Below are 55,191 nucleotides of genomic sequence, written 5' to 3'. Positions count from 1 at the left end.
GGGGCTTTCCCGTCGGCCTCCGCCAGGTCGGCCTGCCCCACCGGGGTGACCGCGAGCCGCTTCAGGCCCCGGTCCGCGCCGACGAAGGAGGCCACGTACGCGGTGGCTGGCGCACCCAGCACTTCGGCCGGGCGGGCGAACTGCTCGATGGTGCCCGCGCCGTAGACGGCGATGCGGTCGCCGAGCCGGACCGCTTCCTCCAGGTCGTGCGTGACCAGCAGGATCGTTTTGCGCACCGTCTTCTGCAGCGCCAGGAACTCGTTCTGGAGGCGTTCGCGGACCACCGGGTCCACCGCCCCGAACGGCTCGTCCATCAGCAGCACCGGCGGATCGGCCGCGAGGGCGCGCGCGACGCCGACGCGCTGGCGCTGTCCGCCGGAGAGCTGCTCCGGATACCGGCCCCCGTACACGGCCGGGTCCAGGCCCACGAGTTCGAGGAGCTCGGCCGCCCGGGCACGGGCCTTGGCCTTGGGGGTGCCGATCAGCTGGGGCACGGTCGCGGTGTTCTCCAGCACCGTCTTGTGCGGGAACAGCCCGACCTGCTGGATGACGTACCCGATGTGCCGGCGCAGCTCGACCGGATCGGCGTCCGCGATGTCCTCGCCGCCGAGCAGGATCCGGCCGGAGGTCGGCTCGATGAGCCGGTTGACCATCTTCATCGTGGTGGTCTTGCCGCACCCGGACGGGCCCACGAGGGTGACCAGCTCGCCCTCCGCCACCTCGAAGGACAGGTCCTCGACGGCCGTGGTCCCGTCGGGGTAGCGCTTGGTCACATGCTCGAATCGGATCACCTGCCCATCCTCCCCCACACACTGCGGGTTGTTTGTGACGGGAGTATTACCCCGGTGCGAAGGTTTCCGGCCATTGTCCGCCCAGGGGGTTAGGGTCGCTCTTGACCGGTCCCGTTCGGACGGGTGTACGCAGCGGAGGCAGGGGGGGTGAGGGCATGGCCGGACAGAACTGCCTGGTGGCGAACGACTGGATCTGCTGGGACTACGTCACGTCCCGCTCCCAGGAGCTCACCGACGCCACGGTCCAACACGTGTGGATCACGGGCGTGTCGGTGCTCGTGGGCCTCGCCGTTTCCCTCCCGCTGGCCCTGCTGGCCCGCCGCGGCCGGCGCTGGGCCGCGCCCGTGCTGGGCCTGACCACCCTGCTCTACACGGTCCCCTCGCTCGCCATGTTCTCCCTGCTGCTGCCGCTGTTCGGGCTGTCGGCCTCGCTCGTGGTGACCGGTCTGGTGCTGTACTCGCTGACCATCCTGGTCCGCAATGCGATGGCCGGCCTGGAAGCCGTCCCCGAGGAGGTACGGGAGGCCGCGCGCGGGATGGGCTACGGGCCCGCGCGGCTGCTGTGGCAGGTCGAACTGCCGCTGGCGCTGCCCGCGCTGCTCGCCGGGGTGCGGATCGCCACGGTGTCCACGGTGGCGCTGACCACCGTCGGCTCCATCGTCGGCAAGGGCGGCCTCGGCAACCTCATCGCCCCGGCGGTCAACAGCTCCTTCAAGGCCCAGGTGCTCACCGCCTCCGTGCTGTGCGTGCTGCTCGCGCTGGTGGCGGACCTGCTGCTGCTCGGCCTGCAGCGACTGCTCACGCCGTGGACCCGGGCGACGCGGCCGGCGCGGACGGAGCGGGCCGGGCGGGCCGCGCGCCTGACGCGGACGGCGAAGGGGGCATGAGGCGATGGGCGTGATGGGACAGGCCTGGGACTGGCTGGCTAACGGGGCCAACTGGTCCGGGGAGAACGGCGTGTGGCACCGGCTCGGCGAGCACGTGTACGTCAGCGGGATCTCCCTCGCCATCGCCTGCGCCGTGGCCCTCCCGGTCGGTCTGTGGCTCGGCCACATCGGCAAGGGCGGGGCGCTCGCCGTCAACGTGTCCAACGCCGGACGGGCCGTGCCCGTCTTCGCGGTGCTGGCCCTGTTCATGGTCTCGCCGCTGCGCAGCGCGGGCTATGTGCCCACCATCGCCGCCCTCGTGCTCTTCGCCGTCCCGCCGCTGCTGACCAATGCGTACGTCGGCATGCGGGAGGTGGACCGCTCGGTGGTGGAGGCCGCCCGGGGCATGGGCATGTCCGGCGGCCAGCTCTTCTGGCGGGTGGAACTGCCGCTCGCGCGGGAGCTGGTGATGACCGGGCTGCGCTCGGGCGCCGTCCAGGTCATCGCCACGGCCACGATCGCGGCCATGGTCGGCCAGGGCGGCCTCGGCCGGATCATCACCGCCGGCTTCAACACGTACAACACCCCACAGGTCGTCGCGGGGGCCCTGCTGGTGGCGGCGCTCGCCCTGCTGGTCGAGGGCGCCCTGGTGGCGGCCGACCGGCTGTTCCCGCGTCCGGCGGCGCGCTGACCCTCCGGCCCGGCCCGCGGGCGTTCCCCTTCGCTGTCCGTCCTTTGTCGTTCCCACTCCCTTGGAGGAGCAAAGATGAGCAAGTCCACGCGCGTCCTCGGCGCCGTACTGGGGGCGGCGGCCCTGACCGCCTCGCTCACCGCGTGCGGCGGCGACAGCCTGGAGAAGAGCAAGGACGGCGGTGCGGCCGCGTCCGCGCCCTCGGACTCGGGTTCCGGCTCCGGCAAGGGCAAGGTCGTGATCGGTGCGGCCGGGTTCACCGAGTCCAACGTGCTGGCGGAGCTGTACGCGCAGGTCCTCAAGGACGCGGGCTACAGCACCTCGATCACCACGGTGAACAACCGCGAGCTGTACGAGCCCTCGCTGGAGAAGGGCGAGATCGACGTCGTCCCGGAGTACGCAGCCACCCTCGCGGAGTTCCTCAACGCCAAGGTGAACGGGCCGAAGGCGCCGGAGGAGAAGCCCGTCGCGTCGAGCGACGTGGCGGCGACGGTCGCGGGGCTGGAGAAGCTGGCGGCCCCGCTCGGCCTGAAGGTGCTGCCGGCGGGCTCGGCGGTCGACCAGAACGCGTTCGCGGTATCGAAGGAATTCGCCCAGAAGAACAACCTGAAGACCCTTTCCGATCTTGGCAAGTCGGGTCTGAAGGTGAAGATCGCGGCGGGTGACGAATGCGCCGTACGGCCCTTCTGCGCGCCCGGGTTGAAGAAGACGTACGGAATCGACGTTTCCGGGATCGACCCGAAGGGCGTCGGCACCCCGCAGGCCAAGCAGGCCGTCAAGGACGGTGTGGACCAGCTGGCGCTCACCACGACCACGGACGCCACGCTCGACAGCTTCGGGCTGGTCCTGCTGGAGGACGACAAGAAGCTCCAGAACGCCGACAACGTCCTGCCGGTGGTCAACGCCAAGGACGCGGGATCCCCGGAGATCGCGGCCGCCCTCGACAAGCTGACCAAGGTCCTGACGACCGCCGACCTCGTCGAGCTGAACAAGAAGGTGGACGCGCAGCGCGAGAAGCCGGCGGATGCCGCGAAGGCCTATCTGAAGGCGAAGGGCCTGACGAAGTAGGAGTAGTTACGGGTTTGGTGGAGAAATGACGGGTAACTGCCCGGCCACAGATTGCCGGGCAGTTACCCCACTGGGCCCCCACGCCCTGTAAATTTCAGGCCATGCCCCGTGGACGCCACCGCAATCCCGAACCCCTGCACCGGCTGCTCACGCCGACGACCGTGGCCGGAGTCTCCGTCGCCAGTGCGGCCGCGGCCTGGCTGATCGCGGAACCTTTGCCACTACGCCTGCTCGTGGCCCTCACGGCGGCCGCGGGCGTGGCCGGCGCCGTCGTCATGCGCGCCTGGGACCGCTCGGCCGGGCGCCGCGTGGCGGAACTCGCGCGCGAACGGGTCAAGGACGAGTGGAAGACCGAGGAGCGGATAGCCGAGCTCGAGTCCGACCTCGAAGAGGCCCGGGCGCTGCGCGCCAAGCTCGATGCGAAGCTGCGCGCCAAGCGGGTCGAACTCGCCGGGCTGCGCGGCGAGCACGCGGCGCTGCTGCGGCGGTACGCGACCGCCGAGACCGAGCGGGCCAGCGCTCTGGAGGGCCGCCGGCTGCTCGCCATCGAGGCCTCCGCGGCCCCGGCGGCGGCACCCAAGGAGCTCCCGGCGGTCTCCGAGGAGCGCACGTCGAGCGGCGCCCCCACCAGCGTCGGCTACGCCCGGGCCCACGCGGCCATGAAGGCCCTCGCCCGCAAGGCCGAGGCGGACCCGGCCCGGCCGAAGATGCTGGAGGGCCGGGGCGCCGAGCCCAGGGCCCTGGAGGCCGGGTCGGCCGGTGGACCGCACTCCCGTACGGACGGCGCCACGGGCGCTGCTGCGGCGGTCCCGGCGCGCCGGCCGGCCGCGGCGGTGGCCCCGTACTCGGCCGTACGCCGCTCGGCGTCCCGCGTCGAGGGCGGCTTCGACTTCTTCGGCACCAAGACCGCGGCCCAGGCCCGGGCGGTGATCGAATCGGTCCAGAACGAGGACCTGGCCGACGTGGTCGGCGCGGAGGCCCTCGAGGTCCACAAGGCGGAGTCGGCCCGGGCCGCGGCCGAGCCGCCGGTCAAGGAACAGGGCTTCAAGCCGGCCACCCCCGAGCAGCGCGCGGTGGGCCAGGTCATCGACCTGACGGCGCACGACGAGACCGAGCCGATCGACGTCGTCCGGCTGCGCACGGCCATCTCCTAGCCGGTCCGCCCGTGGGGCCCCGGCCGGGATTCCGGGCGGCGGGGCTCAGGGGTAGGCCAGGACCATGAGGACGGCCAGGGCCTCCAGGGCCAACTGGGCCGCGAGGGCGTGCTTCCGGAACCGGTGCGGCGCGGACTGCACCGCCACGCCGGACGCCACGACCGCGGCGAGCAGCGCGAGGAAGACCTCCCCGGGGAACGGCCGGCAGCCGCCCTGCATCAGGCAGCGGCCGCCGGCCTCGGTCGACAGCACGAGGACCTTCGCGGCCACCAGGGCGGGCAGGAGCAGCAGGGCGGCGATCCCCGCGTTCCTGCGGACGCGCCGGGCGGCGGCTTCGGCCGGCGATTCGGGGGTGGGGGCGAGGAGGGCGGTCTGCGGGTTCCAGGACATGCCGTCATCCTGTCGGCGCTGCCGGTACGGGGGATCCGCGCGGGTACTCACGTCGGCGGACCGGCGTACTCAGGCCGGGCCGGGCGCTCAGAACAGCGGCAGTTGACCCGGCAGTTCCGACAGGACGAAGCCGTCCAGCGTCGGCGCCGACGCGCCGAGCACCACCCGCGCCCGGGATCCGGGGCAGGACACCAGGTCGCCGCGGCCCCGCCCGGCGGGAGGGTCGTGGCGGGCGATCCGGCCGGCGGTCACGGCGCAGTCGCGCCCGCATGCGGGGCAGGCCCGTCTGGGGGAGTGGGACATGCCCCAAGTCTGCACTCCCGCACCGACATCGACATCTGCACCGTCGCCGACGCCGCCACCGGCTCCGCCGTCAGCTGCCGTCAGCTGCCGGACCCCGCGCCCCGGGCAGCCGTACCCGCCTCCGCCCGGTCGGCCAGCCACTTCTCGTGGGCCGCGCACACCCGGTCCCACAGCTCCGCCCGGTCCGCCGCCGTCAGATCGTCGAGCTGCCGCTCGAAGAGCCCGCCCACCACCGCCCAGAACTCCCCGGGCGTGTCCAGGATCCGCTCGCTCGCCCCCTTCACGGGATCGATCCGGCTCAGCACCCGCCCCCGCAGCGCGTCGACCCCGTGCGCGTCGCGCCGCAGCAGCGCAAGGGTCCGTACGAAACCCGAGTCCGGGGCGGTCGACAGCCGTACGTGCGTGGCCTCGAAATCGGCCGTCGCCGCCGGAGCCGAGAGGATGTTGACCACCGGGCAGGGGCTCGCCTCGTTGACGTACCTCCAGCCGCTTGCGTCCCCCTCCAGCGGGCCCAGCCCGTACGTGAACTCCCCCTGCCGGTGCAGGCCGGCGCGCAGCGGCAGCGGCTCGTACGGGCCGTCCCCGAGGCCGGCGTCGACGAAGTACTCCTCGCCGCCGACCCGGACGGTCAGCGCGAGGTGGTCGCCGCTGACGTCGCGGCGCTCGCGCTCCGCCGCCCCGAGGACGCCCGCGAGGTGCCGGGTCACCTCGAAGCCGAGGGACTCCAGGAGCAGCGCGAAGGCGCCGTTGAGGTGGAAGCAGTACCCGCCGCGCCCGGCCGCGAAGCGGCGTGCGGACAGCTCGGGGTCGATGCCGGGCGCCCGGCCGAGCTGGATGTCGAGGTTCTCGTACGGGATGCGCTCGAGGTGGGCGCGCTGGAGCGCGAAGAGCGCCTGCACGGTGGGCTCGGGCGGCTGCGGGAAGCCGAGCCGCCGCAGGTAGCCGTCGTGTACGCCAGGGGTCATCCCCGCACCCTAAGCAGAAAACTCCCGCGCCATCACGGGAGTTCCCGCGACTTGTCACTTGTCGATGTCGCCCACGACGAAGAACAGCGAGCCCAGGATCGCCACCATGTCCGCGACCAGCTGGCCGGGCAGCAGCACCGACAGGGCCTGGATGTTGTTGTACGAGGCGGAGCGCAGCTTCAGCCGGTACGGGGTCTTCTCTCCCTTGGAGACGAGGTAGTAGCCGTTGATGCCGAGGGGGTTCTCGGTCCAGGCGTACGTCGCCCCCTCGGGCGCCTTCAGCACCTTCGGGAGGCGCTGGTTGATCGGCCCGGGCGGCAGCTCGGCCATCCGGTCCAGGCATGCGACCGCGAGGTCGAGCGCGTTGTGGGTCTGGTCCAGCAGGCACTCGAAGCGGGCCAGGCAGTCGCCCTCGGTGCGGGTGACAACCTTCAGGACGTCCTGGAGCTCCCCGTACGCCAGGTACGGCTCGTCGCGCCGCAGGTCGAAGTCGACCCCGGAGGCGCGGGCGATGGGCCCGGAGACCCCGTAGGCGTGCACCGCCTCGGGGGACAGCACGCCGACCCCGCGCGTACGGCCGCGGAAGATCTCGTTGCCGTGGACGAGCTTGTCGTACACGTCCATGCGGGTGCGGACGTCGGCGATCGCCGCGCGCGCCCGGCCGAGCCAGCCGGCCGGGAGGTCCTCCTTGAGGCCGCCGACGCGGTTGAACATGTAGTGCATGCGGCCGCCGGAGATCTCCTCCATGACGGCCTGGAGCTCCTCGCGCTCACGGAACGCATGGAAGATCGGGGTGATTCCGCCCAGTTCGAGCGGGTACGACCCGAGGAACATCAGGTGGTTCAGCACCCGGTTCAGCTCGGCGAGAAGGGTCCGCATCCACACGGCCCGCTCGGGGACCTCCATGCCGAGCATCCGCTCGACCGCCATGACCACGCCGAGCTCGTTGGAGAACGCGGACAGCCAGTCGTGGCGGTTCGCGAGCATCACGATCTGCCGGTAGTCGCGCGCCTCGAAGAGCTTCTCGGCGCCACGGTGCATATAGCCGACGACCGGCTCGGCGCTGACGATCCGCTCGCCGTCGAGGACGAGGCGCAGGCGCAGCACGCCGTGCGTGGAAGGGTGCTGGGGTCCGATGTTGAGCACCATGTCGGTGCTTTCCGCCGCGCCGCCGATGCCGACCGTGGTCTCCGTCATGGCCGCATTCTCGCAGCCGCCGGGGGTGGCGCGTCGGCCAGGTCGGATCGGGGCGAGGCGCGGTGCCGGGCGCCGCGGGCCCGGCCCGGCCGACGCGCCGCCCCCTACGCTGAACGCATGGAAACGGGGACTGCGGGCGGAACGAGCCGGCCCGCGTGGGTGGGGCTGCCGGGCGGGCTGCTCAGCCTGCGCCGGCTGCTGCTGGTGATCTGGACGGTGCCGCTCGCGGCAGGGACGGCCCTGCTGCTGGGGCTGACGGCGGGCCCGGCCTGGGCGGCCGCGGGGGCGCTCTGGCTGGGGGGCCTGGCCTGGGGCTGGGTGCTGCTCGGCCGCAACTGGCGGTCCTGGCGGTACGCGGAGCGCGCGGACGACCTGCTGATCAGCCGGGGTGTGCTGTGGCGGGAGGAGACCGTGGTCCCGTACGGGCGGATGCAGCTGGTCGAGGTGACCTCGGGGCCGCTGGAGCGGCGCTTCGGGCTGGCCTCCGTACAGCTGCACACGGCGGCCGCGGCCACGGACGCCAAGATCCCGGGCCTGGTCCCGGCCGAGGCGGAGCGGCTGCGGGACCGGCTGACGGAGCTCGGCGAGGCAAGGTCGGCGGGCCTGTGACCGCCGAATCGGCGTCCGCCGAGTCCGCGTCTGGCGAGTCCGCGGCCGCCGTGGAGCGGCGGCTGCACGTGCTCACGCCGCTGCGCCGGGCGTGGGTGCCGATCGCCGCGACCGTCGGCGTCGTCGTCCAGCAGGGCGAGCAGGTCGAGCGGTGGGTGGTCGGGCTGCCGGCCGGCCTGCGGGCCCTGACCCTGGCCGGCCTGGTCGTGGTGTTCGGCCTGTACGGGTTCTTGAGCTGGTGGTTCACCCACTACGCGGTGACCGACACCGAGCTGCGTATCCGCAGCGGGCTCTTCTTCCGGCGCACTGCGCACATCCGGCTCGACCGGATCCAGGCGGTGGACGTGACCCGGCCGCTGCTGGCCCGGGTGGCCGGGGTCGCCAAGCTGCGGCTCGACGTGATCGGCACCGAGGACAAGGACGAGCTGGCCTTCCTCGACGAGCGGGAGGCCGTGGCGCTGCGCGCCGAGCTGCTGGCCCGGGCCGCCGGCTTCGCCCCCGCGGAGGCCGTCGCGCTCGGCGAGGCCCCGCAGCAGGAGCTGCTGCGCGTCCGCCCCGCGGACCTGGCGGTGTCGCTGCTGCTCACCCTCTCGGCGTGGGCGGCGCTGGCCGCCGGGCTGATCGCCCCCGTCGCCGTGTGGTGGTTCAGCGGGAACCCCTGGGCGACGATCGCCACCCTGCTGCCGATGCTGGGCGGGCTCTGGTCGGGTACGGCCGGGCGCTTCCTCGCCGAGTTCGACTGGCGGGTCGCGGAGTCCCCGGACGGGCTGCGCCTGGACCACGGGCTGCTGGACCGGGCCCACGAGACCGTGCCGCCGGGGCGGGTGCAGACCGTACGGATCGTGGAGCCCCTGCTGTGGCGGCGCCGGGAGTGGGTGCGGGTGGAGCTGGCGGTGGCCGGCTCGAAGAACGAGGTCCTGGTCCCGGTGGCCTCGCGGGCCGCCGCCCAGGCGGTGGTCGCCCGGGTGCTGCCGGGTGTGGACCTCGCGGCCCTCGCCTTCGGCCGGTCCCCGAGGACCGGGGCGCGGTGGGTGGTCCCGGTGTGGTGGAAGGGCTACGCACTGGCCGTCTCGGCGGACGTGTTCGCCGCCCGCAAGGGGCTGCTGTGCCGCCGTACGGAGATCGTCCCGCACGCCAAGGTGCAGAGCGTCCGGCTCACCCAGGGCCCGTGGGAGCGCGCCCGGGGCGTGGCCGACGTCCATGTGGACACCGGCGCGAACGGCACGGTCACGGCCCGTCTGCGGCCGGCCGCCGAGGCCGCCGGCCTGCTGGACGCCCAGGCGGCCCGCTCGCGCACCTCCCGCGCGGACGCCCGCCCGGACCGCTGGATGACCTGACCCGCCGGGCCGTCAGGCGCCGCCGGCGCGGACCAGGCCCGTCTCGTACGCGAGGACCACGACCTGGACGCGGTCGCGCAGGTTCAGCTTGGTCAGGATGCGGCCCACGTGCGTCTTCACCGTGGCCTCGGACAGGACCAGGCGGGCCGCGATCTCGCCGTTCGACAGGCCCTGGGCGACCAGCAGCATGACCTCGCGCTCGCGCTCCGTCAGCCGCTCGATCTCCTTGTTCTGCGGTTCCTGCGTGGTCGTCGGGAGCATCGGCGCGAAGCGGTCCAGCAGGCGCCGGGTCGTGGACGGGGCCACCACCGCGTCTCCGCTGTGCACCGAGCGGATCGCGGCCAGCAGCTCCGCCGGCGGCACGTCCTTCAGCATGAACCCGCTCGCGCCCGCCTTCAGACCCGAGAAGGCGTACTCGTCCAGGTCGAAGGTGGTCAGGATGATCACGTCGGGGTGCTCGTCGCGCTCGCAGATCCGGCGCGTGGCCTCGACCCCGTCGAGCTTCGGCATCCGGACGTCCATCAGCACCACGTCCACCTTCGTGGAGCGCAGCACCTCCAGCGCCTCCAGGCCGTCGCCGGCCTCGGCGACGACCTCCATGTCCGGCTGGGCGGCGAGCACCATCCGGAAGCCCGTGCGCAGCAGCACCTGGTCGTCGACCAGCATCACTCGGATGGACATCAGTTACCTCGACCTCGTCATCTCGTCTTGAGCGGGAGCAGTGCGCTGATCCGGAAGCCGCCACCGGGCCGCGGGCCCGCGTCCAGGGTGCCGCCGACCATGCCGATCCGCTCGCGCATGCCGATCAGCCCGTGCCCGGCGCCGTCGGCGCCGCCGTCCTCGTACAGCTCGTGGGCCGCGCCCCGGCCGTCGTCCTCGACCAGCAGGCCGAGCCCGTCGTCGAAGTAGACCAGCCGGACGCTCGCCGTGGCATCCGGGCCGCCGTGCTTGCGGGTGTTCGTCAGTGCTTCCTGCACGATCCGGTACGCGGTGAGCTCGACGCCGCTGGGCAGCCGGCGCGGTGCGCCCTCGACCTCGAAGTCCACCGTGAGCCCGGACGCCCGTACCTGCTCGACCAGGACCTCGATCTGCTCGACGTCCGGCTGGGGCACGTAGTCCTCGGACTCCTGGGGCTCCCCGGTGCGCAGGACGCCGAGCAGGCGGCGCATCTCGGCCAGGGCCTGGCGGCCGGTGCCGGAGATCGTCTGCAGGGCCTCCTTGGCCTGATCGGGGGCCACGTCCATGACGTACGCGGCGCCGTCCGCCTGGACCACCATCACGGAGACGTTGTGCGCGACGACGTCGTGCAGCTCGCGGGCGATCCGCGCGCGCTCGGCGGCCACGGCCACCTTGGCCTGGGCCTCGCGCTCCTTCTCCAGCCGCTGGTTCCGCTCGACGAGCTGGGCGTAGTACGCCCGGCGGGTGCGCAGGGAGTCGCCGAGCACCCAGGCGAGGGCGAACGGGACGATGGCGAAGAGCGTGAAGAGGAAGTCGTCGCGGGTGTTGCCCTTGTCCACCTGGAAGCGCAAGGCGTAGAGGGGGGAGGCGAGGAATCCGATCCCGAGCGCGGTACGGGACATCCGGCGCGAGATCTCGGCCGAGGCCGCGACCGTGTACAGGATGATCAGCATCGCGAGATCGGAGTTGATCACCTCGGTGTGGGTGACCAGCTTGTAGACGCCGGTGCCGACGGCGAGCCAGAACATCGGCAGCGTCCACCTGCGGCGCAGGGCCACGACGACGCCCATCGCGAGCACCGAGGGAACGGCGATCAGCCGCGCGGTGGTGCTGCTGAAGCTGTCTTCGGCGACTTGCAGCATCCCTAGCCCGACGAGGAGGACAGCCCAGAAGCTGTCGACGCCCGTCGGGTGTCTGCGGAGGAAGTCGTAGAGGCGCTGCACGTAACCCAGAGTAGGCAAAGGAGATAGGTGCTGGAGTCAACCACAGGTGCGATCCGTGTGACGGAGGTGTACTCCCCAAGGTGGAGGCCGAGCTTAACCTTTCGGGGATGAGCACTCAGGGAGAAGTCGCAGATCCAGTTCCGGTTCCGGTTCCGGCCCGGTGGCGGACGGCGATGGAGGCCGCGCTGTACGGGCCGGACGGGTTCTACGTACGGCCGGGCGGGCCGGGTCCGGCCGGGCACTTCCGCACCTCCGTGCACGCCTCGCCGCTGTACGCGGGGGCGGTGGCGCGCCTGCTGCAGCGGGTGGACGCCGAGCTCGGGCATCCGCAGGGGCTGGACCTGGTCGACGTCGGGGCGGGGCGGGGGGAGCTGCTGACCGGCGTGCTGGGCGCGCTCCCGGCGGAGGTCGCGGCGCGGGTGCGGGCCTGGGCGGTGGAGCGGGCGGAGCGGCCGGACGGGCTCGATCCGCGGATCGAGTGGGTGGCGGAGCCGCCCGCGGGGACGCGGGGCCTGCTGTTCGCGAACGAGTGGCTGGACAACGTACCGCTGGACGTGGCGGAGGACGGGCACTACGTACTGGTCGACCGGGACGGTACGGAGAGCCGCGGGCCGGCGGTGTCCGGCGCGGACCGGGCGTGGCTGGAGCGGTGGTGGCCGGGGCCCGGCCGGGCGGAGATCGGGCGGCCGCGGGACGAGGCGTGGGCGGTTGCCGTCCGCTCGGTGGAGCGGGGCCTGGCGGTGGCCGTGGACTACGCGCACGTCCTGGACGCCCGGCCCCCGTACGGCACCCTGACGGGCTTCCGCGGGGGGCGGGAGGTCGCGGCGGTGCCGGACGGTACGTGCGATGTGACGGCTCACGTGGCCATGGACGCGTGCGCGGGGGAGGGGGCGGTGCTGGTTTCGCAGCGCGAGGCCCTGGGCCTTCTCGGGGTTTCGGGGGCCCGCCCCCCGCTGGCGATGGCCTCCACGGACCCGGCGGGGTACGTCCGGGCCCTCGCCTCCGCCGGCGAGGCGGCGGAACTCACCGCCCGCGGCGGGCTGGGCGACTTCGCCTGGCTGATCCAGCCGGTCGGGGTCGCCCCCTGGCCGGTCTGACCCCGGGTCCGCTGCGCGGGGCCGTCCCTACCCGCTCCTCTCCCGTTCACCGGGCTCCGCCCCAGACCGGGGTCTGGGGCGGAGCCCCGGAGTGCCTACTCGGTGGCTTCGTGGTCGTGGCCCGGGCGGAGGCCGCCGCCGGTGCTGCCGCCGGTGGTCGGCGCCGAGGTGACCGGCTGCGTCAGCGGGGCCAGGTCGAAGGCGTAGTGACCGACCGCGTTAGCGATCACGTCCACGTTGATGTCCAGCGCCTTCTGGTTGATGTTCGTGATGTCGTCGCCCTTGCCGTGGTAGTTCACGTCGTACGCGACACCCGCCTGCCCGCCGAACTTCGCCGCCTGCGCCGCCGTCTTGATCCCCTCGGCGCCGGTGTCCGTACCGCCGGACGGGATGCCCGCCTCGATGAACGGGCCGTAGTCCGAGCGGCCCGTGAAGTCCGAGCCCTCGTGCGGGATCTTCTGCGCGTCGAGGAAGTCGGTGATGCCCTTCTCGAGCTGCGCCGAGCCCTCCGGGCCCGGGCCCGCGCCGACCTTGTCCGAGTCGTCGCCGTCGTAGACGAAGTACGCGGCGTTCGGCGAGGCGATCATGTCGAAGTTCAAGTACAGCTTGATCTGCTTCTTCTGCGCGTCCGTCAGACCGCCGACGTACGCCTCGGAGCCGAGCAGGCCGAACTCCTCCGCCGACCACCAGGCGAACTTGACCTTGTTCTTGATCTTGTTCTGGCTGCTCGCGAGGCGCTGCGCGACCTGCAGGATGCCGGCCGAGCCGGACCCGTTGTCGTTGATGCCGGGGCCCGCCGCGACCGAGTCGAGGTGTGCGCCGAGGAAGACGGTGTTGTTCTCGTCGCCACCCTGCGTCTCCGCGATGACGTTGTACGTCTTGCGGTTCTCCCGGAACTCGCGGATGTCGAGGGTGACCTCGACCGGGCCCGCCGCGGCTTCGGCGGCGAGCCGCTCTCCCTCGGCCCGGGTGACGCCGCCCGTCGGGACCTTGCCCGCGTCCGGCGCGCCCAGGGTGCCGTTGAGGGCGCCGTCGGTGTTGTTGTAGATGATCGCGCCGACCGCGCCGGCCGCGGCCGCGTTGGCCTGCTTGGTCGCGAAGGTGCAGCCGCCGCGCTTGACCAGCGCGATCTTGCCCGTGAAGGCGCCCGCGGCGAAGTCGCCCGGCTCACAGCCGTTCGTACCGTCCGCGTCCACCGGGGCGACGGCGATCTGCGCCTTCACGCCGTTCTCCGGGCCGCTCGCCGTGTACGTCATCAGCTTGATCGGGACGTCGCGCCCGCCCGCGCCGTTGACCTTCAGCGTCTCGGCGACGGTCTCGACGTACACGAACTCGAACTCGTTCTTCGAGACCTTGTAGCCGGCCGCCCGCATCACGGCCTCGACGTACTTTGCGGACTGCACGTGGCCCTTGGAACCGGCCACGCGGGTGCCGTTGTTGTAGTCGGCGATGGACTGGAAGACCTTCAGGTGGTTGTTGGCACCTTTGCCGGTCGAGTCCTTGACCAGCTTCCTGGCCAGGGCGTCGCCCCGGGCGGCATCGCTCTGCGGGCTGCCGGTGGCACCGGCCGGCCCGGCGAGCACCAGCGGGGAGACGAGGGCCGCGGCGGCCAGGGCGGCGGTTGCTGCGGCTATACGGCGTGAGGGCATGGAGGTCCTTCCACGACAACTACGAGCAGACAGACGGAAGCGGTGCGCGGTACGCGGGGGGAACGGTGGACGCACGGTATAGACCGGGTGACCGATCTGGCCAGAGTTTTCGCTGTTTCCGGTTGATGAATTCCGCATATCGGTGAATCTGCGCCGTAGAAATCCGGCCACCGTCCGCCCTGTTGTGCCGCGGGAGGCCTCAGCGCAGGATGCCCTCGATGAACTCCGAGCCGATCCGGGCCACCTTGACCAGGTCCAACTGGTGCTGGACGTACCGCCCTTGGCGCCAGGTGTGCAGCAGGCCCGCCTTCTTCAGCGCCGACAGGTGCCTCGACACCTCCGGCGCCGTGATCCCGTGCACGGTCGCGAGCTCGCTCGTCGTGTACGGGGCCCGGGCCAGACTCCGGCACAGCATCATCCGCATCGGATGGGCCAGCGCCTCCATCCGCCGCTGGAGCAGCTCCACCGAGCCCGGCTCGGGCAGTTCGGGGGAGCGGAGCGGATAGTGGACCACCGGTATCCAGCCGGGCGCGTGCAGCACCAGCAGATGCGGCCAGCCGAAGTTCGTCGGCACGAAGACGAGGCCGGGGCCTATCTCCGGGTCCGTCGCGGTCGCCGAGCCGTGGACCATCTTGTCGACGGTGATCCTCGTGGCGGCCTCGTCGACGCTCAGCGCCGGCGACACCTCGTGCAGCGTCGCCGCCAGCCCCTTGCGGCGCAGGACCTCCGTCTTGTGCCGGGCGTCCGCGCTCTGCTGCGGCTCGATCCGCCGCCAGGTCTCCGCGAAGAACGCCTCGTCGCAGTCCTCCAGGAGCCGCCGCAGCCACACCCGTACGGAAGCCGTGTCGTCCAGCAGCCGCAGCGAGAAGTCCAGCTGGCGCGGGCCGCGCGCGGCGGCCGTCTCCAGCGCCTTGGCCCGGGCCTGCGGATTCTTCAGCGGGGAGGGCCCACCGCCCTCGTTGTACAGCGCCAGCCAGCAGTGCTCCAGGGCGGCCATCACGAACCGCTCGTCGTCCATCCGGTCGAGTACGTCGAGCTCCTCGGCCAGGGTCGAGGCGGGCAGGCCGCTGCCGCCGGGGATGCCCGCGAAGGCCATGAAGATGTCGGAGAAGGAGCTGCGCCACATGAAATCGCCCTCCAGCAGCCGGTCCGCGAGGCAGGGCTCGAGCGCGGCAGCGGTGGCGGTGGTCCACGAAGCCAGGCCGGGGTGGTGGGCGGGCTGCGACAGGGCGTGCAGCGTCATGCAGAGCTCGGAGAGCGCAGAGGGCGCGAAACGGATGCGTCCGGCGGGGAGCCCGGCGATGTCGATGGTGACGCTCATCGGCCCATTCTGACCTGTCGGACCCCTGTGACCTGGACTGACACGGGTCAATTGACGCGGAGCGTCAATCGTCGTGCGGGGTGGCCCGAGCAGGTCCAGGGTGGAGGCATGACAGCGATCGAGCAGTACCTCATCGACACCTACCGCGCCTCCCAGCAGGGCGCCCCGATGCCCCCGCCGCCGGGCCGCGACGACGTCGCCGTCCTGCGCTCGGCCCGTACGTACGCCCAGTTCCGGGCGGTCCTCGACGGCCGGGCGGCCCGGCACCCCTGGTGGGCCACCCTGCGCCGGCTGGGCCACGTCCCCGGGCGCACGTGATGCGGCCCGGTCAGCGGTCCCCGGGGTGGAAGTCGATCTCGTACGCGATCTCGGAGCGGCGGTCGGCGACCACGATGTCGGCGGTCTCCACCGCCCGGCCGTCCGTCGCGTAGTACGTCCGCTCGATCTCGGTGATCAGGTCGCCGACGCTGATGCCGAGCAGATTGGCCTGCCGCTGGTTCGCCCGCGCCGGGCGGGGGACCTCCAGCGAAGAGGCGACCAGCACGCCGATCGAGCGCATCCGCTCGATGACTCCGGCGCCCTTGAACGGGCCCGCCTCCGGCAGGACGACCGGGGTGCCGTCCGTGACCGCCATCGGCTCCCAGGACTCGCAGATCTCCACCGGCCGGCCCTCGGACAGGAACTCGTACGTGGTGAGCACGCACGGGTCGCCCGGCGGGACGGCGAGGCGCTCCGCGATCCGCTCCGGCGCCGGCGTCCGGGCCGCGGAATGCGACTCCCAGGTCACGCCCGCGCCGCCGAGCCCGGCCAGCCGGCGCCGCCGGGAGCGGACTATGCGCAGCCGCTCGCGCGGTTCGCACCGGTACGTGCCCGAGCCGGCGCGGCCTTCCAGGAGCCCCTCGATGATCAGCAGCTCCAGGGCGCGCTGCGTGACGCTCTGCCCGACCGCGTACTCCTCGGCGAACCGGGACCGGGACGGCAGCTTGGCGCCGACGGGCCACTCCTCGGCCCGGATGCGCGCGCGCAGCGCGTCGGCCACCTTCAAGTACGCCGTGTCCCGGGCCATATGACCGTCCTGTGCCTGTCGACGAGTTGGGCCCAAGCTAATTCATCAGGTCGAACCCGAGTCTTCAGAACGGCGATGAGTGAGACGCCGCAGTACGCCGCCGCCCGGCGGGCGGCGGCGGCGTACCGAGGGCCTCAGTCGAAGTTCGGCGCGTTGCGCTCGTAGACCAGGCGCAGCCCGATCAGGGTCAGCCACGGCTCGTGGTCGTCGATGACCGAGGACTCGCCGAGGACCATCGGCGCCAGGCCGCCGGTGGCGATCACGCGGACGTCACCCGGGTCGCCGTGCGGGCCGGCCAGCTCCTTGGCCATCCGCGTGACGACCCCGTCGACCTGGCCCGCGAAGCCGTAGACCACGCCCGACTGCATCGCCTCGACCGTGGACTTGCCGATCACGTTGCGCGGCCGCGCCAGCTCGATCTTGCGGAGCTGGGCGCCCCGTACGCCGAGGGCCTCCATCGAGATCTCGATGCCCGGGGAGATCACCCCGCCCACGTACTCGCCCTTCGCGGAGACCGCGTCGAAGGTGGTCGCCGTACCGAAGTCGACCACGATCGCCGGGCCGCCGTAGAGCTCGACGGCGGCGACCGCGTTGATGATGCGGTCCGCGCCGACCTCCTTGGGGTTGTCCATCAGGATCGGCACACCCGTCTTGATGCCCGGCTCGACGAGCACCGCGGGGACATCGCCGTAGTAGCGGCGGGTCACCTCGCGGAGCTCGTGCAGCACCGACGGGACCGTCGAGCAGATCGCGATGCCGTGGATGCCGTCGCCCAGCTCGCTGCCGAGCATCGGGTGCATGCCCATCAGGCCCTGCATCAGGACGGCCATCTCGTCGGCCGTGCGGCGCGGGTCGGTGGAGATGCGCCAGTGTTCGACGATCTCTTCGCCGTCGAACAGGCCGAGCACGGTGTGGGTGTTGCCGACGTCGATGGTCAGCAGCATTACCGCTCCTCGCGCAGGTCCAGGCCGATGTCCAGGATCGGGGACGAGTGCGTGAGCCCGCCGACCGCGAGGTAGTCGACGCCGGTCTCCGCGTACGTACGGGCGTTGGCCATGGTCAGGCGGCCCGAGGACTCCAGCACCGCGCGGCCGTGGACCAGCGCGACGGCCTCCTCGGTCTCGATCGGCGTGAAGTTGTCGAGCAGGATCAGATCCGCGCCCGCGTCCAGGGCCTCGCGCACCTGCTGGAGGGTGTCCACCTCGACCTCGATCGGCAGGTCGGGGAACTGCTCGCGGACGGCCTTGAACGCCTCCGCGACACCGCCCGCCGCGATCACGTGGTTGTCCTTGACCAGCGCCGCGTCCGACAGCGACATCCGGTGGTTGACACCGCCGCCGCAGCGCACCGCGTACTTCTCCAGGGAGCGCAGGCCCGGCGTGGTCTTGCGGGTGTCGCGGACCTTCGCCCCGGTGCCCTCCAGCTCGTCGGCCCACTTGCGGGTCGCCGTCGCGATGCCCGACATCAGGCACAGCAGGTTCAGCGCGCTGCGCTCACCCGTGAGCAGGTCCCGGGTGCGGGCCTTGACCGTCAGCAGCACCTGGCCCGGCTGCACGCGGTCGCCGTCCTCGACGTGCCGCTCGACCTCGAACTCGTCCTCGCAGACCACCGAGAGCACGGCCTCGGCGACGCGCAGGCCGGCGACCGTGCCCGCCTCGCGGGCGGTGAAGTCGGCGTGCGCGACGGCGTCCTCGGGGACGGTGGCCACCGTGGTCACGTCGACCCCGCCGTCGAGGTCCTCGGAGATCGCCATGTGGGCGATGTCCTCGACCTCGATCGGGTCCAGGCCGGCGTCGGCCAGCAGCTGGGCCAGCGCCGGGTCCAGGCCGCTCTCCTCGCCGTCGCCGCAGCCGCAGTCGTCGCCGCAGCCGCCCGCGGACTCGTCGAGGAGCGGCAGCTCCGCGTGCTCGTGCTCGTGGTCGTGCTGTTCGGGGGTGCTCACGATGACTGCTCCTGGCTCAGGGGGTGCTGTACGGACGGAAAGCCCGCGGAGTCGGTGGGGGTGACGACCAGCGCCCGCTTCTCGGTGGCGGACAGCCGGACGACGAGGTGGCGGCGCCAGGCGGCGTCGTCCCGGTCGGGGTGGTCCTCGCGCCAGTGGCAGCCGCGGGTCTCCTCGCGGCGCAGGGCGGCGGCGACCAGGACCCGGGCCACGCACAGCAGGTTCGTGGCCTCCCAGGTCTCGGTGCCGGGCACGGCGGTCTTCCCGTCGCTCTCCAGCGCCGTCAGCGCCGTCGCGTACAGGTCCTCGAGGGCGGCGGCCGCCGTGCGCAGGGACTCGGCGGAGCGGAGCACGCCCGCGCCCTCCGTCATGATGCGCTGGACCTCGTACCGCGCCTCGGCGGGCTGCAGCGGGCCGGTCGCGGGGACCGGGATGCCCGGGCCGGTGCCGGCGGGCGTGCCCGCGACGATGTCGTCGGCGATGCGCTCGGCGAAGACCAGGCCCTCCAGCAGGGAGTTGGAGGCCAGCCGGTTCGCGCCGTGCACGCCGGTGCACGCCACCTCGCCGCACGCGTACAGGCCGGGGACGGTGGTACGGCCGTGCAGGTCGGTCCGTACGCCGCCGGAGGCGTAGTGCGCGGCGGGCGCGACCGGGATGGGCTCGGTCACCGGGTCGATGCCGTGGGCGCGGCAGGCGGCGAGGATGGTCGGGAAGCGCTGCTCCCACATCTGCGCCCCGAAGTGCCGGGCGTCCAGGTACATGTGCTGCGCGCCCTGCTCCTGCATGCGGCGCATGATGCCCTTGGCGACGATGTCGCGCGGGGCCAGCTCGGCCAGCTCGTGCTGCCCGACCATGAAGCGGACTCCGTCGCCGTCGACCAGGTACGCCCCCTCGCCGCGGACCGCCTCCGACACCAGGGGCTGCTGGCCCTCGGCGTCCGGGCCCAGGAAGAGCACGGTCGGGTGGAACTGGACGAACTCCAGGTCGGAGACCTCGGCCCCGGCCCGCAGGGCGAGCGCCACCCCGTCGCCGGTGGACACCGACGGGTTGGTGGTGGCCGAGAAGACCTGGCCCATGCCGCCGGTCGCCAGGATCACGGCGGGCGCGTGGACCGCGCCGACGCCGTCGTGCTGGCCCTCGCCCATGACGTGCAGGGTGACACCGGCCGTACGGCCCTGCGCGTCCTGCAGCAGGTCCAGTACGAGGGCGTTCTCGACGGTCTCGATGCCGGCCGCCTGGACGGCCTCGACCAGCGCCCGGGAGATCTCGGCGCCGGTGGCGTCGCCGCCCGCGTGCGCGATCCGGCGGCGGTGGTGGCCGCCCTCGCGGGTCAGTTCTATCTCGCCGGTCTCGGCGGAGGTGTCGAAGACGGCCCCGGTGGCGATGAGGCGGCGCACGGCGTCCGGCCCCTCGGTGACGAGGAGCCGTACGGCGGCCTCGTCGCACAGCCCGGCGCCCGCGACCAGCGTGTCGTCCAGGTGCTGCTCGGGGGTGTCGCCGTCGCCGAGCGCCGCGGCGATGCCGCCCTGCGCCCAGCGGGTGGAGCCGTCGTCGAGCCGGGCCTTGGTGACCACGACCGTGCGGCGGCCCGCGGCGGCGCAGCGCAGTGCGGCGGTCAGGCCGGCGACGCCGGAGCCGACGACCACGACGTCGGCGTCGACGGCCCAGCCGGGGGCGTTGGCGTGCAGCCGTATGCCGGTACCTGTGCCTGGGGTGCTCACGTGTGTGCTCCGAACTCCAATGGGATGTTGTCGATCAGCCGGGTCGTCCCCACCTTCGCGGCGACGGCCAGCACGGCCTGCCCGGTGAAGTCGGGGCCGACATCGGTGAAGTCCTGCGGATCCACCAGTGCCAGATAGTCCAGCAGCAGCGGCGGGTCGTGCCGGCCCGCCTCCTCCAGGACGTGCCGGGCGGCGGCCCGTACGGCCTCCGGCAGGCCGGTGCCGGCGGCGGACGCGGCGGACACGGCGTGCGCATCGGCGGAGGCCCGGATCTCGCCGAGCCGGGCCAGGGCGGTGGCCCGCTCGTCGCTGGCCGGGGAGGCCTCGGCGCGGGCGAGCAGCGCGGCCTGCGCGGCGAGCCGGTCCTGCCCGGCGAACAGGGCGCGGGACAGGGCCAGGGCGCTGCGGCGCTCCTGGGCGGAGAGGTACCGGTTGCGGGAGGACAGCGCCAGCCCGTCCTCCTCGCGGACGGTCGGTACGCCGACCACCTCGACGGGGAAGTTCAGGTCGGTCACCATCCGCCGGATCAGGGCGAGTTGCTGCGCGTCCTTCTGGCCGAAGAGGGCCAGGTCGGGGCGGGTGAGGTGGAGCAGCTTGGCGACGACGGTCAGCATGCCGTCGAAGTGGCCGGGCCGGGTGGCCCCTTCGAGGCGCTCGCCCATCGGGCCGGCGCTGATCCGCACCTGGGGGTCGCCGCCGGGGTAGACCTCGTCGACGGCCGGGGCGAACACGGCGTCGGCGCCGGCCTCCCGGGCGATCCCCAGGTCGGCGTCGAGGGTGCGGGGGTAGCGGTCGAGGTCCTCGTTCGCCCCGAACTGCAGCGGGTTCACGAAGACGGTGACCACGACCTGGCCCTGGGCCCCGGCCCGTTCGCGGGCGGCACGGATCAGGGTGGCGTGGCCCTCGTGGAGGGCGCCCATGGTCATCACGACGGCGCGGGGGCCGCCCGCGGTGCGCGGGAGCTTGTGCAGCTCCTCCGCGGTGTCGATCAGCAGCAGCTCGGTCACTGGTCCCCACCCTCGGGATCGGCGAGTACGCCGAGCAGGTCCTCGGCGAGTTCGGGCTTGAGGAGGCCGTGCGCGAGGGCCCGGTCGGCGGTGGTGCGGGCCATGGCCAGGTACCCGGCGACCGAGGCCGGGGCGTGCCTGCGCAGCTCCGAGACGTGCGCGGCGACCGTGCCGGCGTCGCCGCGGGCCACCGGGCCGGTCAGCGCCGCGTCACCCGAGCGCAGGGCGTTGTCGAGGGCCGCGCCGAGGAGCGGGCCGAGCATCCGGTCGGGGTGCTCGACCCCGGCCTTGGCCAGCAGCTCCATCGACTGGGCGACCAGGGTGACCAGGTGGTTCGCGCCGAGGGCGAGGGCCGCGTGGTAGAGCGGACGGTTCTCCTCCGCGATCCACTCGGGCTCCCCGCCCATCTCGATCACCAGGGCCTCGGCCGCGAGCCGCAGCTCCTCGGGGGCCGTGACCCCGAACGAGCAGCCGCCGAGCCGCTGGACGTCGACCTCGGTGCCGGTGAAGGTCATCGCGGGGTGCAGGGCCAGCGGGAGCGCGCCCGCGCGGCGGGCCGGGTCCAGCACGGCGGTCCCGTACCGCCCGGAGGTGTGCACGAGGAGCTGGCCGGGCCGGACGGCGCCGGTTTCGGCGAGCCCCTCGACGAGCGACGGCAGTGCGTCGTCGGGCACGGTCAGCAGCACCAGGTCGGCCAGCTCCAGTACCTGCGCGGGCGGTACGAGCGGCACGTCGGGCAGCATCCGCTCGGCGCGGCGGCGGGAGGCGTCGGAGACGCCGGACACGGCGACCGGCCGGTGCCCGGCCTGCTGGAGCGCACGGGCCAGCGCGGGGCCGACCCGGCCTGCGCCGACGACGCCGACGGTGAGCCGGGCGGGGCGCGGTTGCTGGGATGAGTTCACGCGGGGAGGGCCTTCCGTTCCAGTCCGCGGGGGGTACCGGACGATACGCCGCCATGCTAGCCCCTGGGCGTGTTGGCCGGTCGGCGATGATCGGGGGCATGACTGGTGACGACGATCTGACGAAGCGGCTGGTGGCGGCGGGACGCGGGGCCGAGCGGATGCTCTCCCGCAGCCTGCGCGAGGCGACGGTCGGTGAGCTGCTGTCGGGGCTGGCGGCGCCGGATCCCGACGAGCCGGCCGACCTGTACGGGGACGGCGTGGTGACCCGGCTCGAGCGGCGGGTCGCGGAGCTGCTGGGCACCGAGGACGCGGCGTTCTTCCCGTCGGGGACGATGGCCCAGCAGATCGCGCTGCGCTGCTGGGCCGGGCGGACCGGGAACCCGGTGGTCGCGCTGCACCCGATGAGTCATCCGGAGCTGTGGGAGGGCGGGGCGCTGTCGCTGGTCTCCGGCCTGCGCACGGTGCACCCCACGAAGGACCCGCGCCAGCCGACGGCCGAGGAGGTCGAGGCGCTGGCCGAGCCCTTCGGCACGCTGATGCTGGAGCTCCCGCTGCGCGACGCGGGCTTCCTGCTCCCCACCTGGGAGGAGCTGGAGGCGCTGGTCGACGCCGCCCGCGAACGGGATGCGGTGGTGCACTTCGACGGGGCGCGGCTGTGGGAGTCGACGGTGCACTTCGGGCGGCCGCTGCCGGAGATCGCGGGGCTCGCGGACTCGGTGTACGTGTCCTTCTACAAGTCCCTCGGCGGCCTGAGCGGCGCGGCCCTGGCGGGCTCCTCGTCGCTGATCTCGGAGGCGAAGGTCTGGCGCCACCGGTACGGGGGCCAGATCTTCCGCCAGTTCCCGCAGGCGCTGTCGGCGCTGGCCGGCCTGGACCGGGAGCTCCCGCGCCTGCCGTCGTACGTGGCCCAGGCGCGCGTGGTGGCGGCGGCGCTGGGCTCCGCGCTGGAGTCGGCCCAGGTCCCCTGGTTCCGCATCAACCCGGAGGTCCCGCACACGCACCAGTTCCAGGTGTGGCTGCCCTACGGGGCGGACCGCCTGACGGAGGCGGGGATCCGCCTGGCGGAGGAGACGGGCACGGTCCTCTTCCGCCGCTGGTCCCCGACGGTGGTCCCGGGCGTCTCGGCGACGGAACTGGAGATCACCTCCCCGGGCCTCACCTGGACCCCGCAGGACGTGACCGAGGCGGTCGGGGCCTTCACGGCGTACCTCCACGCGTAACCGTGGCCGTCGGCGATCCCGGCGGGATCCGGGAGGGGCCAGTGCAACGACGACGCACCGAATTCCGCCGAAGTCGTCGGTGTCGGCCCCCCTCGGAGTTACCGTCCCTCCACGGGAAGCAAGGAGCCGTCCCCCGGAGGAGAGACACCATGACCGCTCACCCCGCCTGGCAGAAGTCCACGTACTGCGGCGAAGGAGACAACTGCGTCTACGTCTCCGCGGCCCCCGGCCACCTCGTACGCGTGGCCGACCGGGCCGACCCGGCGCATCTTGTTCTGGCCACGACCCAGGCCGCCTGGGCCGACTTCCTTGACGCCGTCAAAGCGGACGGGTAGCCGTCGGCGCGCCCGGAATCACGCCGCTCAGGGGATTTTGTCCGATTAGCGCGTATCTTCGGCCCATGCCCACGCCCTACGGATCCCGCGGCGGCATGGCGTTCAGCGCCGCCGAGCTGCACGTGCTCAGGCGAACGCTCGCCCACGCCCTCCAGTCCTCCACGGCCCCCCTGACGACCTCCGAGGTCCAGGACTGCCTGCGCCTCGCGCAGTCGGTGGACGACGCGGTCCAGGAGGCGGGGCGGCTCAGAGAGTTCCTCCTCGCCGACCTCGTCCGCTACCGCGGCGCCCTGCCCGGCAGCCTCTCCGGGTACCTGGAGCTGCTCCAGGACGCCCTGGCCGCGGGGTACGAGCCCGCGCCGGACGACCTCGCGGCCCTGCGCGCCCTGCGGGCCAACCCGGTCGCGGCGGCGCTGCTGGCCCGCTCCCAGGACATCGCCGAGCGCTCCGTGCGGCGGCGGCTCTCGATCACACCGGCGCCCCGGACCCGGCTGCTGGCCCTGGCCGGCGGCAAGGGCGTGAACGGCGCCAAGGACGCCGGCGGGGGCAAGGAAGGCAAGGAGGGCAAGGAAGAGCCGGCCCGACCCGCACCGGCCCCCAAGGAGCCCCGCCCCGAGCGGCCCTCCGAACGTCCGTCCGAGCGGCCCATCCCGACCCCCGGCGAGGTGTTCCCGCCGCGCCGCAAGCCCACCCCGCCCCCGGCGGCCGGGCTCGCGGCCGGGTAGCTACGCTGGGGGCATGGACTACGTTTCCGCGCTCGTGCCCCCCGTAGTGATGGCCGGCTTCTTCATCGCCCTCGTCGTGACGATCGTGAAGAGCCAGGGCGGCGCCAACAAGGCCAAGGAAGACGCGGCGGTCGACGCCGTGATCGCCCGCGCCGAGGCCGCCCGGCAGTCCCAGCCCGGGAAGTAAGCGCCACACGCAGGCACACGCAGGGCGTACGGCTTCGAGAGCCGTACGCCCGATTTTGTTGAGCGTTGCGTTCCGAATGGCCGGGCAATTCCGCACATTCCGCACTATCGTGCTGTTGTGCCTCGCCCCCTGGGAGAACTCGAAGACGCGGTCATGACGCGGGTGTGGCAGTGGAACCGCCCGGTCACTGTTCGTGAAGTCCTGGAAGACCTCCAGCAGGAACGGTCCATCGCGTACACCACCGTCATGACGGTTATGGACAATCTCCATCAGAAGGGCTGGGTCCGCCGGGAAGCCGAAGGCCGCGCCTATCGATATACCGCGGTCTCCACCCGCGCCGCCTACTCGGCCGCACTGATGAACGAAGCCTGGTCGACGAGCGACAACCCCGCGGCCGCTCTCGTGGCCTTCTTCGGCATGATGTCCGCCGAACAGCGCGACGCCCTCCGGGACGCCTTCCGCATCGTCGGGTACGACGACGGCTCGGCCGCCGAGCCTGCCGCGGAGCCGTCAGCCGGGCCGGCCACCGGGGCGGCCCCCGGGCCCGCGGCGGAGCCCGCCGCCGGAGCCCCCGCCGCGACGCCCCCCGAAGTCCCTCCCGCCGAAGGGGACTCCGCCGGGCGCGGGACCGAGCCGGGGCGATAGCGTCCGGGCATGGGTGAGTTTTCCGCTGCACAGCCAAAAACAGTGACGATCCGCCGTGCCCGCACCGGCGATGTTCCCGCGCTGCGGCGCCTGCTCGACCAGTACGTGCAGCAGCGGATCCTCCTCGACAAAGCCCCGGTCGTCCTTTACGAGGACATCCAGGAGTTCTGGGTCGCGGAACGCGACTCCGACGGCCAGGTGGTGGGCTGCGGCGCTCTCCACGTCATGTGGGAAGACCTCGCCGAAGTACGCACTCTTGCGGTCGACCGCGACTTGAAGGGGGCCGGAGTCGGCCATCGGCTGCTCGGGCAGTTGTTGGACACCGCCCGCGCGCTGGGCGTCCGGAAGGTTTTCTGCCTGACCTTCGAAGTGGACTTCTTCGCGAAGCACGGCTTCGTCGAGATCGGCGAGACCCCGGTCGAGACGGATGTCTACATGGAGCTCCTGCGTTCCTATGACGAGGGCGTCGCCGAGTTCCTCGGTCTCGAACGAGTGAAGCCGAACACCTTGGGCAACAGTCGGATGCTTCTGCACCTCTGAACGATCACGGCGGCTTTTCCCGTGCTCCGCGCACCTGTGGCCTATGTCCGAATCGCGTACGTTTCCCGCCGCGTTGCGGTCTCGAACCTCTCCCCGGGGGTTTGTGTTTTCCAGGGAAAAGCGGTTTCCTTTCCGCGTACTGCTTTTCGATGAAAGGAAATCCCGGTGGCACAGAAGGTTCAGGTCCTTCTTGTCGACGACCTCGACGGTGGCGAGGCGGACGAGACCGTGACGTTCGCTCTGGATGGCAAGACCTACGAGATCGACCTCACCACCGCCAACGCGGAGAAGCTGCGCTCCGCGCTCGCCGACTACGTCAAGGGCGCCCGCCGCACCGGTGGCCGCGCTTCCGGCGGCCGCGCCAAGGCGCGGACGGCCGCGACGTCCGGCAACCCGGACACCGCCGAGATCCGCGCCTGGGCCAAGGCCCAGGGCATGAGCGTCAACGACCGCGGACGCGTCCCGCAGGAGATCCGCGAGGCCTACGAGAACCGGGCCTGACCCGTCAGGGTCTGACCCGGCCGGCCCGTGCAGGGTCCGGCCGCGGCGCTCCTCAGGGGCGTACGCCGCCACAGGCGCGCCCGGTGGCATTCCGTCGCCGCCGCCGCGACCAGGCGTACGAGATCGGGCCCGGCACCACCGTGCCGGGGACCGGCAGCCTGCCCAGGACCGGGCAGGGACGGCAGCAGTGCCTCACACCCCTGCTCGGGGGGTCGCAGCCACACGGCGGCCCCCCGGGGACTTCCCTCCGGATGCCCCGGGGGAACCGGGGCCGTGATCCGGCCGCCCACACCCAGGGCGGTGAGGTCCAGGGCGACCCCGCCCCACTCCAGCCAGTCGAGCAGCCCCTCCAGCTCGTCTGCGCTCCCCGCGGCCACCAGGAACCGCATCCTGCGCCCCGTGAGCGCCACCGGACCCGTGGCGAGAGGCCTGCGCAGCAGCTCCGCCCCCGCATCGGCCGGCAGCTCGAGCACGTCGAACCGGACCCCGGTGACGAGCCCGGCGGGCGGCCCGCCCGCGACGGGCCAGCCGAGCACCTCCTCGTACCAGGACGCGTATGCGTCCCAGGGCGAATCCGCGGGTGAATCCTCGGGCGCGACGCAGGGCGGCGGAACGGTGACGGCCATGCAGGGAGCAACTCCGAACGTGCCGCGGAGTTACGCAGCGCGCCGGGCCCAATGCGGAACGTAAACATCCGACGGGGTGGCGTCCCACATTCGGGACGCAATCGTGTTCGCCCGTAGCGGAGGGAACCGGCGCCACCGGCATGGAGTGCCGGTGCTTACGGGTAAGACATTCCTAGTGGTACGGGGCGACACGCTGTTTTGGACAGCTTCCGTTCGCCATCGGCGTACACGTGTGACGGGTATCTGCCTGGCCTGCGGGAACATCGTCTCGCACCATCGGGTTGGAGCAGTTGTCGGCAGTTGAAGCCGGTTTTCCCCACTGACGTGGGGGTGAGCCGCGGACGGATGTCGGCAGTTGGAATGAGCTGTCCCGCCCCGCGGGACTAGCATGCGGAAGGACAGGGCGGGGACCGACCCCGAACTGCCCGACCGCTCTGAGGAGCGATAAACGATGTTCGAGAGGTTCACCGACCGCGCGCGGCGGGTTGTCGTCCTGGCTCAGGAAGAAGCCCGGATGCTCAACCACAACTACATCGGCACCGAGCACATCCTCCTGGGCTTGATCCACGAGGGTGAGGGTGTCGCCGCTAAGGCCCTGGAGAGCCTCGGGATTTCGCTCGAGGCTGTTCGCCAGCAGGTTGAGGAGATCATCGGTCAGGGGCAGCAGGCCCCGTCCGGCCACATCCCCTTCACTCCGCGGGCGAAGAAGGTCCTGGAGCTTTCGCTCCGAGAGGCCCTCCAGCTCGGCCACAACTACATCGGCACCGAGCACATCCTGCTCGGCCTCATTCGCGAGGGCGAGGGCGTCGCCGCCCAGGTCCTGGTGAAGCTGGGCGCCGATCTCAACCGAGTCCGGCAGCAGGTCATCCAGCTGCTCTCCGGCTACTCCGGCGGAGGCAAGGAGTCGGCCACGGCCGGCGGCCCGGCCGAGGGCACCCCCTCGACCTCCCTCGTCCTGGACCAGTTCGGCCGCAATCTCACGCAGGCCGCCCGCGAATCCAAGCTCGACCCGGTCATCGGGCGCGAGAAGGAGATCGAGCGGGTCATGCAGGTCCTGTCCCGCCGTACCAAGAACAACCCGGTCCTCATCGGCGAGCCCGGCGTCGGCAAGACCGCCGTCGTCGAGGGCCTGGCCCAGGCGATCGTCAAGGGCGAGGTCCCCGAGACCCTCAAGGACAAGCACCTCTACACGCTTGACCTGGGTGCCCTGGTCGCCGGTTCCCGCTACCGCGGTGACTTCGAGGAGCGCCTGAAGAAGGTGCTCAAGGAGATCCGCACCCGCGGCGACATCATCCTGTTCATCGACGAGCTCCACACCCTCGTGGGTGCGGGTGCCGCCGAGGGCGCGATCGACGCCGCCAGCATCCTCAAGCCCATGCTGGCCCGTGGTGAGCTCCAGACCATCGGTGCCACGACGCTGGACGAGTACCGCAAGCACCTCGAGAAGGACGCGGCCCTCGAGCGCCGCTTCCAGCCGATCCAGGTGGCGGAGCCTTCCCTCCCCCACACGATCGAGATCCTCAAGGGCCTGCGCGACCGCTACGAGGCCCACCACCGCGTCTCCATCACGGACGAGGCCCTCGTCCAGGCGGCGACGCTGGCCGACCGGTACATCTCGGACCGCTTCCTGCCGGACAAGGCGATCGACCTGATCGACGAGGCCGGCTCCCGGATGCGCATCCGCCGGATGACCGCGCCGCCGGACCTCCGCGAGTTCGACGAGAAGATCGCGGGCGTGCGCCGCGACAAGGAGTCGGCCATCGACTCCCAGGACTTCGAGAAGGCAGCTTCTCTCCGCGACAAGGAGAAGCAGCTGCTGGCGGCGAAGGCCAAGCGCGAGAAGGAATGGAAGGCCGGCGACATGGACGTCGTCGCCGAGGTCGACGGCGAGCTCATCGCCGAGGTCCTCGCGACCGCGACCGGCATTCCCGTCTTCAAGCTCACCGAGGAGGAGTCCTCGCGACTGCTCCGCATGGAGGACGAGCTCCACAAGCGGGTCATCGGCCAGAAGGACGCCATCAAGGCGCTCTCCCAGGCGATCCGCCGTACCCGTGCGGGTCTGAAGGACCCGAAGCGCCCGGGTGGCTCGTTCATCTTCGCCGGCCCGTCCGGTGTCGGTAAGACCGAGCTCTCCAAGACGCTCGCCGAATTCCTCTTCGGCGACGAGGACGCGCTGATCTCCCTCGACATGTCGGAGTTCAGCGAGAAGCACACGGTTTCCCGCCTCTTCGGTTCGCCCCCCGGCTACGTGGGCTACGAAGAGGGCGGCCAGCTCACCGAGAAGGTGCGCCGCAAGCCGTTCTCCGTCGTCCTCTTCGACGAGGTCGAGAAGGCCCACCCGGATATCTTCAATTCCCTTCTCCAGATCCTGGAGGACGGTCGCCTGACCGACTCCCAGGGCCGGGTCGTGGACTTCAAGAACACGGTCATCATCATGACGACCAACCTGGGTACGCGGGACATCTCGAAGGGCTTCAACCTCGGCTTCGCGGCCGTGGGCGACGTCAAGACCGGTTACGACCGGATGAAGGCGAAGGTCAACGAAGAGCTCAAGCAGCACTTCCGGCCCGAGTTCCTGAACCGTGTCGACGACACGGTCGTCTTCCACCAGCTCTCGCAGGAAGACATCATCCAGATCGTCGACCTGATGATCGCCAAGGTGGACGAGCGCCTGAAGGACCGCGACATGGGCATCGAGCTGAGCGGCGACGCGAAGCTCCTGCTCGCCAAGCGGGGCTACGACCCGATCCTGGGCGCCCGCCCGCTGCGCCGCACCATCCAGCGCGAGATCGAGGACATCCTGTCGGAGAAGATCCTCTTCGGCGAGCTGCGTCCCGGCCACATCGTGGTCGTGGGCAAGGAGGGCGACGGCGAGGAAGCCAAGTTCACCTTCCGCGGCGAGGAGAAGTCGGCCCTGCCCGACCTCCCCCCGATCGAGGCCACGGGCTCCGGCCCGGACCTGAGCAAGGGCGCGTAAGCAGTAGCTGCACGAGGGGCGGCCCCGGAACCGAAAGGTTCCGGGGCCGCCCCTTTTGCGCGCCCCCGGAGGCCGCGCGCCGGTGACAAGCCACACAGGGCAAAACGGACCTACTAGGACGTCTCGTAGGTGGAATGTCCATTTTGCCCCGACCTACCCTTGCCCTCGGCCCAGCAGGGACGCGGTCAACCGGTTGCGTCACACCCTCCACGCCTACGAGCCCCGGTAGTAATCGGGACGTTTGGGGATGCGCAGGGACACGGGTTACCAAGGATGGGCAAGCCCGGCATCCGCTTCCCAGCGTGCCGGGTGACTTCATGCCTGCACCGTCCTTGTCCCCGGCCCGGAGGTCTCCTTACATGTTCGCGAAGCGCGTCAGCACCCGTCGTACCCGTCTCGCCATCGGCACCACCGCTCTCGGTGCGGTTCTGGCTCTCGGGGCCGGGACGACCGCCGCCTTCGCCGACACGGCCTCGCAGACCGCCGCCAAGGCCCCCGCGGCCGCCGCGAAGGCCCCCGCGAAGACCGCCGGCTGGCAGAAGCCGGTCACCAGCTACACGCTCTCCGCGACCTTCGGCAAGGGCGGCAGCATGTGGTCCCACAAGCACTCGGGCCAGGACTTCGCCTGCCCCGTCGGCACCCCGGTCAAGGCCGCCTCTGCGGGCGTCGTCGTCAAGGCCGGCCCGAACGGCGGCGGCGACGGCCCGGCGTACGGCAACGCCATCGTGATCAAGCACGCGAACAACACGTACTCCCAGTACGCGCACCTCTCGAAGATCAAGGTCCGGATCGGCCAGAAGGTCGCCAAGGGCGCGCAGGTCGCGCTGTCCGGCAACACCGGCAACTCGAGCGGCCCGCACCTCCACTTCGAGATCCGGACCACCCCGAACTACGGCTCGGCCGTGAACCCGGTCGCGTTCCTGCGCAACGCCGGCGTCACCGTCTGAGCCCGCTGACCCCGGTCAGTACAGGAGCCAGGAGCCCGTCGGCTTCGTCTTCGCGTCGACCCTGCCCGGCTTGAGGGTGTCGATCTGGGCGGGCGAGAGGACCACGTCGTAGGTCTGCACGGTCTCCATGGCCCCGCTCCACGGCGCGGTCCACTTGTCCTCGTGGCGCGAGCGCGCCAGCTGCAGCGGGCCCTGTGCCTGGAAGACGCCGGGGACGGGGGCCTCGCCGGTCTTCTTGCCGTTGACGTAGAGGGCGATCTGCTTGCGTTCGGCGTCGTAGGTCCCCGTCAGGGTGGAGAAGGTCTTCTCCATCTTGGGGCTCTCGCCGGTCACGGTCACCGCGGTCGCCTCGGCGCCCTGGTCGCCCGTCTGGACACGGAAGACCCAGGTCGGCTTGCCGTTCACCTGGTCCAGGCCCAGCTCGAACGAGAAGGACTTCTCGTTGCCCTGGCTGACGGCGATCTGGCGTCCCTTCGGGGCGCGGTTCCAGACGTGCGCCGAGACGGTGAAGCTCTTGGACGTGTCCACGACGCCCTTCGCGGACTCGGCGTACGAGTTCTCGTTGCCCTTCGTCCGGATCTCGAAGCGCTTCTCGATCGGGAAGACCCCGGCGTCCGGGCCCATCTTCAGAGGGGCCTTTCCGCTGCGGTCCCGGATCTGCGTCGGGTCGTCCTTGACGGTCGGCGTGTTGTCGACCGGGGCCTTGCTCTTCGACCCGCTGGGGGAGGGCGAGGCCGACACGGACGGGGAGGGCGTGTCGTTCTTCGCCTCGTCCTCGCCCTTGTCGTCGCCCAGCAGCAGGAACGTTCCACCGCCGGCGAGCAGCGCCAGTACGGTCACCGCGGCGCCGATCATCCACAGCCGCTTCCTGCGCTTCTCGGCCGCCGAGCGGTCGGCCATGGCCTCCCAGTCCGGCTGGTCCGACGGCGGCACGAACGGCCCGGGGAGCCCGGGGCCCGGCGCGGCCGACCCGCCCATGTCCGGGAGCCCCTGGGCCCACGGCTGGGGCGCCGCGGCCGGTGCCTGCTGGTACGGGCCGGGCTGAGCGCCCGGCTGCGGGTAGCCGTAGCCGTAGCCGCCGCCGTCAGCGGGGACGCCCGGCGGCGGTCCGAAGCTGCCGCCGCCACCCGGCGCCGGGGTGCCGGGCGGGTAGCCGTAGCCGGCTGCGGGGGCCGGTGGGACCGGCGGGAACCCGCAGCCCCCGTTCCCGGGGGCGGGCTCGGGCTGCGGGTTGCTGGGGGGATTCGTACCGTCGGTCATGCCACGGATGCTAAAACACCGGTCCGCACAGCCGTACGGCCCGGTCCCGATCCGCTCGCGATCAGCTCTGCACCTTGACGACCGGGAAGCTTCCCGTGGCCGTCGGCGCGTGCTCCGGCAGCCACAGCACCGCCACCGCTCCGGCCGCCGCTCCCTCGCGGTCCGCGCCGCCCGGAGCCGCCACGTTGCGGAACGTCAGCCGGGCGCCCAGCACCCGCGCCTGCCCCTCCGCGATGGTCAGCCCGAGGCCGTGCCCCACCCCGGCGCGGTCCGTCGACCCGGTCCGGAACCGGCTCGGCCCCTCGCGCAGCAGCGCCTCCGGGAAGCCCGGCCCGTGGTCCCGGACCCGGACGACCCGGCCCTCGATGTCCACCTGGACCGGCGGCTGCCCGTACCGCGAGGCATTGGCCAGCAGGTTGCCCAGGATCCGCTCCAGCCGCCGCGGGTCGGTGCTGACGATCTCGTCCGCGACCACCCGTACCGAAGCCTCCGGCATCAGCGAGGTCACCCGCCGGCTCACGAACTCGCCCAGCGCCACGTCCTGGAGCTCCGCCCGCTCGGACGCGCTGTCCAGCCGGGCCACCTCCAGTACGTCCTCGACCAGCGCCCGCATCGCCTGCGCCCGGTCCCGCACCAGCTCGGTCGGCCGCCCCGGAGGCAGCAGTTCCGCCGCCGTGAGCAGGCCCGTCACCGGGGTCCGCAGCTCGTGCGCGATGTCCGCGGTCACCCGCCGCTCGGCCTCCAGCCGCTCCTGGAGCGCATCCGCCATGGCGTCCACGGCCCGCGCGAGGTCGTCGGTCTCGTCGCGTACGACGCCCCCGACCGCATCCCGCACCCGTACGTCGGGATCCCCGTGCGCCACCCGCTGCGCAGCGGCCGCGGCCTTGCGCAGCCGGCTCGAGATCTGCCCGCCGATGAGCACACCGAGCGCGGCGCCCGCGACGACGACGGAGATCGACCCGACGACCAGGGCCCGGTCCAGGTCGCGCACCATGTTGGCGCTCTCCTTGAACTCGCTGTGCAGCGACAGCACCTGCCCGTTCCCGAGCGGCACCGCGGCCCACACCTCCGGCACGCCCTTGCGCGACTCCTGGATGTACGTGCCGCGCCGCCCCGACCGCGCCTTCTCGCGCAGCGCAGCGGGCAGCTCGGGGTCGTTGACCTTGGCCCCCAGGGCCGGCTTGCGCCCGGCTTCGACGAAGCGGGCGATGACGTTGACGTTGGCCAGCTGCGCGTCGCGGGCGCTCTCGAGCATCGAGACGCGGGCAGCACTGTGCACGACCAGGCTCAGTGCCACGGCGACGAGCGCGCCGACGGCGGCGATGGCGAGCGTGATCTTCCAGCGGATCCCCGTACGGAGGGTGAAGCGCCTCATCCCTTGAGCTTGTATCCGAATCCTCGGACCGTTTCGATGCGGTCCTGTCCGATCTTCGTGCGCAGCCGCTGGACGTGGACGTCCACGACGCGGGTGTCGCCGCCCCAGTCGTAGTCCCAGACCCTCTCCAGCAGGCGGTCGCGCGAGAGAACGGTGCCGGGCGCGGAGGAGAATTCCAGGAGCAGCCGCATCTCGGTGGGCGTCAGCGCCACCGGGGCGCCGGCCCTGCGGACCTCCATGCCCTCGGTGTCGACCTCCAGGTCGCCGAAGACCAGCACCCCGCGCTCCTCGGAGCCGTCCTCGCCGTTCGCCCCCGGCCGTCCGTTCTGCGGGCCGCCGGCGTGGCCGAAGCGGCGCAGCACGGCGCGGATCCGGGCGACGAGGACCGAGCCGTCGAACGGCTTGGTGACGTAGTCGTCGGCGCCCGCCTCCAGGCCGAGGACGACGTCGATGGAGTCGGCGCGCGCCGACAGCATGATCACGGGCACGGTGGACTCGTCGCGGATCCGGCGGCACAGGCTCACGCCGTCCATGCCGGGCACCATCACGTCGAGCAGCGCGATGTCCGGCTGGTTGGCCCGGAAGGACTCCAGGCCGGACAGGCCGTCGGGCATGGCGGTGACCACGAACCCGTCGCGTTCCAGCGCCAGGGTCGTGGCCTCGCGGATGACGTCGTCGTCCTCCACGAACAGGACATGGGTCTCGGCCATGCGGGAGCCTCGCCTCGGTTCTTCGCTTCTTCGGTCCGCCGGTTCGTCCGTCGGTTCTTCTCGGTTTTCGGGTCTTCGGGGTCAGTTCTTCTGGGTGACCGCCGGGGCCGGCTGGACCGCACCGTCGATGTTGCTGTAGTCGGTGTGCACCCGGTCCTGCTCGGTGAACTTCTCCCCGTTCCAGTGGTACGTGATCACGTCCTCGCCCGAGGGATAGGCGAGGGCGTCGCTCTTGCCGTAGACGGGCTTGGTGACCACCAGGGCGCCCCGGTCGATCTCCGCGTAGACGGGCGGCTGCTCGTCCGAGAACACATTCTCGTACGTCCCGCCCTCCGCCCGGTACACGTACGAGCCCCGCCCCAGCGCATCGGCGCAGGACAGCACGTTGACGACGATGTCCACGACGGAGCCGCCGGTGACCTTCCCGTAGCTCACGTCGACCGGGTACTCCTTGCCCGTGCAGGGCTTGAGGTCCCGCTTGACCTCGGCGCTGACCTTCGGGTCCGCCCGGAGCAGTGCGACGGCGTCGACCCGCCGTGCCGGTCCTCCCGACGCCCCCGTGGTGGCCGGGACGTGGTCCGGCGGGGTGGCCGTCGGCGAGCCGCTCTTGGCGACGGCTTCGGTGTGGGCCGGGCCGCCGTCGCGCAGACCGGTGCCGCCGGTGGCGCATCCGGCCGCCAACAGCACTGTGCCGACGAGGACGACCGTCCCCGCCGACATCAGCACCAGCGGACTTCTGCCGCTCAAGCTTTGGCCGTTCAGGCCGCGCACCGCTCACGCCCCTCGTACCGGATGGTGTGGTCACCGCGGTGGTCACCGCGCTCCAGCGCGCGCATGTCCAGATCCCGGCTCTCCAACTCCTGCCGGAGCCGGGCCAGCGCGCGGTGCAGGGTGCTCTTCACAGTACCCGCCGACATGCCGAGCGCGGCGGCGGTCTCCTCGGTGCTCATCTGCTCCCAGTGTCGCAGCACGACCACGCTGCGCTGCTTGGGCGCGAGAACCTTGAGGATGTCCATCAGCAGGGCGCGGTCGGCGCGCTGGTCGGAGCCGTCCTCGACGGAGGCGTCCGGGAGCTGCTCGGTGGGGACTTCCTCCAGCTTGCGGGCGCGCCACCACTCGGTGCGGGTGTTGATCATGACGCGGCGCAGATAGGCGTCGGCCAGCGACTTGTCGGCGATGCCGTCCCAGCGGCCGTACGTGCGCACCAGCGCGGTCTGCAGGAGGTCCTGCGCGTCCGTGGGGTCCGGGACCAGGCGCCGGGCACTGCGCAGGAGCGCATCCTGCCGAGTGCGTACGTACTCCTCGAATCCGAGTACCTCGCCGTGCGCCATCTCAGACCGCCTCCGTCCCGTGCAACCGCTCATCCCCGTGGTCCTACGCATTCGAAGGTACGGAGGGGTTGTCACGGGCCTGTGCGGGCCAGCCTTCGGTGGACGCACGGACACCCATAGGTTGTGTAACAGTGCCGTGAGCTGGGGTTTGGCCGACACAAACGGAATCCCCGACTCAGCTCATCTCGGGTCAGCTCGGCGCGGCTCCGGCTCGGCTCAGCTCGCCTCCGGCCCGCCTCAGTTCGCCGCGGGGCCCTGCGGCAGCCGGTACATCCCCCCGGCGAGCGGTTCGACCAGCCCGTCGGAGACCAGCCCGTCCAGCGACCGGGCCCGCTGCACGGGCTCGTCCCAGACGGTGTCGAGCACCGCCTGCGGAACCGGTCCGACCGCATCCCGCAGCACTGCGAGGAGCTTGCCGCGCACCTGCCGGTCCGTCCCCGCGTACGTCTGGCCGCGCCGCGGCGGCCCCTCGTGCGCCGGCTTCCCGGCCAGCCTCCACGCGCACAGCCCGGCCACCGGGCAGCGCAAGCAGTCCGGGGACTTGGCCGTGCACACCAGGGCGCCGAGCTCCATGGAGGCCGCCGCCCAGCGGGCCGCGGTGCCCTCGTCGTCGGGCAGCAGGGCCCGGGCCAGGCGCCGCTCGGCGGCCGTGGTGGCGTTCGGCGGGTACTCGACCCCGGTCGTGGTGCGCGCGAAGACCCGGCGCACGTTGGTGTCGAGCACGGCGTGCCGCTGCCCGTACGCGAACGAGGCCACGGCGGCCGCCGTGTACTCGCCGATCCCGGGCAGCGCGAGCAGCTGCGCGTGCTCCCGCGGTACGTCGCCCCCGTGCCGCTCCGTTATCGCGACGGCCGCGCCGTGCAGGCGCAGGGCCCGGCGGGGGTAGCCGAGCCGCCCCCAGGCCCGTACGGCCTCGCCGGGGGCCTCCGCGGCCAGGTCGGCCGGGCGGGGCCACCGGGCGAGCCACTGCTCGTACACCGGCAGGACCCGGCTGACCGGGGTCTGCTGGAGCATGAACTCGCTGACCATGACCCCCCAGGGGCCGGCCTCGGGGCGGCGCCAGGGCAGGTCGCGGGCGTGCTCCTCGAACCAGGCGATGACCGGGGAGTGCAGCGCGTGGGACACGTCGGGGAACGTCTCGGGGGAAGGGCTGGTGGATGCAGTCATGGCAGACGGCATCCTGGCACGTTTCGGGGCTGCCGCGCGGGGCCCGGGCCGGTGAACCGGACAGCGGCGCGCCCTCCGCTCGCCCGCATGGCGGCGGCGATCGTACTGATCGGACCGGTGAGGGCGAGGGCCCGCGGGCCGGCCCGGGCGCGCGCCCGCCACCACACGGCCGTGAAGAGCAGGCCGAAAAGCAGCAGTCCGTACTCCGTCCGGACCTCGAACGCCGACTGCACCCAGCCGGGTGCGGAGCCGGCGGAATCGGTGATGCCGCGGGAGGGGCCGGAGGTGTCCGTGCTCACCGACCGTACTCAAACGCGATCGCGACCGACGTGGGACGCTTGGCCGAATCTCGACGGTCGGGCGTCCGCCCGCAGGATGATCATCGGCAGAACAAGCCGCTTGCGCGGCATGTGGGGCGCAGATCGGCCCGCGGACTCTCGTAAAGTTCCGTCCGTGGGATCTATGCGCAATCCGGTCGGGCCGCTCCCCTCCTCCATCTACTGGCGACGGAGGGCTGTGCTGGCGTCCGTTGTCGCGCTGCTCGCGCTCCTCGCCGTATGGACCGTCAGTTCCGGTGGGGGGAAGTCGAGTACGAACGGCAAGGGCGGCGACAAGGGGCCCGACCCGGTCGCCTCGATCACCCCGGGACCTGCGGGGACGGGGCCGGCGATCAGTCAGGCGCCGGGCGGGCGTGCGGAGTCGGGCGGCGGCGCCGGCAAGAACGGCGAACCGGGCGGCACTCCGGGCACGGCGGCGGGCGCGGGAGCGGGCCCGGGTTCCGGCAGCGGCGCCGGCGGGGGCGGCGGCAGCGGCGGTCCGGGCGGTTCCACGTCCCAGGTCCCGGCGGACTCCCCGCTTCCCACGTGCGCCCCGAGCGGGCTGCAGTGGGAGGTCAAGAGCGTGAAGAACGAGTACGAGACGAGCGAGAAGCCCCGCCTCGAACTGGTCGCCCGCAATGTCTCCGGCACGACCTGCAAGGTCGACCTCGGCCCGAAGCAGGCGGTCCTGACCATCCTTCAGGCGAGCACCAGCAAGGCCGTCTGGTCCTCGGCGGACTGCCCGTCGGGCGCGGCCAACGCGTTCTTCCGGGTTCCGGCGCAGGGGGAGACGAAGCAGGCGCTGGAGTGGGACAGGAAGTTCAGCGCGGCGGACCAGTGCCAGACGCCTCCGGCGGGGAGCGCGGCTCCGGACACGTACGTGGTGGAGGTCAAGTCCCCGGGCATGCCGGTAGCCCGAACCTCCTTCGTCCTCAAGCAGGACTAGCACCCCGTGGGGGGCGCCCGGGGCTGCTCCGGCCCCGCCGCCCCCGGGGCGCCCGGGCCTGTTCCGGCCCCGCCGGCGCTTTAGACGTAGCGCTCGAGGATCGACGACTCCGCCAGACGGGACAGGCCCTCGCGGACACTGCGCGCCCGCGCCTCGCCCACGCCGTCCACGGCCTGGAGATCGTCCACCGACGCGGCCAACAGCTTCTGCAGGCCCCCGAAGTGCTCCACCAGCCGCTCGATGATGGCCCCCGGAAGCCGCGGGACCTTCGCCAGCAGCCGGTACCCCCGCGGGGACACCGCCGAGTCCAGCGTCTCCGGCGAGCCGGTGTACCCCAGCGCCCGTGCCACGATGCCGAGCTCCAGCAGCTCCGGATGCGTCAGCGCGTCCAGCGCGGGCAGCGCCTCGTCCACCGTGCGGGAGCGCTTCGCCGTCGGCTCCGGCACGTAGTCGCGGATCACCAGCTCCCGCTCCTGCTCGATGCCGACGGTCAGCTCGTCCAGCTGGAGCGACAGCAGTCGCCCGTCCGTGCCCAGCTCGACCACGTATTCCGCGATTTCCGTGGCAATGCGGCGCACCATTTCCAGCCGCTGCGCGACCGCCGTCACGTCGCGCACCGTGACCAGGTCCTCGATCTCCAGCGCCGACAGCGTGCCCGCGACCTCGTCGAGCCGCAGCTTGTACCGCTCCAGCGTGGCCAGCGCCTGGTTCGCCCGCGACAGGATCGCCCCGGACTCCTCGAGGACCCGGCGCTCCCCGTCCACGTACAGCGCGATCAGCCGCATCGACTGCGACACCGACACCACCGGGAAGCCGCACTGCTTCGAGACGCGGTCCGCGGTGCGGTGACGGGTGCCCGTCTCCTCCGTCGGGATCGACGCGTCCGGCACCAGCTGGACGCCGGCCCGCAGGATCTTGGTGATGTCCTTGTCCAGGATCAGCGCACCGTCGAGCTTGCACAGCTCGCGCAGCCGGGTCGCGGTGAACTCCACATCCAGGACGAAACCGCCCGTGCACATCGCCTCGACGGTCTTGTCCATCCCGAGGACGATGAGGCCACCGGTGTTGCCGCGGACGATCCGTTCCAGACCGTCGCGCAGGGGCTGACCAGGTGCGACCGCGCTCAGCGAGGCGCGCATCATGGCCTCCTGCTTGGAGCCGGCGCCCGACTTTCCGGATGCTGCTGCCCCGTCCTTGGCTGCCACTGCACTCCTCCGGTCGCGGGTTGCGCCGCCTGCGTACAGCCGGGCGGACCAGCACAAAGTCTACCGGCGTGCGCTGCGCGCCCGCCGTGGCTTGGCCAGGTGCGCTCCTGAGGGACCCCGTACGGGCCTCCTCATACCCCTGTCACCAGCGCCTACTCCTTGGCCGACGCCCGCGACCGCCCGCGCGGCAGGACCCGCAGCGCGTCTCCCATGTCCGCGACCTCGGTGACCTTCATCCCGGCCGGCACCTTCCCGGGGTCGCCCGGCACCAGGGCGTGCGTGAAGCCGAGCCGGTGCGCCTCCGCGAGGCGCCGCTGCACTCCGGTCACGCGGCGCACCTCGCCCGCGAGGCCGACCTCCCCGATCGCGACGAGGTTCTTCGGCAACGGCACGTCGCTCGCCGCCGAGGCCAGCGCCAGCGCGATCGCCAGGTCGGCGGCGGGCTCCGTCAGCTTCACCCCGCCCACGGTGGCGGAGTAGATGTCGCGCTTGCCGAGCGCGGTGATCCGGCCGCGCTGCTCCAGGACCGCCAGCATCATCGAGACGCGGGAGGTCTCCAGGCCCGAGGTGGTCCGCCGGGGCGAGGGGATCTGCGAGTCCACGGTCAGCGCCTGCACCTCGGCGACCAGCGGGCGCTTGCCCTCCAGCGTCACCGTCAGGCAGGTCCCGGGGACGGCCTCCGCGCGCCGGGTCAGGAACAGCCCGCTCGGGTCGGCGAGCCCGGTGATCCCCTCGTCGTGCAGTTCGAAGCAGCCCACCTCGTCGGTGGCCCCGTACCGGTTCTTGACGCCGCGTACGAGGCGCAGGCGCGCGTGCCGGTCGCCCTCGAAGCTGAGGACCACGTCCACCAGGTGCTCCAGCAGCCGCGGGCCGGCGATCGCCCCGTCCTTGGTGACGTGCCCGACCAGCAGGGTGGCCATCCCGCGTTCCTTGGAGGCCCGGATCAGCGCCCCGGCCACCTCGCGGACCTGGGCCATGCCGCCGGGCGCGCCGTCGATCTCGGGCGAGGCCACGGTCTGTACGGAGTCCAGGATCAGCAGCGAGGGCTGCACGGCGTCGAGGTGGCCCAGTACGGCGGACAGGTCGGTCTCGGCGGCGAGGAACAGGTGGTCGTTCAGCGCCTTGATCCGGTCGGCCCGCAGCCGCACCTGGCTCGCCGACTCCTCACCCGTGACGTAGAGGGTGCGGTGCGCCTCGCTGGCCGCCTTCGCCGCGACGTCCAGCAGCAGCGTCGACTTCCCGACGCCCGGCTCGCCGGCCAGCAGGACGACGGCGCCGGGCACGAGCCCGCCGCCGAGGACCCGGTCCAGCTCGTCCACACCGGTGCTGCGGGCGGTCGCCGTCCGGCCGTCGACCTGCGCGATCGGGAGCGCGGGCGCCGAGACCCGCCCGGCGGCGGTGGTCCGTACCGCGGGCGCGCCGCCCATCTCCTCGACGGTGCCCCACGCCTGGCACTCGGGGCACCGCCCGAGCCATTTCGCGGTCGTGTACCCGCACTCGGAGCAGCGGTAGGACGGCCGGTCCTTGGCGGATGAACGAGATGTACGGGCAGCCATGCGGCCCACGGTATCCGGACCCTGTGACAGCGCCCGCGTCCTGGCCCCCGCCCCGGCCCCCGCCCCGGCCCGCGCCCGGCCCGAACCCCCGTCCGCACCCCGGCCCGCGCGCCAGACGTCAGGGCCGCTGTCAGCACGGGTTCGATCTGTTCACCCGTAAGGGCTAAAACAGCTGAAGGCTTCACGGCCGTCACCGGCCTGCGGCCTACCTTCGCCAGGGTGAACAGCAGCAACCAGGAGAGCCCCGCCCAGCGCACCGGCGCACACCCGGCGCACGGGCGCACGCCCCCCGAGGGCCCCGAAGGCCGCGAAGGCCCCGGAGGAGAACAGCAGCAGCCCCCCTTCCGGCACGAGCCGTACCTCGACGGCCTGTTCACGTACTGCCTGTCGGTCCTCTGCGACCACGACACCGCCACCGAGGTGCTCGCCGACGTCCTCGCCGTCGCCGAGCGGCACCCCGGCCGATGTCCCGACGAGGGGGGCCGGCGGGCCTGGCTGTACGCCCTCGCCCGCTGGGGCTGTCTGCAGCGGCTGGCCGAGCACCGGCGGACCCGGCAGGGAGCGCATTCCGCCCGGCGCACGCCGGAGCGCACAGATCCCGAGCACGCGCCGGAGGTGCACCGCTCCCTGGACGTGAATGCCTACCGGCGCACCGAGCTGGCCCGCCTCGCCTGGCCCGAAGCCGCCGGGACCACGCCCGCGCAGCGCGAGGCCCTCGAACTCGCCGTCCGCCACCGCCTCGGCGTCCCCGAACTCGCCGCCGTCCTCGGCACGCCCCCCGCCACCGCCCGGGAGCTGCTGGCCGGCGCCGCCTGCGAGGTGGAGCGGACCCGCGCCGCCCTCGCCGTCGTGGAGACCGGCAGCTGCCCCTCCGTCTCCCGGCTCACCGGCGACGGCCAGGTGCTCCTGTCCACCACCCTGCGCGCCGAGCTGGTCCGCCACGTCGACGACTGCCCCCGCTGCCGCCGCGTCGCCGAACGCGTCGACGCCGCCGCCCCCTGGCCCGGCACCGGCGGCATCCACGCGGCGCTCCCGCTGGTCCCCGCCCCGCGCACCGCCGTCCGCGCGGCCATGCTCCACTCCGGCGGCAGCGGCCGGCGCCGCCGCCGTCCCGGCCCGCGCTTCGACCGCGCGGGCTTCCCGATGGACCCCCGGGACCGCGCGGCCCGCCGCGACCGGCTGCGCGCCCGGGCCGTGACCACCACCGTCGTCGCCACCGTGGTCGCGGCGCCGGTCCTCGCGCTGTGGGCCGCGTACCGAGGCGCCCCGGAGACCGGCGAAAGCGTCGGCTCGGAGTCCACCCGGATCTCCGCGAGCGAGTCCGAGATCCCGGTCCCGCACCAGGACGGCCGCCCGCTGCGCGCGTACGAGAACGCCGGCAACACCGCCCACACCACCGGCGAGCCCGGCTTCGCCACGGGCAGCGCCGCCCCGGACACCCCCGACGTCTCCGTCGAGGTGATCAGCACCGGGCCGACCGCGGCCCCCGACCGGGCCGGGAACCCCGGCCGGCTCTCCGTCGCCGCCTCCTCGCGCGGGAGCACCACCCTGCTCACACTCACCGCGTCCGGCGGGGCCCCGGTGGACTGGCGGCTCTGGTCCGACGCCCCCTGGCTGCGCGCGAGCCGGACCGCGGGCACGCTGGCCCCAGGAGAATCGGTCACCCTGCAGATCGCCGTGGACACCGAGGCCCAGCCCGTGGGCGCCTGGTCCGCCCGGGTCGGCGTGGACCCCGGCGGCACGGTGGTCTCCATCCAGGGTCGCGGCCGCCCGGCGCCCACGCCGACGGAGCCCACGCACCCGACGCGGACCCCGACGCCCACCCCGACGCCGACGGAAACCCCCAGCCCCACGCCGACGCCCACACCGACCCCCACTCCGACGCCGAGCGCCTCAGAAGGAACGGTTTCCCCGCCCGCGGCCCCGAGCGGTCCGGCGGGCTAGGCCGGGTCTGCTGTCGGCTACCCGGGTCGGCTATCGGCTACGCGGGTCCGCTATCGGCTACGCCGGGTCCGCGGGGTGCGGAGCCATCGGCAGCAGCGAGGACAGCCGCGCCTCGCACAGCTTCACGAGGGCCTCGTACCCCTCCTTGCCCATCAGCTCCGTCAGCTCGGCGCGGTACGACACGTACACCGGCTCGCCGGCGCCGTGCGCGGACGTCGCCGACGTGCACCACCAGTGCAGGTCGTGCCCGCCCGGGCCCCAGCCGCGCCGGTCGTACTCGCCGATCGACACCTGCAGCACGCGGGTGTCGTCCGGCCGGTCGATCCACTCGTACGTCCGGCGGATCGGCAGCTGCCAGCACACGTCGGGCTTGGTCTCCAGCGGCTCCTGGCCGCTCTTCAGCGCCAGGATGTGCAGCGAGCACCCGGCGCCGGCGGGGAACCCGGGCCGGTTCAGGAAGATGCACGCGCCGTCCCAGCGGCGGGTCTGCTTCTCCCCGTCGTCGTCGTGCTGCGTCCAGCCGGTCTCGCTGCCGACGTCGTGGAACTGCCACAGCTCGGGGGTCAGCCGTGCCACGTGCTCGGCGACCCGCTTCTCGTCGTCCTCGTCCGAGAAGTGCGCGCCGAGGGTGCAGCAGCCGTCATCGGCCCGGCCGGCCTGGATGCCCTGGCAGCCGCTGCCGAAGATGCAGGTCCAGCGGGAGGTCAGCCAGGTCAGGTCGCAGCGGAAGACCTGCTCGGCATCGGCGGGGTCGGGGAACTCCACCCAGGCCCGCGGGAAGTCGAGCCCCTTCTCGTCGTCACGCGCGACCGGGGCTTTGGCCTGGGGCTTCGCCTTCTTGGCCGGCTTGGCCTTGGCGGCCTGCTTGAGGTCGTCGGCCTTTGCGGCCTTCTCGGGCTTCCCGGCGGGCTTGGACTTGTTGGCCTTCTTCGTATTTGGCACAAACCCAAGCCTAAGCGCCCCTTACGCCACCCATACTCCAGCCGCACAGTAGCGTTTCCTCGTATGAGACTCGGTGTCCTTGATGTGGGTTCGAACACGATCCATCTGCTGGTGGTGGACGCGCACCCCGGCGCGCGCCCGCAGCCGGCGCACTCGCACAAGGTGGAACTGCGGCTGGCGGAGCTGCTCGATGAGGCCGGAGCGGTCACCCCGGCAGGCATAGAGCGCCTCGTATCGGTGATCGGCGAGGCCGCGCAGGCCGCCGAGGACAAGGGCTGCGAGGACGTGCTGCCGTTCGCGACCAGCGCCGTGCGCGAGGCCACCAACGCGGACGAGGTCCTGGCCCGGGTGAAGCTCGAGACCGGCGTCGACCTCCCCATCCTCAGCGGCGAGGACGAGGCGCGGCTGACGTTCCTCGCCGTCCGCCGCTGGTTCGGCTGGTCCGCGGGCAAGCTGCTGGTCCTCGACATCGGCGGCGGCTCGCTGGAGATCGCGTACGGCATCGACGAGGACCCCGACGCGGCGGTCTCGCTGCCGCTGGGCGCGGGCCGCCTCACCACGGGCTGGCTCCCGGGCGACCCGCCGGACGCGGCGGACGTACGGGCCCTGCGGCGGCACGCGCGGGCGCAGATCGCGCGCACGGTCGGCGAGTTCAGCCGCTTCGGGGCGCCGGACCACGTGGTGGCGACGTCGAAGACGTTCCGGCAGCTGGCCCGCATCGCGGGCGCGGCGCGCTCGGCGGACGGGCTGTACGTACAGCGGGACCTGACCCGCAAGTCCCTGGAGGAGTGGGTGCCGAGGCTCGCGTCGATGACGACCGCGCAGCGGGCCGCCCTCCCGGGCGTCTCGGAGGGCCGCGCGTCCCAGCTGCTGGCGGGGGCGCTGGTCGCGGAGGGTGCGATGGACCTCTTCGGCGTCGACGAACTCGAGATCTGCCCCTGGGCCCTCCGCGAGGGCGTCATCCTCCGCCGCCTGGACCACCTCCCGTAGCGAGGCCCGCACGGTGCGGGCGGGGCCTTCGGCGGGGTCGGCCTTGGCGGCATTTTGCTCAGGCTGGCGCTGCCTGGAGGGCCGGGGCCCTGGGGCGGCATGCCTGGGGGTCTGGATCAGAGACGGTTCGGGGGTTTCCCGCCAGTCCCATCGTCTCTCCGTGTCGGGCCGGGCCCTCAAGGGCGCTTCGCGTCGCTTCGCGAGGGCCTTCGGCCCCCCTTGACCGCCCGTCCCGCCCCGGAAAGACAAGGACTGTCGGGAAGCCCCCAAAAGGACGGTCACCTGGACACCAGCCTTGAGCAGGGCAGCATCAGCGATCGCGAGCCTTGGTTCCGGGGGATCCGGATGCCCGGCCGGGGCCCATGAGCAGGCCCGCCCCGGGTCGGGGCCGGCCCAGCCGGAGTAGGACAGCGACCAGGCCACCCCTCGGCGCCGGGCAGGCGGCCGGCACGCATCAGATCGCTACGCGCTTCGGCTGGTATAGCGGCTCTCGGCTGCCCGGGCGCGCGCATGAGGGCCGGGGCGCGGGTTCTGGATTCGGCGCCGGGGCCGTGGCGTGCACCTCGCCCGACAGGCGCGGCGGTCGGGATCGCCGCCCGGACCCGGTGCGCGCGTGTGCCGCGAACTCGCCACCCTGGAGCGGGTGATGCGGCCGTGGCGCGATGCCCCGGACACCACCGAGTCCCTGCGGCCCGCTCCCGGGTGCGGGTCGGCGTGGCCGGCGTCACGGTCCTCGGCGGCTGCGCCCCGTACCCTGTCCCCGTGGCAAAACCAGTCCGGATCCCGACCGCGAAAGTCGCCCTCTCCACCGCCTCCGTGTACCCGGAGTCGACGGCGACCGCCTTCGAGATCGCCGCGCGCCTCGGGTACGACGGCGTCGAGGTGATGGTCTGGACGGATCCGGTCAGCCAGGACATCGATGCGCTGCGGCGGCTTTCGGATCAGCATCAGGTGCCGATCCTTGCCGTCCACGCCCCTTGTCTGTTGATCACGCAGCGCGTGTGGTCCACCGATCCCTGGACCAAGCTCCAGCGCGCGCAGGCCGCGGCCGAGCGGCTGGGGGCCTCCACCGTCGTCGTGCACCCGCCCTTCCGGTGGCAGCGGCAGTACGCGCGGGACTTCGTCAGCGGCATCTGGCGGATGGCCGACGAGACCGACGTCCGGTTCGCCGTCGAGAACATGTACCCGTGGCGGTACCGGGACCGGGAGATGCTGGCCTACGCCCCCGAGTGGGACGTCACCAAAGACGACTACCGGCATTTCACCGTCGATCTTTCGCATACCGCCACCGCCCGTACGGACGCCACCGCGATGATCGACCGCATGGGGGACCGGCTCGCGCACGTGCACCTCGCTGACGGGAACGGCTCGGCCAAGGACGAGCACCTCGTCCCCGGCCGCGGCACCCAGCCCTGCGCCGAGCTGCTGGAACGTCTCGCCGCCCGTTCCTTCGCCGGGCACGTCGTCATCGAGGTGAACACCCGCCGCGCGATGTCCTCCGCGGAGCGCGAGGCCGACCTCGCCGAGGCCCTGGCCTTCACCCGGCTCCACCTCGCGGCCAGTGCCAGTGCCACCCCGGTCCGGACCCCCCGGCCATGACGGAACCCGCCAAGCCGCGCCGCGGCCCCGGCCGGCCCCGTCAGGACGAGGCCGACGACGGCCCCGGCACCCAGGAGCGGATCCGGCTCGCGGCCCGCGAGGTGTTCGCGGAGCGCGGGTACGACAAGACGTCCGTACGCGGCATCGCGAAGGTCGCCGGCGTGGACCCGGCGCTGGTCCACCACTACTTCGGCAGCAAGGACGACCTCTTCGCCGCCGCCATCGAGGTCACGATGGAGCCCGCCCTCGTCGTCCCCGCGATCGTGGGAGAGGGCCCCGACGGCATCGGCGAGCGGCTCGCGCGTTATTTCCTGGGGGTCTGGGAGAACCCGGCCACCCGGGCCCCGCTCCTCGCCGTCGTCCGCTCCGCCCTCACGCACGAGGCCGCGGCCGCCGTGCTGCGCCGGCTGGTCCTGCGCCGGGTCCTGGAACGGGTCGCGGCCGACCTCGAGGTCCCCGACCCCACCTTCCGCGCCGAGCTCGCCGCCTCCCACATGATCGGCATCGCGCTCCTGCGGTACGTGGTCCAGGTCGAGCCCCTCGCGTCCGCCGACCCGGAGGCCATCGTCGCCCTGGTGGCCCCGACCCTCCAGCGCTACTTGACCGAGGAATGAGCCGGGCGTCCCGTCATGCGGACAACCTGTCCGCATCCCGGGCCAGGGGCGTAGCCTCGTAACCGAGCCATATCCACAGTCGTACAGTCGCGGCCGGCGCCTCGCGCCACCGCACTCATGGGGAGTGAACCCGATGCCCGAGCTGAGGTCCCGCACCGTCACCCACGGCCGCAACATGGCGGGCGCACGCGCCCTTATGCGTGCGTCGGGCGTAGCGAGCGAGGACATCGGGAAGCCGATCATCGCGGTCGCCAACTCGTTCACCGAGTTCGTCCCCGGGCACACGCACCTGGCCCCCGTCGGCCGGATCGTCTCCGACGCCATCCGCGCCGCGGGCGCCGTCCCGCGCGAGTTCAACACCATCGCGGTCGACGACGGCATCGCCATGGGCCACGGCGGCATGCTGTACTCCCTGCCCTCCCGCGACCTGATCGCGGACAGCGTGGAGTACATGGTCGAGGCGCACTGCGCCGACGCGCTCATCTGCATCTCCAACTGCGACAAGATCACGCCCGGCATGCTGATGGCCGCCATGCGCCTCAACATCCCCGTCGTGTTCGTGTCGGGCGGCCCGATGGAGGCCGGCCAGGCCATCCTCGTCGACGGCACCGTCCGCAAGCTCGACCTGATCGACGCCATGGTCGACGCGTCCAACGAGAACGTCTCCGACGAGGACGTGCTGCGGATCGAGGAGAACGCCTGTCCGACCTGTGGGTCGTGCAGCGGCATGTTCACCGCCAACTCGATGAACTGCCTCGCCGAAGCCATCGGTCTGGCCCTCCCCGGCAACGGCTCCGTCCTCGCCACGCACACCGCCCGCCGCGCCCTGTACGAGGACGCCGGCCGCACGGTCGTCGAGATCACCAAGCGGTACTACGAGCAGGACGACCACTCGGTCCTGCCGCGCTCCATCGCGACCCGCCAGGCCTTCGAGAACGCCATGGCCCTCGACATCGCCATGGGCGGCTCGACGAACACGATCCTGCACCTGCTGGCCGCCGCGCAGGAGGCGGGCCTGGAGTACGACCTCACCGACATCGACGAGGTGTCGAGGCGGGTCCCGTGCCTGGCCAAGGTCGCGCCGAACGTGGCGCCCGGCGGCACGTACTACATGGAGGACATCCACCGGGCCGGCGGTATCCCCGCCATCCTCGGCGAGCTGCACCGCGGCGGGCTCCTGAACAAGGACGTCACCACGGTCCACTCCGAGAACCTGGAGGACTGGCTCGCGAAGTGGGACGCCCGCAGCGGCACGGCCTCGGAGGAGGCCATGGAGCTGTGGCACGCGGCCCCCGGCTGCGTCCGCTCCGCCACCGCCTTCTCCCAGTCCGAGCGCTGGGACACCCTGGACCTCGACGCCGAGGGCGGCTGCATCCGGTCGGTGCAGCACGCGTACTCGAAGGACGGCGGGCTGGCGGTCCTGCGCGGCAACATCGCGGTCGACGGGTGCGTGGTGAAGACGGCCGGCGTCGACGAGTCGATCTGGACCTTCGAGGGCCCGGCCGTCGTCTGTGAATCGCAGGACGAGGCGGTCGACAAGATCCTCCGCAAGGAGATCAAGGCGGGCGACGTCGTCGTCATCCGGTACGAGGGCCCGCGCGGCGGTCCCGGCATGCAGGAGATGCTCTACCCGACGTCGTTCCTGAAGGGCCGCGGCCTCGGCAAGGTCTGCGCGCTGGTCACGGACGGCCGCTTCTCCGGCGGTACGTCGGGCCTGTCCATCGGCCACGCCTCCCCGGAGGCGGCCTCGGGCGGCGACATCGCCGTGGTCGAGGACGGCGACCGGATCCGGATCGACATTCCGAACCGCTCGATCGAGCTCCTGGTCGACGAGGCCACGCTGGCTGCCCGCCACGAGGCCCTGGGCGGCGTTTACGCCCCGAAGAACCGTGAGCGCAAGGTCTCGGCGGCCCTGCGTGCGTACGCGGCGATGGCGACGAGCGCCGACAAGGGCGCAGTCCGCGACGTCACCCTGCTGGGCGGCTGACCGGCCCCCGGCCACCATGGCTCCGCCTGCCGGTGCCTGACCCGGCCCTGCGCAGGCGGCTCCGTTTGCCGGGTGCCTGACCCGGCCTGGCGCAGGCGGCTCCGGGTGCGGCGCCGTTGCGGGGGCGCTGCCCCCGATAGGGGACGAGCCCCGCGCAGCGGCACCCCGGCGGGGTCCGCCAGGCGGCGCGGGGCCGTCGCCACCGGCGGGCCGGCGGCGGGCCACCGGCGGGCCGGGCTTCGGGCACCGTCGGCGGGCCCGGCCCCGGTTACCAGCCGGCGGGATCGGCGGAGGCGACCGCGAAGACCGATCCGTCCGGTGCCGTCCCGTACACCCGCCCGTCGGCGGACACCGGCGCCGGCAGCGCCGCCGCGAAGCCGTCCCGGGCGTCACCCATCCGCGGCTTCGTCTGCCCCACCAGCCGCCCACTGCCCGCATCGACCGCCAACAGCCGCCCGTCCGGCGCCGCCAGGTGGATCCGGCCGTCGGCCGCCACCGGCCGGGAGGCCACGGCCAGGCCGGTCTCCAGCCGCCACTGCTCCCGCTCGGCGCCCACCGCGACCAGCCCGCCCGACACCCCCACCACGTACACGACGCCGTCCGCGCCCACCGACGCCTCCGCGTCGAACAGCGGCGCCGACAGCCGGACCCGCCGCACGGCGTGGGTCGTCAGGTCCACCCGGACCACCGCACCGGTCCTGGCCTGCGCGTCGCTGTCCAGCAGGAACAGCCCGCCCTGCGCGAGGCCGACCGGCCGCAGCCGCCCCGCGGTCCGCAACTGCCAGCTCAGCGCCCCGCTCGCCGGGTCCACCGCCGCGAGCTGCGTCGTACCGCCGCCCCCGCCCCCGTCCGGCGTCGCCACGTACATCACCGGCACCCCGGCGGAATCCGGGCCGCCGCCCCACCACACGGAACCCACCCCGCCGAGCTGCTTCGTCCACCGCACGGCCCCGCCGGCCACGTCGAGCGCGGTCACGCTCCCGTTCGGCGGCACGAGCAGCACCTGCCCGCCCGCGGCCACCGCCCGCGCGCCGTCCGGCAGTTTCCGCTTCCAGCGCTCGGCGCCCGTCCCCGGATCCAGCGCCTGGAGCGTCCCGCTGCCCGGGGCGACCGCGAGGACCAGCCCGCCCGCGTGCAGCGGCGCGCTGTCCGTCGCCGTCGCCGTCCCGGTGGCCGGGGCGGCCGCCTTCACCGACCACAGCACCGTGCCGTCCGCCGGGTCGAGCCGGGCCGCGGTCACACCCGGCCCCGCGCAGTACAGCGCCGCCTCCCAGGAACAGGACCCGGCGCCGGTCCGGTTGCCGGTCCCCGGCGCGCCCAGCGCAACCGCCCACGGGACGAAGTGCTTCGACGGCACGGGACCGGCCTTCGTCCCGGCGGCGGTCTTCCCCGGCGGTCCGGTCCCCGCCCCGAAGTGCAGGTACCCGCCCAGGGCCCCGCCCGCCAGCAGCAGCCCGGCCACCACCGCCGCGGCCGCCACCGCCCTGCGCCGCCGCCCCCGGCCGACGCGACCGGGCTCGACGGCGATGCGCTCCCGCCGGTGCGTGACCTCCTTGGCCCCGCCCGGTTCCCGCTGCCGCGGGATGAACGTCTGGGTGTCCTCGGAGGTCGGGTACGCCACCGCCCGCATCTCCGCGATCAGCTCCGCCGCCGTGGGCCGGTCCGCAGGCTCCTTCGCCAGGCACCGCGCGACGAGCGGTACGAGCTGCTCGGGCAGCCCGCTGAGGTCCGGCTCGGCGTGCACGACCTGGTACGCCACGAGGTAGTGGCTGTCGGAGTCGAACGGCCCGTGCCCCGTCGCCGCGTGGACGAGCACCGCGCCCAGGGCGAACACGTCCGCGGCCGGCCCCACCTCCCGCGGCCGCTGGAACTGCTCCGGCGCCATGTACGGCGGCGTCCCGATCAGCTTCCCGGTCTCGGTCCGCAGATCGCTGTCGGCCGGCCGCGAGATGCCGAAGTCGATGACCCGCACCCCGTCCGGGGCCATCAGTACATTGCTGGGCTTCAGGTCCCGGTGCACCACACCCGCCCGGTGGATGTCCCGCAGGGCCTCCGCCAGCCCGGCGGCGAGCCTGGCCAGTTCGACGGGGTCCAGCACCCGCTCCCGTACGCGCTCGGCCAGCGTCGGGGCGTCGATGAACAAGGTGGCCATCCACGGCCGTTCGGCATCCGGATCGGCATCCACGACGGGCGCGGTGAAGGCCCCGCTCACCCGCCGGGCGGCGGTGACCTCCTGCCGGAACCGGGCCCGGAACTCCGCATCGACCGCATGCTCGGCATGCACGATCTTGACGGCGAGTTTCAGCCCCGAGCCGGAGGTGGCCAGATGGACGACGCCCATCCCTCCGGAGCCGAGCACCGATTCGAGCCGGTACTGCCCGGCGTACTCCGGAAAGCCCACGTAGTCCGCGCGCAGCGAATGCACCGCTCACCACCCCCGCCGGAGCCTAGTCGATGACCCGTACGAATCTCCAAGGGTCCTGCTACCCTGCGCGAGTTGCGCACGGCAACACCCGTGGGGGGAGATTTCGCATGACGACAGAGAATGATTCCAGCCAAGTCCTGAGCCTCGCAGCCGACTCCGGCTTCCCGACGTTTCCGGTCGCTCCGGGGTACCGCGTGAACGTCCGCAGCGGCCCGGGCACCAACTACTCGGTCATCGACGTCCTGCCCTACGGCGCGTCCGTCGCGATCCGCTGCCAGTGCGACGGCACGACCGTCTCCGGCCCGTACGGCACGTCGGACATCTGGGACTGCATCGGCAACGGCCGTTTCGTGTCCGACGCCTACGTGAAGACGGGCAGCGACGGCTACGTCGCCACGCGCTGCGGCTAGGCCCCGAGCCGAGGCCGCCGCCCGTCTGCCACGTGAGACGACCCCGGCCGGGTCGGCGGTGCGGTGGATAATCGCTGGCGTGAGCGACGACCAGCGAGACCAGACCCCCGCCGAGCCGGCCGCCCAGGCCCCTGCGGCTCCCGCCCGCGTCGACGGGCCCGAGCCCGAGCCGATCCGGTTCTTCGGCACCACCTGGCTGAACCACGACGGCGGCTACGCCCTGCGCCGCGTCGGCCTCGCCGCCGGCTCGCTCGTCACCGCCGTGGCCGCGGCCGTCCTGCTCCGCCTCGCCTACGAGGGCCTGGAGATCGGCAACGTCGGCCCGTTCCTCAGCATCTCCGTCGTCGTCCTCTTCGCGATCGCGAGCTCCATCGCCTTCGCCAAGACCTGGGACTCCTTCAACCGCCGTCCCGCCCCGTCCTCCGACGAGGCCGCCCTCAAGGGCCTGAAGACGATCGGTTTCATCGGCTCCCTCATCGCGTACTTCCTGCGCTGCTTCGCCGAAGCCCCCGGCGAGAAGCTGCGCCGCGCCGAGTACGAGCGCGCCACCGCCGACTTCGCCCGCCGCCGCAGCGCCCGTACGGGCAACCCGGCCGCGCGCCGCCCCAAGCGGAAGAAGTAGCCGCCCCGCCCCTTCGGCCGGCCCCCCGGCCCTTCGGCCGCCCCCACCCTGTTGACGCCCAGGCACCGCCAGGAGCATTATTCATCACATGATGAATAACCGAGAGCGAGAGGCCGTCACCGCCACGGCGCAAGCCTCGCCGGAGGCCACGGCCACCGGCGGGGCCACGGCCGCCGCCGTGCACGCCCGCGGCCTGACCGTCCGCCGCGGCACCGGCCGCGCCCCCCGCACCGTCATCGACGACATCGCCTTCGACGTCCCCCGCGGCCGCATCACCGGCCTCCTCGGCCCCTCCGGCTGCGGAAAATCCACCCTCATGCGCTCCATCGTGGGCACCCAGGCCCACGTCACCGGCACCCTCGACGTCCTCGGCCGCCCCGCCGGCCACCCCGAGCTCCGCTCCCGCATCGGCTACGTCACCCAGGCGCCCTCCGTCTACGACGACCTCACCGTCCGGCAGAACCTCGACTACTTCGCCGCCGTCCTCGACCCTGGCCGCGCCGCCGCCGAACGCCGCCGCGCCACCGTCACCCGCGCCATCGCCGACGTCGACCTCACCACCCACGCCACCGCCCTCGCCGGCAACCTCTCCGGCGGCCAGCGCAGCCGCGTCTCCCTCGCCGTCGCACTCCTCGGCACCCCCGAGCTCCTCGTCCTCGACGAACCCACCGTCGGCCTCGACCCCGTCCTGCGCCGCGACCTGTGGAACCTCTTCCACGACATCGCCGCCACCCGCGGCGCCACGATCCTCGTCTCCTCCCACGTCATGGACGAGGCCGAGCGCTGCCACGACCTGCTCCTCATGCGCGAGGGCCGCATCCTCGCCCAGGACACCCCCGACGCACTGCGCACCCGTACCCACTCCGCCACCGTCGAGGAGGGCTTCCTCCGCCTCGTCGACGAGGCCGACACCCTCGCCGCCCAGGAGCAGACGCCATGACCGCCACCACCGCCATCAGCGGCGCCCGCACCGCCGCCACCGCCGCCCGCGTCCTGCGCCAGCTGCGCCACGACCCGCGCTCCATCGCGCTGATGCTCCTGGTCCCCGTACTGATGCTGACGCTGCTGCGCTTCGTCTTCGACGGGAGCCCCCGCACGTTCGACAGCATCGGGGCGTCCCTCCTCGGGATCTTCCCCCTCATCACCATGTTCCTGGTGACCTCCATCGCGACCCTGCGCGAACGCACCTCCGGCACCCTCGAACGCCTCCTCGCCATGCCGCTCGGCAAGGGCGACCTGATCGCCGGCTACGCCCTCGCCTTCGGCGCCGTCGCCGTCGTCCAGTCCCTCCTCGCCACCGGCCTCGCCCTCTGGCTCCTCGGCCTCGACGTCGTCGGCTCCCCCTGGCTGCTCCTGGTCGTCGCCCTGCTCGACGCCCTCCTCGGCACCGCGCTCGGTCTCTTCGTCTCCGCCTTCGCAGCCAGCGAGTTTCAGGCCGTCCAGTTCATGCCGGCCGTGATCTTTCCCCAGCTCCTGCTCTGCGGGCTCTTCGCCGCACGCAACACCATGCAGCCCGTCCTCGAAGGCCTCTCCGACGTGCTGCCCATGTCCTACGCCGTCGACGGCATGACCCAGGTCCTCACCCACACCGACATGACCGCCGACTTCGTCCGCGACGCCGTGATCGTCGCCGCCTGCGCGCTGCTCGTCCTCGCCCTCGGCGCGGCCACCCTCCGCCGCCGTACGCCCTGACCGCACTGCGGACACCGCCTCGCCGCCGCGCGCACGGGTGCAAGGATGAGCAGGCAGACGCAGCACACGTGCAAGAACGTTCGGCGAGGTGAATCGGGCATGACCCAGACAGTCGCAGTCCTCGGTACCGGCAAGATCGGCGAGGCCCTGCTCAGCGGAATGATCCGCGGCGGCTGGCCCGCCTCCAAACTCCTCGTCACCGCCCGCCGCCCCGAACGCGCCGAAGAGCTCCGTGCCCGCTACGGCGTCGAGGCCGTCAGCAACGCCGAGGCGGCCAAGCGCGCCGACACCCTCATCCTCACCGTCAAGCCGCAGGACATGGGCAAGCTCCTCGAGGAGCTCGCCCCGCACGTCCCCGCCGACCGCCTGGTCATCAGCGGCGCCGCCGGTATCCCCACCTCCTTCTTCGAGGAGCGGCTCGCCTCCGGCACCCCCGTCGTCCGCGTCATGACGAACACCCCCGCCCTCGTCGACGAGGCCATGTCCGTCATCTCGGCCGGCAGCCACGCCACCGCCGAACACCTCGCCCACACCGAGGAGATCTTCGGCGGCGTCGGAAAGACCCTGCGCGTCCCCGAGTCCCAGCAGGACGCCGCCACCGCCCTCTCCGGCTCCGGCCCCGCCTACTTCTACTTCCTCGTCGAGGCGATGACCGACGCCGGCATCCTCCTCGGCCTGCCCCGCGCCCAGGCCCACGACCTCATCGTCCAGGCCGCCATCGGCGCCGCCGTGATGCTCCGCGACAGCGGCGAGCACCCGGTCAAGCTCCGAGAGGCCGTCACCTCCCCGGCAGGCACCACCATCAACGCGATCGTCGAACTCGAACGCCACGGCGTACGGGCCGCCCTGATCGCAGCCCTCGAAGCAGCCCGCGACCGCAGCCGCGAACTCGCCTCCGGCAGCAGCTGACGCAGTAGGTACGCAGGTACGGGCCGCCGCGCGAGCGGGGCCCGTACCTGCGCCTCCGTCAGGGCTCCAGCAGCCCGATCGCCCGGTACGCCCGGTCCACGACCGGCCGCGCCAGGGCCCGCGCCCGCTCGGCCCCGTCCCGCAGCACCTTCTCCACCGCCGCCGGGTCGGCCGCCAGCTCGGCATGCCGCTCCTGCACCGGCCGCAGCACCTCCACGACCGCGTCGGCGACATCCCGCTTGAGCGCCCCGTACCCGCCGTACTCCTCCGCGAGCGCGGCCGGATCCCCGCCCGTGCAGGCGGCCAGCACGTCCAGCAGGTTCGCGACCCCCGGCCGGGTGGCCCGGTCGTAGACGACCCCGTCGTCCCCGCTGTCGGTCACGGCCCGCATGACCTTCTTCCGGATCACTCCGGGCTCGTCCAGCATGAACACCACGCCGGGTCCCGCGCCGCCGGACTTCCCCATCTTCGAAGTCGGCTCCTGCAGGTCCATGACCCGCGCGGCCACCT

General features: G+C 72.8%; 56 protein-coding genes (2 of these 56 cut by a window edge). 28 read left to right on the top strand and 28 right to left on the bottom strand.

Annotation, left to right across the window (positions count from 1 at the left end; translation table 11 throughout):
* Positions 1–791, bottom strand: partial view of an ABC transporter ATP-binding protein gene (locus AB5J51_RS18710; RefSeq protein ID WP_053787281.1) — the 5' portion only. 172 nt of this gene lie to the left of the window's left edge; the window shows 791 of its 963 coding nt (coding positions 1–791); the start codon lies at positions 789–791; the stop codon falls past the left edge of the window.
* Between the two features lie 155 nt (positions 792–946).
* On the opposite strand from AB5J51_RS18710, the gene AB5J51_RS18705 reads away from it, so the two are divergent.
* The 4 genes from AB5J51_RS18705 (at position 947) to AB5J51_RS18690 (ending at position 4,570) form a co-directional block, all read left to right on the top strand.
* On the top strand, positions 947–1,678 hold the full coding sequence (locus AB5J51_RS18705) for an ABC transporter permease (protein WP_053787280.1): 732 nt from the start codon (positions 947–949) through the stop codon (positions 1,676–1,678).
* Positions 1,679–1,682: 4 nt separating this feature from the next.
* The gene (locus tag AB5J51_RS18700; protein WP_136224656.1) at positions 1,683–2,348 is read left to right on the top strand and encodes an ABC transporter permease; all 666 of its coding nucleotides are present in this window, start codon (positions 1,683–1,685) and stop codon (positions 2,346–2,348) included.
* Between the two features lie 75 nt (positions 2,349–2,423).
* A complete protein-coding gene (locus AB5J51_RS18695) occupies positions 2,424–3,416 on the top strand; it encodes an ABC transporter substrate-binding protein (protein WP_053787278.1) in 993 nt (330 codons plus the stop codon).
* A gap of 101 nt (positions 3,417–3,517) precedes the next feature.
* The gene (locus tag AB5J51_RS18690; protein ID WP_136224655.1) at positions 3,518–4,570 is read left to right on the top strand and encodes a hypothetical protein; all 1,053 of its coding nucleotides are present in this window, start codon (positions 3,518–3,520) and stop codon (positions 4,568–4,570) included.
* A gap of 45 nt (positions 4,571–4,615) precedes the next feature.
* Here the strand turns inward: AB5J51_RS18690 and AB5J51_RS18685 are convergent, their stop codons facing one another.
* The 4 genes from AB5J51_RS18685 to AB5J51_RS18670 form a co-directional block, all read right to left on the bottom strand.
* On the bottom strand, positions 4,616–4,960 hold the full coding sequence (locus AB5J51_RS18685) for a hypothetical protein (protein ID WP_053787276.1): 345 nt from the start codon (positions 4,958–4,960) through the stop codon (positions 4,616–4,618).
* Between the two features lie 87 nt (positions 4,961–5,047).
* Positions 5,048–5,263 (bottom strand): hypothetical protein, encoded by a 216-nt coding sequence (locus AB5J51_RS18680; protein WP_053787275.1) that lies wholly within the window; start codon positions 5,261–5,263, stop codon positions 5,048–5,050.
* Positions 5,264–5,343: 80 nt separating this feature from the next.
* The gene (locus tag AB5J51_RS18675) at positions 5,344–6,228 is read right to left on the bottom strand and encodes an arylamine N-acetyltransferase (protein ID WP_369778112.1); all 885 of its coding nucleotides are present in this window, start codon (positions 6,226–6,228) and stop codon (positions 5,344–5,346) included.
* A gap of 54 nt (positions 6,229–6,282) precedes the next feature.
* Positions 6,283–7,425, bottom strand: a complete 1,143-nt coding sequence (locus AB5J51_RS18670; RefSeq protein ID WP_030300712.1) for an NADH-quinone oxidoreductase subunit D — start codon at positions 7,423–7,425, stop codon at positions 6,283–6,285.
* Between the two features lie 117 nt (positions 7,426–7,542).
* Between AB5J51_RS18670 and AB5J51_RS18665 the strand changes: the two genes are divergently transcribed.
* Both AB5J51_RS18665 and AB5J51_RS18660 read left to right on the top strand, forming a co-directional pair.
* Complete coding sequence (locus tag AB5J51_RS18665) at positions 7,543–8,034, top strand: PH domain-containing protein (protein ID WP_136224653.1); 492 nt, start codon at positions 7,543–7,545, stop codon at positions 8,032–8,034.
* Complete coding sequence (locus AB5J51_RS18660; protein ID WP_369778111.1) at positions 8,031–9,371, top strand: PH domain-containing protein; 1,341 nt, start codon at positions 8,031–8,033, stop codon at positions 9,369–9,371. Before AB5J51_RS18665 ends, AB5J51_RS18660 begins: the two co-directional genes overlap by 4 nt.
* A 12-nt stretch (positions 9,372–9,383) precedes the next feature.
* Here AB5J51_RS18660 and AB5J51_RS18655 read toward each other — a convergent pair whose 3' ends face one another.
* Entirely contained in the window at positions 9,384–10,052 is a 669-nt protein-coding gene (locus tag AB5J51_RS18655; RefSeq protein WP_053787271.1) for a response regulator transcription factor, read from the bottom strand.
* A 17-nt stretch (positions 10,053–10,069) separates the two neighbouring features.
* On the bottom strand, positions 10,070–11,272 hold the full coding sequence (locus AB5J51_RS18650) for a sensor histidine kinase (protein ID WP_136224650.1): 1,203 nt from the start codon (positions 11,270–11,272) through the stop codon (positions 10,070–10,072).
* 107 nt (positions 11,273–11,379) lie between these two features.
* Here AB5J51_RS18650 and AB5J51_RS18645 point away from each other — a divergent pair, with 107 nt between their 5' ends.
* On the top strand, positions 11,380–12,369 hold the full coding sequence (locus AB5J51_RS18645) for an SAM-dependent methyltransferase (RefSeq protein WP_053787269.1): 990 nt from the start codon (positions 11,380–11,382) through the stop codon (positions 12,367–12,369).
* A gap of 95 nt (positions 12,370–12,464) precedes the next feature.
* Here AB5J51_RS18645 and AB5J51_RS18640 read toward each other — a convergent pair whose 3' ends face one another.
* A complete protein-coding gene (locus tag AB5J51_RS18640; RefSeq protein WP_053787268.1) occupies positions 12,465–14,018 on the bottom strand; it encodes a M28 family metallopeptidase in 1,554 nt (517 codons plus the stop codon).
* A 199-nt stretch (positions 14,019–14,217) separates the two neighbouring features.
* Complete coding sequence (locus AB5J51_RS18635) at positions 14,218–15,339, bottom strand: DUF5937 family protein (protein WP_369778110.1); 1,122 nt, start codon at positions 15,337–15,339, stop codon at positions 14,218–14,220.
* Positions 15,340–15,447: 108 nt separating this feature from the next.
* On the opposite strand from AB5J51_RS18635, the gene AB5J51_RS18630 reads away from it, so the two are divergent.
* Positions 15,448–15,657, top strand: coding sequence for a hypothetical protein (locus AB5J51_RS18630; RefSeq protein WP_136224649.1), 210 nt, complete (start codon positions 15,448–15,450; stop codon positions 15,655–15,657).
* A 10-nt stretch (positions 15,658–15,667) separates the two neighbouring features.
* Here the strand turns inward: AB5J51_RS18630 and AB5J51_RS18625 are convergent, their stop codons facing one another.
* From AB5J51_RS18625 to AB5J51_RS18600, 6 genes are all read right to left on the bottom strand, one after another.
* Positions 15,668–16,405: a GntR family transcriptional regulator gene (locus AB5J51_RS18625; protein ID WP_053787265.1), complete on the bottom strand. Its 738-nt coding sequence runs from the start codon at positions 16,403–16,405 to the stop codon at positions 15,668–15,670.
* A gap of 134 nt (positions 16,406–16,539) precedes the next feature.
* Positions 16,540–17,349 carry a type III pantothenate kinase gene (locus tag AB5J51_RS18620; RefSeq protein ID WP_053787264.1) on the bottom strand — a complete coding sequence of 270 codons (810 nt, stop codon included), beginning with the start codon at positions 17,347–17,349 and terminating at the stop codon, positions 16,540–16,542.
* Entirely contained in the window at positions 17,349–18,347 is a 999-nt protein-coding gene (nadC, locus tag AB5J51_RS18615; RefSeq protein ID WP_053787263.1) for a carboxylating nicotinate-nucleotide diphosphorylase, read from the bottom strand. Before nadC ends, AB5J51_RS18620 begins: the two co-directional genes overlap by 1 nt.
* The gene (locus AB5J51_RS18610; RefSeq protein ID WP_136224648.1) at positions 18,344–20,068 is read right to left on the bottom strand and encodes an L-aspartate oxidase; all 1,725 of its coding nucleotides are present in this window, start codon (positions 20,066–20,068) and stop codon (positions 18,344–18,346) included. Before AB5J51_RS18610 ends, nadC begins: the two co-directional genes overlap by 4 nt.
* The gene (gene panC / locus AB5J51_RS18605; protein ID WP_133897285.1) at positions 20,065–21,075 is read right to left on the bottom strand and encodes a pantoate--beta-alanine ligase; all 1,011 of its coding nucleotides are present in this window, start codon (positions 21,073–21,075) and stop codon (positions 20,065–20,067) included. Before panC ends, AB5J51_RS18610 begins: the two co-directional genes overlap by 4 nt.
* On the bottom strand, positions 21,072–21,977 hold the full coding sequence (locus tag AB5J51_RS18600; RefSeq protein ID WP_053787261.1) for a Rossmann-like and DUF2520 domain-containing protein: 906 nt from the start codon (positions 21,975–21,977) through the stop codon (positions 21,072–21,074). Before AB5J51_RS18600 ends, panC begins: the two co-directional genes overlap by 4 nt.
* A 98-nt stretch (positions 21,978–22,075) precedes the next feature.
* Here AB5J51_RS18600 and AB5J51_RS18595 point away from each other — a divergent pair, with 98 nt between their 5' ends.
* The 7 genes from AB5J51_RS18595 (at position 22,076) to AB5J51_RS18565 (ending at position 26,130) form a co-directional block, all read left to right on the top strand.
* Positions 22,076–23,197, top strand: coding sequence for a low specificity L-threonine aldolase (locus tag AB5J51_RS18595; RefSeq protein WP_136224647.1), 1,122 nt, complete (start codon positions 22,076–22,078; stop codon positions 23,195–23,197).
* Between the two features lie 149 nt (positions 23,198–23,346).
* Complete coding sequence (locus AB5J51_RS18590; RefSeq protein ID WP_030300689.1) at positions 23,347–23,532, top strand: DUF397 domain-containing protein; 186 nt, start codon at positions 23,347–23,349, stop codon at positions 23,530–23,532.
* Positions 23,533–23,597: 65 nt separating this feature from the next.
* Positions 23,598–24,257: a hypothetical protein gene (locus AB5J51_RS18585; RefSeq protein WP_369778109.1), complete on the top strand. Its 660-nt coding sequence runs from the start codon at positions 23,598–23,600 to the stop codon at positions 24,255–24,257.
* Positions 24,258–24,270: 13 nt separating this feature from the next.
* Complete coding sequence (locus AB5J51_RS18580; RefSeq protein ID WP_030300685.1) at positions 24,271–24,444, top strand: hypothetical protein; 174 nt, start codon at positions 24,271–24,273, stop codon at positions 24,442–24,444.
* A gap of 117 nt (positions 24,445–24,561) precedes the next feature.
* Entirely contained in the window at positions 24,562–25,089 is a 528-nt protein-coding gene (locus AB5J51_RS18575) for a BlaI/MecI/CopY family transcriptional regulator (protein WP_078987420.1), read from the top strand.
* A gap of 9 nt (positions 25,090–25,098) precedes the next feature.
* Positions 25,099–25,629 carry an amino-acid N-acetyltransferase gene (locus AB5J51_RS18570; RefSeq protein ID WP_136224646.1) on the top strand — a complete coding sequence of 177 codons (531 nt, stop codon included), beginning with the start codon at positions 25,099–25,101 and terminating at the stop codon, positions 25,627–25,629.
* Between the two features lie 165 nt (positions 25,630–25,794).
* Positions 25,795–26,130: an Lsr2 family protein gene (locus AB5J51_RS18565; protein ID WP_030300678.1), complete on the top strand. Its 336-nt coding sequence runs from the start codon at positions 25,795–25,797 to the stop codon at positions 26,128–26,130.
* On the opposite strand, the gene AB5J51_RS18560 is transcribed toward AB5J51_RS18565, so the two are convergent.
* Positions 26,112–26,756 carry an SCO3374 family protein gene (locus AB5J51_RS18560; RefSeq protein ID WP_053787256.1) on the bottom strand — a complete coding sequence of 215 codons (645 nt, stop codon included), beginning with the start codon at positions 26,754–26,756 and terminating at the stop codon, positions 26,112–26,114. The genes AB5J51_RS18565 and AB5J51_RS18560 overlap by 19 nt on opposite strands.
* Positions 26,757–27,207: 451 nt before the next feature.
* Between AB5J51_RS18560 and AB5J51_RS18555 the strand changes: the two genes are divergently transcribed.
* Both AB5J51_RS18555 and AB5J51_RS18550 read left to right on the top strand, forming a co-directional pair.
* On the top strand, positions 27,208–29,733 hold the full coding sequence (locus AB5J51_RS18555; RefSeq protein ID WP_030300674.1) for an ATP-dependent Clp protease ATP-binding subunit: 2,526 nt from the start codon (positions 27,208–27,210) through the stop codon (positions 29,731–29,733).
* A 359-nt stretch (positions 29,734–30,092) separates the two neighbouring features.
* Positions 30,093–30,680, top strand: a complete 588-nt coding sequence (locus AB5J51_RS18550; protein WP_369778108.1) for a M23 family metallopeptidase — start codon at positions 30,093–30,095, stop codon at positions 30,678–30,680.
* A 15-nt stretch (positions 30,681–30,695) separates the two neighbouring features.
* Here AB5J51_RS18550 and AB5J51_RS18545 read toward each other — a convergent pair whose 3' ends face one another.
* From AB5J51_RS18545 to AB5J51_RS18515, 7 genes are all read right to left on the bottom strand, one after another.
* Positions 30,696–31,940 (bottom strand): LamG-like jellyroll fold domain-containing protein, encoded by a 1,245-nt coding sequence (locus AB5J51_RS18545; RefSeq protein WP_369778107.1) that lies wholly within the window; start codon positions 31,938–31,940, stop codon positions 30,696–30,698.
* Positions 31,941–32,001: 61 nt separating this feature from the next.
* Complete coding sequence (gene cseC / locus AB5J51_RS18540) at positions 32,002–33,315, bottom strand: two-component system sensor histidine kinase CseC (RefSeq protein ID WP_053787253.1); 1,314 nt, start codon at positions 33,313–33,315, stop codon at positions 32,002–32,004.
* A complete protein-coding gene (gene cseB / locus AB5J51_RS18535) occupies positions 33,312–34,025 on the bottom strand; it encodes a two-component system response regulator CseB (RefSeq protein ID WP_053787252.1) in 714 nt (237 codons plus the stop codon). Before cseB ends, cseC begins: the two co-directional genes overlap by 4 nt.
* 81 nt (positions 34,026–34,106) lie before the next feature.
* A complete protein-coding gene (locus AB5J51_RS18530) occupies positions 34,107–34,745 on the bottom strand; it encodes a hypothetical protein (RefSeq protein ID WP_136224750.1) in 639 nt (212 codons plus the stop codon).
* A gap of 38 nt (positions 34,746–34,783) precedes the next feature.
* Positions 34,784–35,356 carry a SigE family RNA polymerase sigma factor gene (locus AB5J51_RS18525; protein ID WP_030158464.1) on the bottom strand — a complete coding sequence of 191 codons (573 nt, stop codon included), beginning with the start codon at positions 35,354–35,356 and terminating at the stop codon, positions 34,784–34,786.
* A gap of 237 nt (positions 35,357–35,593) precedes the next feature.
* A complete protein-coding gene (locus tag AB5J51_RS18520) occupies positions 35,594–36,523 on the bottom strand; it encodes an A/G-specific adenine glycosylase (protein ID WP_107093523.1) in 930 nt (309 codons plus the stop codon).
* Positions 36,520–36,822, bottom strand: a complete 303-nt coding sequence (locus AB5J51_RS18515; RefSeq protein WP_136224643.1) for a hypothetical protein — start codon at positions 36,820–36,822, stop codon at positions 36,520–36,522. The genes AB5J51_RS18520 and AB5J51_RS18515 overlap by 4 nt, the downstream gene beginning before the upstream one ends.
* 217 nt (positions 36,823–37,039) lie before the next feature.
* Here AB5J51_RS18515 and AB5J51_RS18510 point away from each other — a divergent pair, with 217 nt between their 5' ends.
* A complete protein-coding gene (locus AB5J51_RS18510; RefSeq protein ID WP_369778106.1) occupies positions 37,040–37,786 on the top strand; it encodes a hypothetical protein in 747 nt (248 codons plus the stop codon).
* Positions 37,787–37,866: 80 nt separating this feature from the next.
* Here the strand turns inward: AB5J51_RS18510 and disA are convergent, their stop codons facing one another.
* Complete coding sequence (gene disA / locus AB5J51_RS18505) at positions 37,867–38,991, bottom strand: DNA integrity scanning diadenylate cyclase DisA (protein ID WP_053787248.1); 1,125 nt, start codon at positions 38,989–38,991, stop codon at positions 37,867–37,869.
* 152 nt (positions 38,992–39,143) lie between these two features.
* Positions 39,144–40,547, bottom strand: a complete 1,404-nt coding sequence (radA, locus tag AB5J51_RS18500; protein WP_053787247.1) for a DNA repair protein RadA — start codon at positions 40,545–40,547, stop codon at positions 39,144–39,146.
* A gap of 219 nt (positions 40,548–40,766) precedes the next feature.
* On the opposite strand from radA, the gene AB5J51_RS18495 reads away from it, so the two are divergent.
* Positions 40,767–42,491, top strand: a complete 1,725-nt coding sequence (locus tag AB5J51_RS18495; protein ID WP_369778105.1) for a hypothetical protein — start codon at positions 40,767–40,769, stop codon at positions 42,489–42,491.
* A 57-nt stretch (positions 42,492–42,548) separates the two neighbouring features.
* On the opposite strand, the gene AB5J51_RS18490 is transcribed toward AB5J51_RS18495, so the two are convergent.
* A complete protein-coding gene (locus AB5J51_RS18490) occupies positions 42,549–43,433 on the bottom strand; it encodes a hypothetical protein (protein ID WP_369778104.1) in 885 nt (294 codons plus the stop codon).
* Positions 43,434–43,496: 63 nt separating this feature from the next.
* Here AB5J51_RS18490 and AB5J51_RS18485 point away from each other — a divergent pair, with 63 nt between their 5' ends.
* From AB5J51_RS18485 to ilvD, 4 genes are all read left to right on the top strand, one after another.
* Positions 43,497–44,423: a Ppx/GppA phosphatase family protein gene (locus AB5J51_RS18485; RefSeq protein ID WP_053787245.1), complete on the top strand. Its 927-nt coding sequence runs from the start codon at positions 43,497–43,499 to the stop codon at positions 44,421–44,423.
* Between the two features lie 762 nt (positions 44,424–45,185).
* Complete coding sequence (locus tag AB5J51_RS18480; protein ID WP_136224639.1) at positions 45,186–46,022, top strand: sugar phosphate isomerase/epimerase; 837 nt, start codon at positions 45,186–45,188, stop codon at positions 46,020–46,022.
* Positions 46,019–46,636: a TetR family transcriptional regulator gene (locus AB5J51_RS18475; RefSeq protein WP_053787244.1), complete on the top strand. Its 618-nt coding sequence runs from the start codon at positions 46,019–46,021 to the stop codon at positions 46,634–46,636. Before AB5J51_RS18480 ends, AB5J51_RS18475 begins: the two co-directional genes overlap by 4 nt.
* 133 nt (positions 46,637–46,769) lie before the next feature.
* Positions 46,770–48,623, top strand: coding sequence for a dihydroxy-acid dehydratase (gene ilvD / locus AB5J51_RS18470; protein WP_053787243.1), 1,854 nt, complete (start codon positions 46,770–46,772; stop codon positions 48,621–48,623).
* A gap of 268 nt (positions 48,624–48,891) precedes the next feature.
* Here ilvD and AB5J51_RS18465 read toward each other — a convergent pair whose 3' ends face one another.
* Positions 48,892–51,048, bottom strand: a complete 2,157-nt coding sequence (locus AB5J51_RS18465; protein WP_369778103.1) for a PQQ-binding-like beta-propeller repeat protein — start codon at positions 51,046–51,048, stop codon at positions 48,892–48,894.
* A gap of 107 nt (positions 51,049–51,155) precedes the next feature.
* Between AB5J51_RS18465 and AB5J51_RS18460 the strand changes: the two genes are divergently transcribed.
* The 5 genes from AB5J51_RS18460 (at position 51,156) to proC (ending at position 54,681) form a co-directional block, all read left to right on the top strand.
* On the top strand, positions 51,156–51,458 hold the full coding sequence (locus tag AB5J51_RS18460; protein ID WP_078987416.1) for an SH3 domain-containing protein: 303 nt from the start codon (positions 51,156–51,158) through the stop codon (positions 51,456–51,458).
* A gap of 79 nt (positions 51,459–51,537) precedes the next feature.
* Positions 51,538–52,080: a hypothetical protein gene (locus AB5J51_RS18455; protein WP_133897272.1), complete on the top strand. Its 543-nt coding sequence runs from the start codon at positions 51,538–51,540 to the stop codon at positions 52,078–52,080.
* An 88-nt stretch (positions 52,081–52,168) separates the two neighbouring features.
* Complete coding sequence (locus tag AB5J51_RS18450) at positions 52,169–53,020, top strand: ABC transporter ATP-binding protein (protein ID WP_053787240.1); 852 nt, start codon at positions 52,169–52,171, stop codon at positions 53,018–53,020.
* Complete coding sequence (locus tag AB5J51_RS18445) at positions 53,017–53,772, top strand: ABC transporter permease (protein WP_369778102.1); 756 nt, start codon at positions 53,017–53,019, stop codon at positions 53,770–53,772. The genes AB5J51_RS18450 and AB5J51_RS18445 overlap by 4 nt, the downstream gene beginning before the upstream one ends.
* A 99-nt stretch (positions 53,773–53,871) precedes the next feature.
* Positions 53,872–54,681 carry a pyrroline-5-carboxylate reductase gene (gene proC / locus AB5J51_RS18440; protein ID WP_053787238.1) on the top strand — a complete coding sequence of 270 codons (810 nt, stop codon included), beginning with the start codon at positions 53,872–53,874 and terminating at the stop codon, positions 54,679–54,681.
* Between the two features lie 58 nt (positions 54,682–54,739).
* Here the strand turns inward: proC and trpS are convergent, their stop codons facing one another.
* Positions 54,740–55,191, bottom strand: partial view of a tryptophan--tRNA ligase gene (gene trpS / locus AB5J51_RS18435; RefSeq protein WP_369778101.1) — the 3' end only. Its footprint extends 547 nt past the window's final position; only the last 452 of its 999 coding nucleotides appear in the window; its start codon lies beyond the right edge, outside the window; it ends in the stop codon at positions 54,740–54,742.

The sequence above is a fragment of the Streptomyces sp. R33 genome (genome assembly GCF_041200175.1).
In the GTDB taxonomy this organism is placed as follows: Bacteria; Actinomycetota; Actinomycetes; order Streptomycetales; family Streptomycetaceae; genus Streptomyces; species Streptomyces katrae_B.
This window is presented reverse-complemented; position numbering and strand designations above follow the sequence as displayed.

Bases quoted from the DNA above. Each gene is read 5' to 3' on its own strand.
- AB5J51_RS18705 (WP_053787280.1), top strand. From the start codon at position 947: ATGGCCGGACAGAACTGCCTGGTGGCGAACGACTGGATCTGCTGGGAC.
- AB5J51_RS18700 (WP_136224656.1), top strand. From the start codon at position 1,683: ATGGGCGTGATGGGACAGGCCTGGGACTGGCTGGCTAACGGGGCCAAC.
- AB5J51_RS18695 (WP_053787278.1), top strand. From the start codon at position 2,424: ATGAGCAAGTCCACGCGCGTCCTCGGCGCCGTACTGGGGGCGGCGGCC.
- AB5J51_RS18690 (WP_136224655.1), top strand. From the start codon at position 3,518: ATGCCCCGTGGACGCCACCGCAATCCCGAACCCCTGCACCGGCTGCTC.
- AB5J51_RS18685 (WP_053787276.1), bottom strand. From the start codon at position 4,960: ATGTCCTGGAACCCGCAGACCGCCCTCCTCGCCCCCACCCCCGAATCG.
- AB5J51_RS18680 (WP_053787275.1), bottom strand. From the start codon at position 5,263: ATGTCCCACTCCCCCAGACGGGCCTGCCCCGCATGCGGGCGCGACTGC.
- AB5J51_RS18675 (WP_369778112.1), bottom strand. From the start codon at position 6,228: ATGACCCCTGGCGTACACGACGGCTACCTGCGGCGGCTCGGCTTCCCG.
- AB5J51_RS18670 (WP_030300712.1), bottom strand. From the start codon at position 7,425: ATGACGGAGACCACGGTCGGCATCGGCGGCGCGGCGGAAAGCACCGAC.
- AB5J51_RS18665 (WP_136224653.1), top strand. From the start codon at position 7,543: ATGGAAACGGGGACTGCGGGCGGAACGAGCCGGCCCGCGTGGGTGGGG.
- AB5J51_RS18655 (WP_053787271.1), bottom strand. From the start codon at position 10,052: ATGTCCATCCGAGTGATGCTGGTCGACGACCAGGTGCTGCTGCGCACG.
- AB5J51_RS18645 (WP_053787269.1), top strand. From the start codon at position 11,380: ATGAGCACTCAGGGAGAAGTCGCAGATCCAGTTCCGGTTCCGGTTCCG.
- AB5J51_RS18640 (WP_053787268.1), bottom strand. From the start codon at position 14,018: ATGCCCTCACGCCGTATAGCCGCAGCAACCGCCGCCCTGGCCGCCGCG.
- AB5J51_RS18635 (WP_369778110.1), bottom strand. From the start codon at position 15,339: ATGAGCGTCACCATCGACATCGCCGGGCTCCCCGCCGGACGCATCCGT.
- AB5J51_RS18630 (WP_136224649.1), top strand. From the start codon at position 15,448: ATGACAGCGATCGAGCAGTACCTCATCGACACCTACCGCGCCTCCCAG.
- AB5J51_RS18625 (WP_053787265.1), bottom strand. From the start codon at position 16,405: ATGGCCCGGGACACGGCGTACTTGAAGGTGGCCGACGCGCTGCGCGCG.
- AB5J51_RS18620 (WP_053787264.1), bottom strand. From the start codon at position 17,349: ATGCTGCTGACCATCGACGTCGGCAACACCCACACCGTGCTCGGCCTG.
- AB5J51_RS18595 (WP_136224647.1), top strand. From the start codon at position 22,076: ATGACTGGTGACGACGATCTGACGAAGCGGCTGGTGGCGGCGGGACGC.
- AB5J51_RS18590 (WP_030300689.1), top strand. From the start codon at position 23,347: ATGACCGCTCACCCCGCCTGGCAGAAGTCCACGTACTGCGGCGAAGGA.
- AB5J51_RS18585 (WP_369778109.1), top strand. From the start codon at position 23,598: ATGCCCACGCCCTACGGATCCCGCGGCGGCATGGCGTTCAGCGCCGCC.
- AB5J51_RS18580 (WP_030300685.1), top strand. From the start codon at position 24,271: ATGGACTACGTTTCCGCGCTCGTGCCCCCCGTAGTGATGGCCGGCTTC.
- AB5J51_RS18570 (WP_136224646.1), top strand. From the start codon at position 25,099: ATGGGTGAGTTTTCCGCTGCACAGCCAAAAACAGTGACGATCCGCCGT.
- AB5J51_RS18560 (WP_053787256.1), bottom strand. From the start codon at position 26,756: ATGGCCGTCACCGTTCCGCCGCCCTGCGTCGCGCCCGAGGATTCACCC.
- AB5J51_RS18555 (WP_030300674.1), top strand. From the start codon at position 27,208: ATGTTCGAGAGGTTCACCGACCGCGCGCGGCGGGTTGTCGTCCTGGCT.
- AB5J51_RS18550 (WP_369778108.1), top strand. From the start codon at position 30,093: ATGTTCGCGAAGCGCGTCAGCACCCGTCGTACCCGTCTCGCCATCGGC.
- AB5J51_RS18545 (WP_369778107.1), bottom strand. From the start codon at position 31,940: ATGACCGACGGTACGAATCCCCCCAGCAACCCGCAGCCCGAGCCCGCC.
- cseC (WP_053787253.1), bottom strand. From the start codon at position 33,315: ATGAGGCGCTTCACCCTCCGTACGGGGATCCGCTGGAAGATCACGCTC.
- cseB (WP_053787252.1), bottom strand. From the start codon at position 34,025: ATGGCCGAGACCCATGTCCTGTTCGTGGAGGACGACGACGTCATCCGC.
- AB5J51_RS18530 (WP_136224750.1), bottom strand. From the start codon at position 34,745: ATGTCGGCGGGGACGGTCGTCCTCGTCGGCACAGTGCTGTTGGCGGCC.
- AB5J51_RS18525 (WP_030158464.1), bottom strand. From the start codon at position 35,356: ATGGCGCACGGCGAGGTACTCGGATTCGAGGAGTACGTACGCACTCGG.
- AB5J51_RS18520 (WP_107093523.1), bottom strand. From the start codon at position 36,523: ATGACTGCATCCACCAGCCCTTCCCCCGAGACGTTCCCCGACGTGTCC.
- radA (WP_053787247.1), bottom strand. From the start codon at position 40,547: ATGGCTGCCCGTACATCTCGTTCATCCGCCAAGGACCGGCCGTCCTAC.
- AB5J51_RS18485 (WP_053787245.1), top strand. From the start codon at position 43,497: ATGAGACTCGGTGTCCTTGATGTGGGTTCGAACACGATCCATCTGCTG.
- AB5J51_RS18475 (WP_053787244.1), top strand. From the start codon at position 46,019: ATGACGGAACCCGCCAAGCCGCGCCGCGGCCCCGGCCGGCCCCGTCAG.
- ilvD (WP_053787243.1), top strand. From the start codon at position 46,770: ATGCCCGAGCTGAGGTCCCGCACCGTCACCCACGGCCGCAACATGGCG.
- AB5J51_RS18460 (WP_078987416.1), top strand. From the start codon at position 51,156: ATGACGACAGAGAATGATTCCAGCCAAGTCCTGAGCCTCGCAGCCGAC.
- AB5J51_RS18450 (WP_053787240.1), top strand. From the start codon at position 52,169: ATGATGAATAACCGAGAGCGAGAGGCCGTCACCGCCACGGCGCAAGCC.
- AB5J51_RS18445 (WP_369778102.1), top strand. From the start codon at position 53,017: ATGACCGCCACCACCGCCATCAGCGGCGCCCGCACCGCCGCCACCGCC.
- proC (WP_053787238.1), top strand. From the start codon at position 53,872: ATGACCCAGACAGTCGCAGTCCTCGGTACCGGCAAGATCGGCGAGGCC.